This is a genomic window from Moraxella sp. TY6, assembly GCF_048551375.1.
GTDB lineage: Bacteria > Pseudomonadota > Gammaproteobacteria > Pseudomonadales > Moraxellaceae > Faucicola.
Genome location: NZ_JBLYZJ010000005.1, coordinates 1 through 57671, shown reverse-complemented (window position 1 = coordinate 57671; position 57671 = coordinate 1). Strand labels below are relative to the sequence as shown.

General features: G+C 43.3%; 56 protein-coding genes (1 of these 56 running past the window's edge). 38 read left to right on the top strand and 18 right to left on the bottom strand.

Annotation, left to right across the window (positions count from 1 at the left end):
- From ACK1U4_RS05040 to ACK1U4_RS05005, 8 genes are all read left to right on the top strand, one after another.
- Positions 1–385: the 3' portion of a F0F1 ATP synthase subunit delta gene (locus ACK1U4_RS05040; RefSeq protein WP_419401236.1), read on the top strand. Its footprint begins 218 nt before the window's first position; 385 of the gene's 603 nt are visible here — the last part of the coding sequence; its start codon lies beyond the left edge, outside the window; it ends in the stop codon at positions 383–385.
- Positions 386–444: 59 nt separating this feature from the next.
- Positions 445–1989, top strand: a complete 1545-nt coding sequence (atpA, locus tag ACK1U4_RS05035; protein ID WP_419401235.1) for a F0F1 ATP synthase subunit alpha — start codon at positions 445–447, stop codon at positions 1987–1989.
- Between the two features lie 157 nt (positions 1990–2146).
- Complete coding sequence (atpG, locus tag ACK1U4_RS05030) at positions 2147–3025, top strand: F0F1 ATP synthase subunit gamma (protein ID WP_419401234.1); 879 nt, start codon at positions 2147–2149, stop codon at positions 3023–3025.
- Between the two features lie 25 nt (positions 3026–3050).
- The gene (gene atpD / locus ACK1U4_RS05025) at positions 3051–4451 is read left to right on the top strand and encodes a F0F1 ATP synthase subunit beta (RefSeq protein ID WP_419401233.1); all 1401 of its coding nucleotides are present in this window, start codon (positions 3051–3053) and stop codon (positions 4449–4451) included.
- Between the two features lie 106 nt (positions 4452–4557).
- Positions 4558–4974 (top strand): F0F1 ATP synthase subunit epsilon, encoded by a 417-nt coding sequence (locus ACK1U4_RS05020; RefSeq protein WP_419401232.1) that lies wholly within the window; start codon positions 4558–4560, stop codon positions 4972–4974.
- A 404-nt stretch (positions 4975–5378) separates the two neighbouring features.
- The gene (locus ACK1U4_RS05015) at positions 5379–6086 is read left to right on the top strand and encodes a response regulator (protein ID WP_419401231.1); all 708 of its coding nucleotides are present in this window, start codon (positions 5379–5381) and stop codon (positions 6084–6086) included.
- Between the two features lie 175 nt (positions 6087–6261).
- Positions 6262–7953, top strand: coding sequence for an ATP-binding protein (locus tag ACK1U4_RS05010; protein WP_419401230.1), 1692 nt, complete (start codon positions 6262–6264; stop codon positions 7951–7953).
- A gap of 80 nt (positions 7954–8033) precedes the next feature.
- On the top strand, positions 8034–8213 hold the full coding sequence (locus ACK1U4_RS05005) for a hypothetical protein (RefSeq protein WP_419401229.1): 180 nt from the start codon (positions 8034–8036) through the stop codon (positions 8211–8213).
- Positions 8214–8221: 8 nt separating this feature from the next.
- Here the strand turns inward: ACK1U4_RS05005 and ACK1U4_RS05000 are convergent, their stop codons facing one another.
- Positions 8222–9604, bottom strand: coding sequence for an ATP-binding protein (locus ACK1U4_RS05000; RefSeq protein ID WP_419401228.1), 1383 nt, complete (start codon positions 9602–9604; stop codon positions 8222–8224).
- 246 nt (positions 9605–9850) lie between these two features.
- Here ACK1U4_RS05000 and ACK1U4_RS04995 point away from each other — a divergent pair, with 246 nt between their 5' ends.
- Complete coding sequence (locus tag ACK1U4_RS04995; protein WP_419401227.1) at positions 9851–11158, top strand: valine--pyruvate transaminase; 1308 nt, start codon at positions 9851–9853, stop codon at positions 11156–11158.
- Here ACK1U4_RS04995 and hisH read toward each other — a convergent pair.
- Positions 11155–11790, bottom strand: coding sequence for an imidazole glycerol phosphate synthase subunit HisH (hisH, locus tag ACK1U4_RS04990; protein WP_419401226.1), 636 nt, complete (start codon positions 11788–11790; stop codon positions 11155–11157). The genes ACK1U4_RS04995 and hisH overlap by 4 nt on opposite strands.
- 113 nt (positions 11791–11903) lie before the next feature.
- On the opposite strand from hisH, the gene ACK1U4_RS04985 reads away from it, so the two are divergent.
- Entirely contained in the window at positions 11904–12950 is a 1047-nt protein-coding gene (locus tag ACK1U4_RS04985) for a DnaJ C-terminal domain-containing protein (RefSeq protein WP_419401225.1), read from the top strand.
- Positions 12951–12959: 9 nt separating this feature from the next.
- Here ACK1U4_RS04985 and ACK1U4_RS04980 read toward each other — a convergent pair whose 3' ends face one another.
- The 3 genes from ACK1U4_RS04980 to ACK1U4_RS04970 form a co-directional block, all read right to left on the bottom strand.
- Positions 12960–13394: a type II toxin-antitoxin system VapC family toxin gene (locus ACK1U4_RS04980; RefSeq protein WP_419401224.1), complete on the bottom strand. Its 435-nt coding sequence runs from the start codon at positions 13392–13394 to the stop codon at positions 12960–12962.
- On the bottom strand, positions 13387–13731 hold the full coding sequence (locus ACK1U4_RS04975; protein ID WP_419401223.1) for a DUF6364 family protein: 345 nt from the start codon (positions 13729–13731) through the stop codon (positions 13387–13389). Before ACK1U4_RS04975 ends, ACK1U4_RS04980 begins: the two co-directional genes overlap by 8 nt.
- A gap of 184 nt (positions 13732–13915) precedes the next feature.
- Positions 13916–14662: a dienelactone hydrolase family protein gene (locus ACK1U4_RS04970; RefSeq protein ID WP_419401222.1), complete on the bottom strand. Its 747-nt coding sequence runs from the start codon at positions 14660–14662 to the stop codon at positions 13916–13918.
- 119 nt (positions 14663–14781) lie between these two features.
- Between ACK1U4_RS04970 and ACK1U4_RS04965 the strand changes: the two genes are divergently transcribed.
- Both ACK1U4_RS04965 and ACK1U4_RS04960 read left to right on the top strand, forming a co-directional pair.
- A complete protein-coding gene (locus ACK1U4_RS04965) occupies positions 14782–15258 on the top strand; it encodes a YcgN family cysteine cluster protein (RefSeq protein WP_419401221.1) in 477 nt (158 codons plus the stop codon).
- A gap of 275 nt (positions 15259–15533) precedes the next feature.
- Positions 15534–17063: a mechanosensitive ion channel gene (locus tag ACK1U4_RS04960; RefSeq protein ID WP_419401220.1), complete on the top strand. Its 1530-nt coding sequence runs from the start codon at positions 15534–15536 to the stop codon at positions 17061–17063.
- Between the two features lie 53 nt (positions 17064–17116).
- Here the strand turns inward: ACK1U4_RS04960 and lgt are convergent, their stop codons facing one another.
- Entirely contained in the window at positions 17117–18028 is a 912-nt protein-coding gene (gene lgt / locus ACK1U4_RS04955; protein WP_419401219.1) for a prolipoprotein diacylglyceryl transferase, read from the bottom strand.
- Positions 18029–18239: 211 nt separating this feature from the next.
- On the opposite strand from lgt, the gene ACK1U4_RS04950 reads away from it, so the two are divergent.
- The gene (locus ACK1U4_RS04950) at positions 18240–19082 is read left to right on the top strand and encodes a pirin family protein (protein ID WP_419401218.1); all 843 of its coding nucleotides are present in this window, start codon (positions 18240–18242) and stop codon (positions 19080–19082) included.
- A 53-nt stretch (positions 19083–19135) separates the two neighbouring features.
- Here the strand turns inward: ACK1U4_RS04950 and hisF are convergent, their stop codons facing one another.
- Genes hisF through ACK1U4_RS04935 form a run of 3 tightly spaced genes read right to left on the bottom strand, consistent with a single transcriptional unit; the run spans position 19136 to position 20466 of the window.
- Positions 19136–19918 carry an imidazole glycerol phosphate synthase subunit HisF gene (gene hisF / locus ACK1U4_RS04945; protein WP_419401217.1) on the bottom strand — a complete coding sequence of 261 codons (783 nt, stop codon included), beginning with the start codon at positions 19916–19918 and terminating at the stop codon, positions 19136–19138.
- Between the two features lie 28 nt (positions 19919–19946).
- Positions 19947–20174 (bottom strand): hypothetical protein, encoded by a 228-nt coding sequence (locus tag ACK1U4_RS04940; RefSeq protein ID WP_419401216.1) that lies wholly within the window; start codon positions 20172–20174, stop codon positions 19947–19949.
- On the bottom strand, positions 20161–20466 hold the full coding sequence (locus ACK1U4_RS04935) for a BrnT family toxin (protein WP_419401215.1): 306 nt from the start codon (positions 20464–20466) through the stop codon (positions 20161–20163). The genes ACK1U4_RS04940 and ACK1U4_RS04935 overlap by 14 nt, the downstream gene beginning before the upstream one ends.
- A 124-nt stretch (positions 20467–20590) precedes the next feature.
- Between ACK1U4_RS04935 and ACK1U4_RS04930 the strand changes: the two genes are divergently transcribed.
- The 4 genes from ACK1U4_RS04930 (at position 20591) to ACK1U4_RS04915 (ending at position 24204) form a co-directional block, all read left to right on the top strand.
- Positions 20591–21607 (top strand): homoserine kinase, encoded by a 1017-nt coding sequence (locus tag ACK1U4_RS04930; RefSeq protein WP_419401214.1) that lies wholly within the window; start codon positions 20591–20593, stop codon positions 21605–21607.
- A gap of 7 nt (positions 21608–21614) precedes the next feature.
- Complete coding sequence (locus ACK1U4_RS04925) at positions 21615–22097, top strand: hypothetical protein (RefSeq protein WP_419401213.1); 483 nt, start codon at positions 21615–21617, stop codon at positions 22095–22097.
- Between the two features lie 222 nt (positions 22098–22319).
- Positions 22320–23192, top strand: a complete 873-nt coding sequence (locus ACK1U4_RS04920; RefSeq protein WP_419401212.1) for a class II glutamine amidotransferase — start codon at positions 22320–22322, stop codon at positions 23190–23192.
- A gap of 43 nt (positions 23193–23235) precedes the next feature.
- Positions 23236–24204 carry a hypothetical protein gene (locus ACK1U4_RS04915; protein ID WP_419401211.1) on the top strand — a complete coding sequence of 323 codons (969 nt, stop codon included), beginning with the start codon at positions 23236–23238 and terminating at the stop codon, positions 24202–24204.
- 151 nt (positions 24205–24355) lie between these two features.
- Here ACK1U4_RS04915 and gltA read toward each other — a convergent pair whose 3' ends face one another.
- A complete protein-coding gene (gene gltA, locus ACK1U4_RS04910) occupies positions 24356–25642 on the bottom strand; it encodes a citrate synthase (RefSeq protein WP_419401210.1) in 1287 nt (428 codons plus the stop codon).
- A 705-nt stretch (positions 25643–26347) separates the two neighbouring features.
- Between gltA and sdhC the strand changes: the two genes are divergently transcribed.
- From sdhC to ACK1U4_RS04890, 4 genes are all read left to right on the top strand, one after another.
- Positions 26348–26737 carry a succinate dehydrogenase, cytochrome b556 subunit gene (gene sdhC, locus ACK1U4_RS04905; protein WP_419401209.1) on the top strand — a complete coding sequence of 130 codons (390 nt, stop codon included), beginning with the start codon at positions 26348–26350 and terminating at the stop codon, positions 26735–26737.
- The gene (sdhD, locus tag ACK1U4_RS04900; protein WP_419401257.1) at positions 26737–27075 is read left to right on the top strand and encodes a succinate dehydrogenase, hydrophobic membrane anchor protein; all 339 of its coding nucleotides are present in this window, start codon (positions 26737–26739) and stop codon (positions 27073–27075) included. The genes sdhC and sdhD overlap by 1 nt, the downstream gene beginning before the upstream one ends.
- 108 nt (positions 27076–27183) lie before the next feature.
- Positions 27184–29037, top strand: coding sequence for a succinate dehydrogenase flavoprotein subunit (sdhA, locus tag ACK1U4_RS04895; protein WP_419401208.1), 1854 nt, complete (start codon positions 27184–27186; stop codon positions 29035–29037).
- 120 nt (positions 29038–29157) lie between these two features.
- On the top strand, positions 29158–29868 hold the full coding sequence (locus ACK1U4_RS04890; protein WP_419401207.1) for a succinate dehydrogenase iron-sulfur subunit: 711 nt from the start codon (positions 29158–29160) through the stop codon (positions 29866–29868).
- Between the two features lie 179 nt (positions 29869–30047).
- On the opposite strand, the gene sstT is transcribed toward ACK1U4_RS04890, so the two are convergent.
- Positions 30048–31283, bottom strand: a complete 1236-nt coding sequence (gene sstT, locus ACK1U4_RS04885) for a serine/threonine transporter SstT (RefSeq protein ID WP_419401206.1) — start codon at positions 31281–31283, stop codon at positions 30048–30050.
- A gap of 270 nt (positions 31284–31553) precedes the next feature.
- The gene (locus tag ACK1U4_RS04880) at positions 31554–33215 is read right to left on the bottom strand and encodes an electron transfer flavoprotein-ubiquinone oxidoreductase (RefSeq protein ID WP_419401205.1); all 1662 of its coding nucleotides are present in this window, start codon (positions 33213–33215) and stop codon (positions 31554–31556) included.
- 240 nt (positions 33216–33455) lie between these two features.
- Here ACK1U4_RS04880 and ACK1U4_RS04875 point away from each other — a divergent pair, with 240 nt between their 5' ends.
- From ACK1U4_RS04875 to ACK1U4_RS04860, 4 genes are all read left to right on the top strand, one after another.
- Positions 33456–34115 (top strand): DUF1285 domain-containing protein, encoded by a 660-nt coding sequence (locus ACK1U4_RS04875; RefSeq protein ID WP_419401204.1) that lies wholly within the window; start codon positions 33456–33458, stop codon positions 34113–34115.
- Between the two features lie 342 nt (positions 34116–34457).
- A complete protein-coding gene (gene murI / locus ACK1U4_RS04870; protein ID WP_419401203.1) occupies positions 34458–35351 on the top strand; it encodes a glutamate racemase in 894 nt (297 codons plus the stop codon).
- A complete protein-coding gene (locus tag ACK1U4_RS04865) occupies positions 35348–36340 on the top strand; it encodes a DUF4062 domain-containing protein (RefSeq protein WP_419401202.1) in 993 nt (330 codons plus the stop codon). The genes murI and ACK1U4_RS04865 overlap by 4 nt, the downstream gene beginning before the upstream one ends.
- Positions 36341–36396: 56 nt before the next feature.
- Entirely contained in the window at positions 36397–36582 is a 186-nt protein-coding gene (locus ACK1U4_RS04860) for a hypothetical protein (RefSeq protein ID WP_419401201.1), read from the top strand.
- A gap of 92 nt (positions 36583–36674) precedes the next feature.
- On the opposite strand, the gene ACK1U4_RS04855 is transcribed toward ACK1U4_RS04860, so the two are convergent.
- From ACK1U4_RS04855 to ACK1U4_RS04845, 3 genes are all read right to left on the bottom strand, one after another.
- Complete coding sequence (locus tag ACK1U4_RS04855) at positions 36675–38054, bottom strand: lytic murein transglycosylase (RefSeq protein ID WP_419401200.1); 1380 nt, start codon at positions 38052–38054, stop codon at positions 36675–36677.
- 361 nt (positions 38055–38415) lie between these two features.
- Positions 38416–39795, bottom strand: coding sequence for a PLP-dependent aminotransferase family protein (locus ACK1U4_RS04850; RefSeq protein ID WP_419401199.1), 1380 nt, complete (start codon positions 39793–39795; stop codon positions 38416–38418).
- Positions 39785–41020, bottom strand: coding sequence for a hypothetical protein (locus tag ACK1U4_RS04845; protein WP_419401198.1), 1236 nt, complete (start codon positions 41018–41020; stop codon positions 39785–39787). The genes ACK1U4_RS04850 and ACK1U4_RS04845 overlap by 11 nt, the downstream gene beginning before the upstream one ends.
- 126 nt (positions 41021–41146) lie before the next feature.
- Between ACK1U4_RS04845 and ACK1U4_RS04840 the strand changes: the two genes are divergently transcribed.
- The 5 genes from ACK1U4_RS04840 to ACK1U4_RS04820 all read left to right on the top strand — a co-directional run bounded on the left by ACK1U4_RS04840 (position 41147) and on the right by ACK1U4_RS04820 (position 45495).
- On the top strand, positions 41147–42061 hold the full coding sequence (locus ACK1U4_RS04840) for a DMT family transporter (RefSeq protein ID WP_419401197.1): 915 nt from the start codon (positions 41147–41149) through the stop codon (positions 42059–42061).
- 35 nt (positions 42062–42096) lie between these two features.
- Positions 42097–43119, top strand: coding sequence for a threonine aldolase family protein (locus ACK1U4_RS04835; RefSeq protein ID WP_419401196.1), 1023 nt, complete (start codon positions 42097–42099; stop codon positions 43117–43119).
- Positions 43120–43272: 153 nt separating this feature from the next.
- Entirely contained in the window at positions 43273–44148 is an 876-nt protein-coding gene (locus ACK1U4_RS04830) for a PhzF family phenazine biosynthesis protein (protein ID WP_419401195.1), read from the top strand.
- A 21-nt stretch (positions 44149–44169) separates the two neighbouring features.
- Positions 44170–44880, top strand: a complete 711-nt coding sequence (locus ACK1U4_RS04825) for an aspartate/glutamate racemase family protein (RefSeq protein ID WP_419401194.1) — start codon at positions 44170–44172, stop codon at positions 44878–44880.
- A 27-nt stretch (positions 44881–44907) separates the two neighbouring features.
- Complete coding sequence (locus tag ACK1U4_RS04820) at positions 44908–45495, top strand: DJ-1/PfpI family protein (protein WP_419401193.1); 588 nt, start codon at positions 44908–44910, stop codon at positions 45493–45495.
- 66 nt (positions 45496–45561) lie between these two features.
- Here ACK1U4_RS04820 and msrA read toward each other — a convergent pair whose 3' ends face one another.
- Entirely contained in the window at positions 45562–46086 is a 525-nt protein-coding gene (msrA, locus tag ACK1U4_RS04815; RefSeq protein ID WP_419401192.1) for a peptide-methionine (S)-S-oxide reductase MsrA, read from the bottom strand.
- 74 nt (positions 46087–46160) lie between these two features.
- On the opposite strand from msrA, the gene ACK1U4_RS04810 reads away from it, so the two are divergent.
- From ACK1U4_RS04810 to ACK1U4_RS04790, 5 genes are all read left to right on the top strand, one after another.
- Positions 46161–46382: a hypothetical protein gene (locus ACK1U4_RS04810; protein ID WP_419401191.1), complete on the top strand. Its 222-nt coding sequence runs from the start codon at positions 46161–46163 to the stop codon at positions 46380–46382.
- Positions 46383–46449: 67 nt separating this feature from the next.
- A complete protein-coding gene (gene cmoA / locus ACK1U4_RS04805; RefSeq protein WP_419401190.1) occupies positions 46450–47226 on the top strand; it encodes a carboxy-S-adenosyl-L-methionine synthase CmoA in 777 nt (258 codons plus the stop codon).
- A gap of 10 nt (positions 47227–47236) precedes the next feature.
- Positions 47237–47683, top strand: coding sequence for a hypothetical protein (locus ACK1U4_RS04800; protein WP_419401189.1), 447 nt, complete (start codon positions 47237–47239; stop codon positions 47681–47683).
- A 4-nt stretch (positions 47684–47687) separates the two neighbouring features.
- Positions 47688–48731, top strand: coding sequence for a tRNA 5-methoxyuridine(34)/uridine 5-oxyacetic acid(34) synthase CmoB (cmoB, locus tag ACK1U4_RS04795; protein ID WP_419401188.1), 1044 nt, complete (start codon positions 47688–47690; stop codon positions 48729–48731).
- Between the two features lie 19 nt (positions 48732–48750).
- Complete coding sequence (locus ACK1U4_RS04790; RefSeq protein ID WP_419401187.1) at positions 48751–50355, top strand: phosphoethanolamine transferase; 1605 nt, start codon at positions 48751–48753, stop codon at positions 50353–50355.
- Positions 50356–50593: 238 nt separating this feature from the next.
- Here the strand turns inward: ACK1U4_RS04790 and ACK1U4_RS04785 are convergent, their stop codons facing one another.
- Positions 50594–50812, bottom strand: coding sequence for a DUF2788 domain-containing protein (locus ACK1U4_RS04785; RefSeq protein ID WP_419401186.1), 219 nt, complete (start codon positions 50810–50812; stop codon positions 50594–50596).
- A gap of 163 nt (positions 50813–50975) precedes the next feature.
- Here ACK1U4_RS04785 and argS point away from each other — a divergent pair, with 163 nt between their 5' ends.
- Entirely contained in the window at positions 50976–52793 is a 1818-nt protein-coding gene (argS, locus tag ACK1U4_RS04780) for an arginine--tRNA ligase (RefSeq protein ID WP_419401185.1), read from the top strand.
- Positions 52794–52829: 36 nt separating this feature from the next.
- Complete coding sequence (locus ACK1U4_RS04775; protein WP_419401184.1) at positions 52830–53606, top strand: SPOR domain-containing protein; 777 nt, start codon at positions 52830–52832, stop codon at positions 53604–53606.
- Positions 53607–53724: 118 nt separating this feature from the next.
- Here ACK1U4_RS04775 and plsB read toward each other — a convergent pair whose 3' ends face one another.
- Positions 53725–56409 carry a glycerol-3-phosphate 1-O-acyltransferase PlsB gene (gene plsB / locus ACK1U4_RS04770; RefSeq protein WP_419401183.1) on the bottom strand — a complete coding sequence of 895 codons (2685 nt, stop codon included), beginning with the start codon at positions 56407–56409 and terminating at the stop codon, positions 53725–53727.
- A 235-nt stretch (positions 56410–56644) separates the two neighbouring features.
- Between plsB and ACK1U4_RS04765 the strand changes: the two genes are divergently transcribed.
- Positions 56645–57565, top strand: coding sequence for an acyl-CoA thioesterase (locus ACK1U4_RS04765; protein ID WP_419401182.1), 921 nt, complete (start codon positions 56645–56647; stop codon positions 57563–57565).
- Positions 57566–57671 lie beyond the last annotated feature (106 nt).

The window sequence follows — 57671 nt, the reverse complement described above, 5'->3', positions numbered from 1 at the left end:
TAGCAATAACGTGTTTAAGACACTAAGTACCGCTATCGAAGGTGGGTCACAGGTTGATAACAATGCGTTTATCAACTTCTTGACACAATTGGCTGAACAAGACCGCTTGGCGTTATTACCCAGCATTAATGAGCGTTTTGGCTTATTAAAAGCTGCTGATGCCAAAGAGGTTCATGCCTATGTTACATCTGCCTACCCCATGACTCAGGCACAAGAATTACTGATCGAAAATCGTCTTGCCACATCGCTCAATGCCAATGTGATATTGCACGTGAATGTTGATCCAAGCCTAATCGCAGGGGTCGTTATCAAAATGGGTGACAAGGTCATCGATGATTCGGTACGTGGCAAATTAAAACAGTTAAAAACACAGCTAACCGCCTAGTTGATAGCTCATATCGTTACCAATATAAATAGCGTTAGTAAAAATTAAGGAACAGTGCAATGCAACAATTGAATCCAGCGGAAATCAGTAATCTGATTAAGCAGCGAATTCAAGACCTGACTGCGGGTGCCACAGCAAAGAACGAAGGCACTATTGTCATGGTATCTGACGGTATCGTACAGATTCATGGTCTTGAAGATGCCATGTATGGCGAAATGATTGAGTTTGAGGGCGGTATCTATGGTATGGCACTAAACCTCGAGCAAGACTCAGTCGGTGCTGTTGTTTTAGGTGATTATCTTAACCTACAAGAAGGTCAAAAAGCCTACTGTACAGGTCGTATCTTAGAAGTACCTGTAGGGCCTGAACTATTAGGTCGTGTGGTAGATGCACTGGGTAACCCTATTGATGGCAAAGGTCCTATCAATGCCAAATTGACTGACAAAGTCGAAAAAATCGCTCCTGGCGTAATCGACCGTCAATCAGTTGATGAACCAGTTATGACAGGTTATAAAGCGGTTGATACCATGATTCCAATTGGACGTGGACAACGTGAGCTAATCATTGGTGACCGTCAAACAGGTAAAACAGCAATGGCAATTGATGCCATTATTGCTCAAAAAGCCTCTGGTATCAAATGTGTGTATGTGGCAGTTGGTCAAAAACGCTCAACCATTGCTAACGTAGTGCGTAAACTTGAAGAAACAGGTGCATTGGCTTATACCACTGTTGTTGTTGCCTCTGCTTCAGAGCCTGCAGCTCTTCAATACATTGCCCCATACTCTGGCTGTACCATGGGTGAATACTTCCGTGACCGTGGTGAAGATGCACTCATCATTTATGATGATTTGTCAAAACAAGCCGTTGCTTATCGTCAAATCTCGCTATTGTTACGCCGTCCACCAGGACGTGAAGCCTATCCAGGGGACGTGTTCTATCTACACTCACGCCTACTAGAACGTGCATCACGTGTTAATGCAGAATACGTTGAAAAATTCACCAACGGTGCAGTGACAGGCAAAACAGGTTCATTAACTGCCTTGCCAATCATCGAAACCCAAGCAGGTGACGTATCAGCATTCGTACCAACCAACGTAATTTCGATTACCGATGGTCAGATTTTCTTAGAATCTAGCCTATTCAATTCAGGTATTCGTCCTGCGGTGAATGCGGGTATCTCAGTATCTCGTGTGGGTGGTGCAGCACAAACCAAAATCATCAAAAAGCTATCTGGTGGTATCCGTACCGCATTAGCACAGTATCGTGAATTGGCAGCGTTTGCTCAGTTTGCATCTGACCTTGATGATGCGACACGCAAACAGCTAGACCATGGTCAACGTGTTACTGAATTAATGAAACAAAATCAGTATGCACCGATGTCTATTGCTGACCAAGCTGCGGTGATTTATGCCTCAAACGAAGGCTATTTGGCAGATGTACCTGTGAATAAAGTCGGTGCGTTTGAAGCAAGCTTACTACGCTACTTACGTGATGAGCATGGTGCATTCATGGCAGATATCGATAACACTGCTAACTACAATGACGAAATCGAAGGTAAATTTAAATCTGCGATTGAAGCATTTAAGCAAAATCATTCGTACTAATGATTGAGTGTTAAACCCTCAGTTTGTTAGTCGAACATTGTCATAGAACTAATGAACAAAGTGACAAATACGATTTTCACTTTGTTCTTTTCCAAATTTCGTCCATGCTAATATGATGGGCGTGGACTGAAACTAAACCTAGCTGTATGGATTATTTATGGCAAGTTTAAAAGAAATTCGAGCAAAAGTTGCAAGTATCAAAAGTACCCAAAAAATTACTCGTGCCATGCAGATGGTGGCCGCTAGTAAAATGCGTCGGGCACAAGAGCGTATGCAATTAGGCCGTCCTTATGCAGATAATATGCGTCGAGTTGTTGCTCACTTGGTCAAAGCATCGCCTGATTATAAACACCCATTTTTAACACCCAGAGCAGTCAATCGTGTTGGTTATATTGTCGTAACCTCTGATCGTGGTCTGGCAGGTGGCTTAAATATCAATTTATTTAAGCGTCTAATGCAACACGTCAAACAACAATCGAGCCAGTCGATTGAAGCACGTTTTGCTGTGATTGGGCAAAAAGGGGTCAGTTTTTTTAAAACGTTTGGTGGTACGGTCATTGCGGCTGAAACGCATTATGGCGATAACCCAAGCTTTGAGCAGTTAAGCACCCCAGTGCAAGTGATGATGGACGAGTATCATCGTGGTGAAATTGATGCCATTTATTTGGTATATAATGAATTCATTAATGCCATGACACAAAATCCTAGCGTGCATCAACTCGTGCCAATTGCGACAGGTGATTTGTTAGATGAAACCATGGCAAATCGTGAGCATAGCTGGGATTATATCTATGAACCTAGCACCAAAGATTTACTTGATGGTTTGATGGGGCGTTATGTTGAATCCATCGTGTATCAAGGCGTGGTAGAAAATATTGCCTCAGAACAATCTGCACGTATGGTTGCCATGAAAGCGGCTACCGATAATGCAGGTAACTTAATCAAAGAATTACAATTAGTTTACAACAAGCTGCGTCAAGCGGCGATTACCCGAGAAATTTCGGAAATCGTTGGCGGTGCTGCTGCTGTTTCATAATTGACCTACATTCAAGGAGAGCGTAATGAGTAGCGGTCGTATTGTACAGATTATTGGCGCGGTTATTGACGTTGAATTTGACCGTCAAAGCGTCCCAAAGATTTATGATGCTTTACAGGTTGAAGGCACAGAAACTACACTAGAAGTGCAACAACAATTGGGTGATGGCGTGGTACGTACCATTGCTATGGGCTCAACTGAAGGGCTAAAACGTGGTTTACCTGTGAGCAATACAGGCAACCCAATTTCAGTGCCAGTGGGTAAAGGTACGTTAGGACGTATCATGGACGTGTTGGGTCGCCCAATTGACGAAGCAGGCCCTGTTGAGCATAACGATTCATGGTCGATCCATCGTGAAGCACCAAGTTATGACGAACAGTCAAATAGCACTGAACTGCTAGAAACAGGTATCAAAGTGATTGACTTGTTATGTCCATTCGCTAAGGGTGGTAAAGTTGGTCTGTTCGGTGGTGCGGGTGTTGGTAAAACCGTTAACATGATGGAATTGATCAATAACATCGCAAAAGCCCACTCAGGTTTATCGGTATTCGCTGGTGTTGGTGAGCGTACTCGTGAGGGTAATGACTTCTACCATGAGATGAAAGATTCTGGCGTACTTGATAAAGTTGCGATGGTTTATGGTCAGATGAATGAGCCACCTGGAAACCGTTTACGTGTTGCCTTGACAGGCTTGACCATGGCGGAATATTTCCGTGATGAAAAAGACGAAAATGGTAAAGGTCGTGACGTTCTATTATTCGTTGACAACATTTATCGTTATACCCTAGCAGGTACAGAAGTATCAGCATTATTGGGTCGTATGCCATCAGCGGTAGGTTATCAGCCAACCCTAGCCGAAGAAATGGGTGTATTGCAAGAACGTATTACTTCAACCCAAACTGGTTCGATTACTTCAGTACAAGCGGTTTATGTACCTGCGGATGACTTGACTGACCCATCACCAGCAACAACCTTTGCTCACTTGGATGCAACCGTTGTATTGAGTCGTGATATTGCTTCTCAAGGTATCTATCCTGCGGTTGACCCACTAGATTCTACCTCTCGTCAGCTTGACCCATTGGTCATCGGTGAAGAGCATTATAGCGTAGCTCGTGGTGTGCAAGAAGTGTTACAACGCTTTAAAGAGCTAAAAGACATCATTGCAATCTTGGGTATGGACGAGTTGTCAGAAGATGATAAATTGGTTGTTTACCGTGCTCGTAAAATCCAACGTTTCTTGTCACAACCTTTCCATGTGGCAGAAGTGTTTACAGGTGCACCTGGTAAATATGTACCGATTCGTGAAACCATTCAAAGCTTTAAAGCCATTTTGAATGGTGAATATGATGACTTGCCAGAACAAGCTTTCTATATGAAAGGTGGTATTGAAGAAGTCGTTGCTGCTGCCGAAAAACTACGTGGCTAATGCTAAAATAAGCGAAGTGCTATGCTAGGGTAATGAAAAAATTAACCGTTTCGTTACCACTAGCATGGATTATTTTTAGAATCGCAATGAATCTTAGGAGAGAACTGTGGCAACTTTACAATGTAATGTCGTCAGTGCAAAAGATACTATCTACTCTGGTGAGATTAGTATGTTGGTTGCGACTGGTGTTGAAGGTGAAGTCGGTATTTTAGCTGGACATACCCCTTTTATTACGCTATTACGCCCCGGTGCAATGCATATCAAAACCCAAGATGGTGGCGAGGAAGTGGTTTATATTTCTGGTGGGATATTAGAAGTTCAGCCACATTTGGTAACCGTCTTAGCAGATACCGCTGTTAGAGCTCATGATTTGGATGAGGCAAGAATTTTAGAAGCCCGCCGTGAAGCAGAGCAATTGATTAAAAATCAAAAAGCAGATATTGATACGTCAGCCGCTTTGGCTGCCTTGGCAGAGTCTTTGGCACAGTTACAAACGTTGCAAAAATTCCGCAATCGTGCGTAATGTTTACACCGGTATGAGATTATCTGTGTAATTAGCCAATGTGCATAAAGCCATCAGCATAAGATAATATTGCTTTAGATGGTGTTTTTGATGAAACCAACCCTGTGAGCTTTTACAGGGTTGGTTTTTTTATAAAATCTAAACATTTTAAGCTATTGTGACGATGGGTTTGTTTAGTATTGGTATGTCTTTTGGTTTTGTTACGTTTTAACAATATTAAATTGATTGTTTTTTCGCTAAATTATTAAATTAATGTGGTACGTTTGCTAAAAAGCGTATCCTTGATGGATAAATCGGTATTGCCAAAAGTTGCCTAAGGCTTATTGGTAGTCATTTAAGATAAAAAATGATAAATATTGGCAATAGTTTGGTAAATTATAAGTGATTGATTTTTGGAGGTTGTAATGGTAGAAGAAGAATCCATACCACGTGTATTGATTGTGGAAGATGATGAGCGTCTGGCAACGTTGACGCAAGACTATTTGCGTAAAAATGGTTTAGAGGTAGCAATCGAAACGGATGGTACACGTGCCATTCGCCGTATTGTGGGCGAACAGCCTGATATGGTGGTGCTAGATGTGATGTTACCTGGTAGTGATGGTTTGACGGTGTGCCGTGAAGTGCGTCCACATTATCATAATCCAATTTTGATGTTGACCGCTCGCACGGAAGATATGGATCAGGTGTTGGGGTTGGAGATGGGTGCTGACGATTATGTCGCCAAACCTGTGCAACCTCGTGTGCTATTGGCTCGTATTCGTGCGTTGTTACGCCGTTCAGAAACCGTGGTGACCGATGAAGTGCCACAGCGTCTTGAGTTTGGTGATTTGGTGATTGATAATGGCGGTCGTTCGGTAACGCTCAATGATGAATTGGTCGATTTTACCAGTGCCGAATATGATTTGTTATGGTTATTGGCATCGAATGCAGGTCGTATCTTATCTCGTGAGGATATTTTTGAGCGTTTGCGTGGGATTGAGTATGATGGTCAAGACCGCTCGATTGATGTGCGTATTTCTCGTATTCGTCCAAAAATCGGTGATGACCCAGAAAATCCAAAGCGTATCAAAACGGTACGTAGTAAGGGTTATTTGTTCGTCAAAGAAAATTAATTTTTTATGTTTTTCCAGTTAAGCCAGCATTATGCTGGTTTAATTGTTTTAGTTACAAAGTCACTATGCGAAATGCGTGTTTTGGTAATTGTAAATTTGTCATCGCTCAGTGATAATAGCAAAAGTCCATTTTCCCCCTTTTTTTGTCGTTTTGTTTGCCGTTAGTAGAGCTGTTATGTCTGTCTTTTCTTCGTTAAATCAGTCAATTTTCTTGCGTATTTATGCAGGCTTGTTGTTGATATGCTTGTTGGTGGCGTTGTTCGCTCAGTTGTTGATTACCACCATCAATGCCGAGCGAGTACAAACTTACCGAGAGGATATGGCAACGGCGGCGTTTTATTTGATTAATTCAGGTCTGTCACGCCAAGTGACGGCTCAAGATAAGCAGTATTGGTTGTCGGATATTGATGCGTTATTTGATGCCAAGTTTGATATTCAGCCATTGGATAAGCCTGACTTTAAGACCAGCGAGATGAATCGTTTGAACAAAGAGCTGGCAGTCGTTCGTTATGATGGTGATACGAATACCGCTAATATTTACCAGAAGCTCAGTAGTGAGGGTAAGGTGTTGCACGTGGCAGTAAATAAACTGAGCGAGCAACAGATTAAGGCAGTGGGCGTACTATTACTAGACGATTTGTCGTATTATCGTACGCTAGCAGAGAAGCAACAGCGGTTACAGCAGTTACAAAAGTATTTTCCGTTTAAGCTATCATTGCAGTCGCTTGAAAAATTGGATTTGGATACAGACCAAAAAGCTCGGCTATACCGTAAAGATATTGTGATTATGTTCCGTGATAATACCAGTGTGGAAAACTCATCCATTCGGGTGTTAGCACCGACTGAGTTACAAGATACGGTGATTGAGTTAGGTCCAATTCAGTTGTTTAATTGGTTTCCACTGAATTTGATTATTAGCATTACGCTGATTAGTATGTTTTTGATTAGTCTTGGGGTGTATGGGCTGATTTTTCCGCTTGAGCGTAAATTACAGTTGATTCAGACAGGTATTACTAAGGTACGAGAGGGCAGGCTTGATACCAAAGTGAAGGTATTGGGTGAGGATGAAATTGCACATTTGGCGGCGACTTTTAACAGTATGACCGAGCATATTCGGCGGTTGATTGAGTCGCAACGAGAGCTGACTCGTGCGGTGTCGCATGAGCTACGCACGCCTGTGGCACGGATTCGTTTTGCGGTGGATATGCTGGCGGATACCGATGAGTATGAAGACCGCATGAGCCAACGAGATTATATTGACCAAGATATCGAGTCGCTGAATGGTTTGATTGATGAGATTTTGACTTATGCCAAGCTTGAGGAAGGTTCGCCCAAGATGGATTGGGAAGAAATTAAACTCAAAGATTTGGTGGAGCAAATCGTGCGTGAAACTAACGCACTCGGCAAGCCCATAACGGTGGTAGCAGGGGAAATTGATGAAAAGGCGGTGGCGATTGCGGATAGACGTTATTTGCACCGTGTGTTACAGAATTTGGCAGGCAATGCGACTCGCTATGCGGATGATAAAATTATTGTCAGTGCAGGGGTCAATAAAAACGAGGCATATATTGCAGTGGAAGATGATGGGCAGGGTATTCCAGAAAAAGACCGTGAACGGGTATTTATTCCTTTTGCTCGCCTCGATGACAGTCGCACAAGGGCGACAGGCGGTTATGGGTTGGGCTTGTCAATTGTTTCTAGGATTGCGTTTTGGTTTAATGGTAAAATGGCAGTCGATGAAAGCCCAAAATTGGGTGGTGCAAGGTTTGTTATGACATGGCCTGTGCGTCAGCTTGCAAGCAGTATTGCTTCTGATGAATTGACGCAAAAAAGTACCGAGGAAAAATATACCTTACCTACCAACTAAAAGATTGGTTTATTTGGTATTTGATGACAGTGGCAGAATTTATTTAGAGTAAAGTTATAAACAAAAGAGTTGGAGGCATGATGCGATATATTTTTTTAGCCTTATTGGCATTGAATGTATTAACATTTGGTTACTATAGTTATGTACATAAAGACAAGCCCAGCCAGAGCTATGTGATAGCCAAAGCTGAGCTGACCAATCCTGTGAATGCGACCAATGTGTCGAGTGAACTACCACCGATGATTGGGACGAAAAAATAATCATTGCCTTAATCCACAATCGGAATACTCACCATCACTTCAAGCCCACCGCCATTGGGCTGATTGCGAGCGATGACTTTACCATTATGCAAATGGGCGATACGGCTGACAATTGCTAATCCCAAGCCACTGCCTTGGGTGGTGCGAGCAGTTTCACCCCGTTCAAATGGTTGCATAATACGCTCTAACTGGTCTTCTGCCACGCCCTCACCCTCATCGCTGACTCGGATTTGTAACCAACGTTGTTGCGGTAAGATATCCACACTATGCAGGTCGGTTTCGTCTGCTCCCACTTGTGTTACCAACGCTTCAGCAGTGTTGATGCTGACATGAATGTGAATCGGTGGTTTGCCATAACGGTTGGCATTATTCACCAAATTAACAATCAACCGCTTGATGGATAGTGGACGAAGCGGAATATTCGGCAAATCTTCATCGACTTCTACCACAAATGCCAATGGGGCGAACTGCACCACGATTTCGTTGATAATCGGACGTAAATCGGTCAAGCGAACCGCCTCATCTGAGCCATCTTTCATAAACGAAATAAACTGCTCCAAAATTGCGTCCATGTCCTCAATGTCATACACCAAGCCTTCTTTAAGAAATTCATCGGGCAACATTTCAGCGGTCAACCGCATCCGAGTGAGCGGTGTGCGTAAATCATGCGAAATCCCAGCGAGCATGATGTTGCGTTCTTTTTGGGTTTGGGTCAAATTGTGAAATAGCCGATTAAATGCCAAATTCACTTGTCGAATTTCGGTTGACCCCTCATTGGTGGGCAAATTATTGGCATGACCGAGGGTGATATAGTCAAGGGCGGTTTTTTGCAGGCGTTTGAGTGGGCGATTGAGCTGACGTACCAAAAATAAAATCGTCAGTATCGTCACAAATGGAATCCCCACCAAAAACAAAATCAGCGTTGAGGTACTGTATTGTGAGTAAAATTTCACAGGTTCTTGAAGCCAAAATTCAGGGTGAGCTGAATCTTGTACATATAAAATCGGCACAGGCTTAAATTTAAAATACACTTTGGCAGGGCGACCGATGATGGTTTCAATCTGCGTTGCCATGCTGTCGGTAAAATGCCCAATTAGGGTTTTCTGCTCCACCACTGGAAAGGCGTTGGGGTCAGTAATCACTTCAATGTGCGAGGCTTGAATTACCCATTGCTTGAGTTGGGGCTGTTGGTGAAAATCCTTGTCGGCTTTATCAAGCATTAGCAGTTGATTTGCCAAATACGTGGCGTGATTTTGCAGTTCGGGTAAATACAGGCTTCGCCAAAAAAACCACAGCGATAACAACACACTTGCCACCACCATAAATAGTACCATCAGCGTGGTTTGCCAAGTGTGGCTGTAGCCTTTGAGTTTGGGTAAATGGGGGGTCATGGGGCGATTCCGATTATTAACTTTTGGCTATTTTACCGTAAAAAATCGGTTTGGGCAGGGATTTACAATTATTGGTATAATAAATCTCTTTACATACCCCCTCTAACTCCCCCTTGTCAGGGGGAGAACTACTCCCTCCCCTGCGAAGGGGAGGGTTGGGGTGGGGTAAATTTACTATTTTTTATTTAATGTTAAAGTCTTGAAAGCGGTCTAATAACATTTTAGTAACGAAGCTAGGGCAAAGCGATGGAATTTTCAAAATTTGGCAAAAAATTCACCCAAAATAGCGGTATTTTGCAGTTGATGGACGATTTGGGCAATGCGTTAAAATCAGAACAGCCGATTAATATGCTCGGTGGGGGCAATCCTGCTCGCATTGATGCGGTGAATCAGACCTATTGGCAAGTGTTCCAAAGCCTTGCTCATGGCGATGTTGGCTCAAGTGCCATCGAAAGCATTGGTAATTATTCCACCCCACAAGGCGACAGCAAATTTATTGAGGCGTTGGTGAGTTTTTTTAATCGCCATTATGATTGGGGCATTACTGCGGATAATATCGCTTTGACCAATGGCTCGCAAAATGCGTTTTTTTATCTGTTTAATTTATTTGGTGGCAAATTTGACGATGGGCATGACAAAAGTATCTTGTTACCGCTTGCCCCAGAATATGTCGGTTATGCCGATGCTCATATTGATGGTAAGCATTTTGTGGCGGTCAATCCGCTGATTGATGAAGTGGAACACGAGGGCGAAACAGGGTTTTTTAAATACCGTGTCGATTTTGACACGCTAGAAAATTTGGCGGAATTACAAGACGGTAAAATCGGTGCAATCTGTTGCTCACGTCCTACCAATCCCACAGGCAATGTGCTGACCGATGACGAAATGGCTCGCCTTGATGCCCTTGCCCAACGCTATGGCATACCCTTGATTATTGACAATGCGTATGGGATGCCGTTTCCCAATATCATCTACAGCAAGGCGACTTTGACTTGGCATGACAATATTATCCTGTGTTTTAGCCTGTCCAAAGTCGGTTTACCGGGGGTGCGGACAGGGATTGTGCTGGCAAATCCGCAAGTGGTAAAGGCGATTAGCAGTCTAAATGCGATTGTCAATCTTGCACCCACTCGCTTTGGTGGGGCGATTGCCACGCCGTTGGTGCAAGATGATAGATTGAAAGATTTATCGGATAATTATATTCGTCCGTTTTATCAAGGGCAGGCAAGGCTTGCGGTACGGCTGTTAAAAGCTGAATTGGGCGACTTGCCTGCTCCTTATCAAAATGCGATGAAAATCCATCAACCCGAAGGGGCGATTTTCTTATGGGTGTGGTTGAAAGATTTACCGATTACCACGGTTGAGTTGTACCAACGGCTAAAAGAAAAAGGCACATTGGTGATTCCGAGTGAGCATTTTTTTGTGGGTGTGGATACCGAGCGTTATCCACACGCCCATGAGTGTATCCGCCTAAGTATCGCCCAAGATGATGATACTTTGAAAAAAGGTATTGCCACAATTGGAGAAGTGGTGCGGGCGGTGTATGGCGTTTAAATTTGCCATTCAACAAAATTCTTCAATAATTGCAAGCCTGCGGTATGGCTTTTTTCTGGGTGAAATTGAGTAGCAAATAAATTATCTTTAATCACACTGGCACAAAATTCCACCCCATAATCACAACTGGCAGACACCATCGCCTTATCAGTCGGTTCGCAATAATAACTATGCACAAAATAAAAGTGCGTATTGTCTTCAATACCTTGCCACAAGGGATGGCTTAAATCCATGCCTGTCACTGTATTCCAGCCCATATGCGGAATTTTAATCGCCTCGCCATTGGCATCTTGCCAATCGTCTTGGAATTTTTTGACCTCACCGCCCAAAATCCCCAAACAATCAACACCGCCATTTTCGGCTGAGCGTTCAAACAATGCCTGCATACCCACACAAATCGCCATTATAGGTTTGTTAAACACGGCTTGTTTTACCGCCTCGTCAATCCCTGCATGGTGCATTTCTGCCATACAATCACGCATTGCCCCCACACCCGGAAACAGGATTTTATCGGCGGATTGAATCACTTTGGGGTCACGAGTAATAAACACCTCTGCACCCACGGCTGACAGGGCTTTACCTGCCGAATGTAAATTACCCATACCATAATCTAATAATGCGACTTTTGTCATGTTTTATCCTTGAAGCTGTTCAATTTTTGCCATAAAAACTACCAAAGTGCTTTTGAAAATTGCCCACATAACCCTTATATTAGAGGGTAATTTAATTAACCTAGGCAATAATAATGACAGAAAAAACCTATTATGACATTTTAGGCGTGGATAAGAAAGCCAGTGAAGCAGATATTAAAAAAGCCTATCGTAAACTGGTACGCCAATACCACCCAGATGTCAGCGATGACCCAAAGGCGGATGAAAAAATGGGCGAAATCAACAACGCCTACGAAACCCTCAAAGATGCCCAAAAACGTAAGGAGTATGATGTCCTTTTGGACAATCCCTTTCTTCGAGGTGGGGCTGGTGGCTTCGGTGGTACTGGGAGCGGTTTCGGTGGTTTTGGTGGCGGTCAGGGTTTTGACCAGACGAACATGAGCCAAGCCGACCTTGACGAAATTTTACGTCAATTCGGTGGCGGTGGGCGAGGGGGCTTTGGGCAGACAGGTGGCTTTGGTCAAACAGGTGGTGGTGGCTTTGGCTTTGATGACCTGTTTTCGGGGTTTGGGGGTGGTGGTTCGCAAAGTGGCTTTTCTCAAGGTCGCTCAAATAAAGGCGAAGACCAACATGCCGAGCTTTCAGTGGATTTAAAAGCCAGTTATGAGGGTGATACTCGCAAAATCACCTTAAATTTGCCTGTGCGTACAGCGAGGGGCATGGATTACCAAAATAAAACCATCGAAGTCAAAATCCCCAAAGGCATTAGCGAAGGGCAACAAATCCGCCTTGCCAAACAGGGCAATCCCAGTCCGTATGGTGGTGACAATGGCGATTTATACTTGAAAGTCAAATTTAACCATGCCGATAATATCAAAGTTAAGGGCAAAGACGTATTTCAAACGGTGGATATCGCCCCTTGGGAAGCGGTTAAAGGTGGACAAATCACAATTAATACCCCAGCAGGTAAAATTAAGGTAATTCTGCCTCAAAATAGCCGAACTGGGACGAATCTACGCCTAAAAGGTAAGGGCATTCCTGCCAAAGATGCAGGCGATTTGTATTTGACCATGAATATCGTATTGCCACCGTTATCGAGTGATGAACACCGTAATGAAGAGCAACTGCAAGCGTGGCAATTTTTGCAAGATACCTTCCATGATTTTGTGCCGAAGCGTTAATGGTAGACGTTAATCGGCTAAACTTTTCATCCAAGCGACTGCTTCTTGTGACGTATAAACAGGTAAGTGGGTACATTGAAAATCTTTGGTATTGCGAGTGATAATGGCATCGACTTGGTATTGCTCGGCACTGGCAATAATCACCGCATCTTCAAAGTCTTTGGCTTTTAGGCTTTGGGCGTTTTGTAAAATCCGTTTATCCACAGGGGCGATGTCAAACAGTTTTAACAGCATTTCAATCGCAATTAACGCTCGCTGTTTATCAAAACTACGTTTGAGTAAATAAAAAATCGTGGTAATGGAATTGGCACAAATTACGCCCTCAATTTCCCTAAACTCAACCATTCTTACCAGCTCATTTGCTTCTTTTTCAAAGGGCAGACGTTGCTCAAAAAAATCAATGCAAATATTGGTATCAAATACACAGCGTGTTTTTTTAGCCATTCAACAATTCCTTTTGTGATAGCTTGCTGACAGCCGTTGTGTTGAATGGGCTATGGGGGTATTTATGTTGAAAGTTCTCAATTCGCAGGTCTTCTGCCAACGATTTCTCTTCTTCAAAAATAGTTGGGTTATTAGGTTTACCCAATAATGCCAAGACATTGCTTGCAATAGGCGATAAGGGTTGTTGGGTGGGGGTTTCTTTGGCAGTTGGTTTGGTTTTAAACAGGCGGAAATAATCTGCCACCATTTGTGACACAGATTTACCATTTTCTTTGGCGATTTGTTTGGCTTCGGCAATTAACGCCTCGTCCATGCGTAAAGTGAGTTTGGCTTGCATTGAATTTTCCTTATTGCAATAATTTCAACTAATGTTTTTTTGTATGGGACTATTGCATAAACCCAATGTCTAAAACTTTAAGCAGGGCGTATTCAATACGCCCCTACGAAAAATGGCATAAAAAAGACGTACAATATTAAAAATATTATACGCCTTATTTGAGGTTTTGGCAAAATAACAAATATTATGCGGATACCAAATTTTCTTCCATGAAGTCTAACATTTCTTCCCAACTGGCTTTGGCAGAATCTTCATCATAGCCCAAATCCACGCCATTTTCTTTGGCACGTTTGTCGGCATCTGGGTTGGTAAAACCGTGTTTTGCCCCTTCGTACACATCGACTGTGTATTCGACATTGGCATTGTCAAGTTCTTGTTTTAGTCCCTCAATCGCTTGCATCGACACCATGCTATCCGCTTCGCCATGAGCCACTAGCACTTTAGCAGTGAATTTGCCTTTTTCGGCAGGTTGTTTTGGTGTGGGGTTGCCGTGAAAGGTGGCAACGGCTTTAAGCGGAAAGCCCTCACGAGCCATATCAAGGGCAATTTTGCCCCCAAAACAATAGCCAATCGCCCCAAGACGCTCGCCATCGACCGCTTCAAGGTCGGTAAAGTCCTGCATAATCAAGCGACAACGAGCCATCAGTTGGTCTTGGTCAGCAAGCATTTGGTTCATCCATTCATTGGCTTGGCTAGCGTCAGTGGTGAGTTTGCCCTCGCCATAAATATCCATTGCCACTGAGGCAAAGCCCACTTCGGCAAGGCGTTCAGCGACTTTTTGGGGGTGTTCGACCACGCCCCACCATTCTGGGGCAATCAAAATCGCAGGGGCAGGGTTGTCCGCGCTGGCATCTTTGGGTAGGCAGACGTAGCTTTTGAGTTCAATGCCGTCTTGTGTGGTTGATTCGAGTTGTAAAATTTGGATGTCCATAAAATTTTCCTTGTTTATCATTGACAAATAATCCCTTATTTATAGCCGATTCATCTACGTTTTTCCGCTATAATAATGTAATTTTTTCGGTAAACACTGCCCCACCAAGAGCCACTATTATGAGCCAACCAGTCACTTTACGCCCTCAATTTTGGGAACGCTTTGCCCTAGCTGAATTCACCAATGCTGAGTGGGAAGCCCTGTGTGATGGCTGTGGGGCGTGCTGTTTGATTAAGTTTAAAGACGATGACACAGGCGAAGTTGAGTATACTGATGTGGCGTGTCAATTACTCGATTGTGCCACTGCCAGTTGCTCAAAATATGCCACACGCCGAGAATATGTGCCAGATTGCATTTCGTTATCGGTGGAAAATATTGGCGAAATGGACTGGTTGCCTGCCAGTTGTGCGTATAAGCGGTTGTTTTTGGGGCAGAGATTACCCAATTGGCATTATTTAATCACCCAAGATAAAGCGGTGACTGCCAAAAAAATGCGTCAAAAAAATATCAGTATGGCAGGGCGGTGCGTGTCCGAAAGCCATGTATCAGAATGGGAACAAGAGCAACGAGTGATTCACTGGATAAAACAAGTTTAGGACATACCACTTAAGATATTAACAAAAATAGATACAATATTACGTTTTGTAACATTTATGGCTTAATATTACCCTTATAGCAACTATTTTCTAATGTTTATTTGATTATTAATAGTGCTAAAGTAATTGCGTTAACCTGAGGAAGTTAAGTTTAACTTAACCTTTTTTCTATGGCTATCAAACAAAACTAATTATCAAAATTAACCATAAAATTGAGAATAGGATAAAACGTTGTTTATTATACAATTTTATCCAAACACTTTTATGGAGGGTATATGGAAAACTTTTTTTTGAATTTTAACCAAACGCTAGGGTCATCGGTCGTTACCATGATTGGGGCGTTGCTGATTTTTGTCATTGGCTGGATTATTGCTGGTATTATTGGCTCGGTGGTGCATAAATTGATGGTGAAATTGAATATTAACCAAAAAATGAATGCATCTACAGGCAAAAGCTATGATTTAGCTCATTTGATTTCTCGTATTGTATTTTGGTTTGTATTTATCATTGCTATCGCTGCTTCATTAAGCTTCCTAAAATTGGATGCGATTTCTGGTCCATTTGCAAGCATGATTAGCCAAGTGTTGTCATTTATCCCTAATCTATTAGGTGCAATTGCACTGGGTGTTTTGGGCTGGGTATTGGCAACGGTCGCACGCACTGCCTTAGCAGGGGTGTTAAACCGCACTTCGTTGGATGAAAAACTCACGGCTGAAGCAGGTGTTGAGCCAATGAGTGCCAACATTGCCAATATTGCGTATTGGTTTATCCTATTGATGTTCTTACCGTTGGTGTTACAGCAATTAAACTTAACAGGTTTGTTAACACCAGTAAACAATATGATTGGTAAAACTTTAGAGTTTATCCCTAATATTGTCATTGCAGGCGTATTACTGTTTGTTGGTTATGTGATTGCCAAAATCGTCCGTGGTATCGTGACCAATGTGGTCGCCAGCCTAAACATCCAATCGGTTGCCAATAAAGCAGGTATGGGCAATCAGCTACAAATCGCTAATATTGCAGGGACATTGGTGTATTTGTTGGTGATGATTACCACCATTATCATGGCATTAGACGCATTAAAAATTGAATCAATTTCACGTCCAGCCACCAATATGCTGAATGAAATCATGTCAGCGATTCCTAATATTATTGCTGCGGTCGCCATTTTAGGTATTGCTTATTATGTGGTGAAATTCGTTGCCAATATCGTCAAAAACTTGCTTGAAAATACAGGTGTCAACGCATTGCCTGCTAAGTTGGGTTGTGATGCGATGCTTGGTAATACCAAAGTTTCGGATTTGATTGGTTCGTTGATTGTGTTTTTTGCCATGCTCTTTGCTAGCATTGAAGCAGCTAACCGTTTGGGTTTCAGCCATATCAGCGACTTGATTAGCATGTTTATTGAATTTGGTGCTCAAGTGTTGTTGGGTGCGGTGATTTTGGCAGTAGGCTTTTGGCTTGCCAACCTATTGGCAGGTGCAGTGCAACGCTCACAAAGCGGTACGACTTTCCTAGCCAACCTTGTGCGTGTGTTAATCATGGGCTTGGTATTGGCAATGGGCTTGCGTGCGATGGGTATTGCTGATTCGATTGTTAATATGGCATTTGGCTTGACCTTGGGTGCAGTGGCAGTAGCATTTGCCTTGGCATTTGGTCTAGGCGGTCGTGAAGCAGCGGGTCGTTTGCTTAAAAACCTACAAGACAAAGCAGAAGTAGAAGCCAAAAATATTGCCACCAAACAAAATGCACCAACCAACGTTGATGCCACTTTTGATGCCAATGATTTACAACCAAAACCATAATGTATGATGTTTTAAATTAGAAAAAAGCCAAATCAAATGATTTGGCTTTTTTATTATGCTGAATTTTTTTGTGAACCCCAATCATAAATTTGGTTTTTGTACGCCAATATCAACAAAATCAAACCAAAAACAATCATGGGAACGCTGAGTAACTGCCCTTTTGTCATCCAACCAAATAAAATAAACCCTTGGTCGGCATCAGGTTGGCGGAAAAATTCGGTGATAAAACGTGCCACGCCATAGCCCATCACAAACAGCCCACTTACCGCCATACGAGGGCGAGGCTTACTGGCAAACCACCATATCAAAATAAATAGCACCACACCCTCACTAAAGGCTTGGTACAACTGCGATGGGTGGCGAGGCAATAACCAATAATTATTACCATTAATTGCGAACTGCTGTGCTAAGGTCTGCAAAGCAGGATTTTGTTGTAATAACTCATAATCCGCATTGACCGCTTGTGGGAATAGCATCAGCCAATTATAGCCCCCATCAGATACACGACCCCACAACTCGCCATTGATAAAATTACCAATTCGCCCAAACAGTAAACCTGTCGGCACGCACGGAATGATAAAATCGAGTACATTAAATACAGGTTTTTTGTATTTGCGAGCGAATAAAATCATCGCTATCGCCACACCCAAAAATCCGCCATGAAATGACATGCCACCTTCATTGACTTTGAATAAATACACAGGATTTGCCAAAAATTCACTGAATTGATAAAACAGCACGTAGCCAACACGACCGCCTAAAATCACACCCATCGCCCCATAAAAAATAAGGTCAGACACCATATCGGTATTCCAATCTGGGCGAGATTTGATGCGATACCATGCCAATCCAAAGGCAAAGGCAAACGCCAGTAGGTACATTAACCCATACCAATGGGCTTGGATAATGCCCAAATCAAGGGCGACAGGATTAAATTGGGGATGAACGAGAACAAGTGGTAGCATGATAATTGATTCTTATAGAAAAATGCCATTATCATAGCAAAATTGATTCATAACGTCATTAGCCGTATTAAATTGTATGAAATTACTGATGATAACGGTTACTTATGATAAACAGTTTGATAGCATTATGCTTACAAAATACAGCTGTAATGTGGTTTAAAGTTAATCAATAACCTCCATATAATTAAAATAACTAAACAAGGAATATTTTATGCAAAAAAATGTCCAACAAATTATCTCTGCCGAAAAAGTCATTGATGATGGTGATATGCGACTGTTTCGAGCCTTACCGCAAGAAGCCATGCAATCACTGGGGGCGTTTGTGTTTATCGACCACTATCGCCATCAAAGCCAACGTGGGATTGGCGACAGACCGCATCCGCACGCAGGCATTGAAGTGATTAGCTACTTGCTTGAGGGCAGTGTGACCCACCGTGACAGCCTTGGCAATGTCGATGATATCCATGCAGGCGAAACCCAATGGATTAAGTCGGGTAAAGGCATTTTGCACGCCGAAGTACCGCATGGCGGACGGCATGGCTTGCAATTGTGGACAAAACTGCCACCGCATAGACAAGGTGATAAACCAGAGTATCAGTCTTTTGATAAACAGGAAATTGCCGAATTTGATAAAGACGATGCACATGTGCGAGTATTAAGCGGACACTTTACAGGCGAATTTGCCACCTATCAAGGGGTGATACCGACTGTGACTGGGGCGTTTTTGGCTCACGTCAAATTACCTGCTCACGGTCAAGTGACCTTACCTGTGGATTCAGCCCTTGAGTTGGGCTTATATATCATGGATGGGGAGGTTATGACCGAGCAACAGCCTGTCGGTGCAGGGACATTGTTGGTGTATGGCGAGGGTGACGAAGTGCATATCCAAGCGAATGATAAACCTGTGGATGCGGTGGTGATTGGTGGCGAGCCTGTGCAAGGGGCGTTGTTCTTTGGTGGGTCATTTGTGATGGATAGCCGTGAAGCCTTGCTACAAGCCAAACGTGACCTGATTAGCGGTGAAATGGGTACGCTTGATGGCGTGCCGTTTTAAAGCCAAATAGCATTAAAAAAGGAAACACAGTTAACAGTGTTTCCTTTTTTCTTTTATAACCGCATTTCAATTCCTTGATTTGCCATAAATTGCTTGGCTTGCCCCACGGTATATTCGCCAAAATGAAAAATACTGGCAGCCAATACCGCATCGACACCGCCATGAATCACACCATCGGCAAGGTGTTGCAAATTACCCACGCCACCAGAGGCAATCACAGGAATATTCACGCTGTCGGTAATGCGTTTCATCAAGCCCAAATCATAGCCGTTCTTTGTACCATCTGCATCCATCGAAGTCACCAATAGCTCACCTGCACCGTAACCTGCCATGCGTATTGCCCAGTCTATCGCATCAATGCCTGTCGCATTACGTCCGCCATGCGTGAAGATTTCCCAACGAGGCTGTAATACACCATTGACCTCGATATCCGCCACTTTTTTGGCATCAATCGCCACCACAATGCACTGACTGCCAAAGCGTGATGAGGCTTCACCAACAAAATCAGGATTGGTAATCGCCGCCGAATTAATCGACACTTTATCCGCCCCTGCATTGAGTAGGCTACGGATATCTTCGACTTTTCGCACGCCACCGCCCACGGTAAGCGGTACAAATACCGTTTCTGCCATTCGCTCAACCGTGTGGTAAGTGGTATCCCGTCCGTGATGGGTCGCTGTGATGTCCAAAAAGGTGATTTCGTCCGCCCCTTGTTCGTTGTAGCGTTGGGCGACTTCGACAGGGTCACCTGCATCTTTGATATCGACAAATTGTACGCCTTTGACCACTCGACCGTTGTCAACGTCTAGGCAGGGGATAATTCGTTTGGCTAGCATAGTGTTCCTTTTTGCTTAATTTACCCAGTTAAGCTGTTTTAAAATTCATAAAATTACGAATCATATTATTGATATATTGTTTTGTCTGAGTATCTTGTTTGGTCAACCATGACAAAATATCCGAATCAATGGGCGTGGTTTCTGCTTTTGCAGTATTTTGTAGTTGTGCGATTAAAGGGTGTTTAATGCGTTTGATACCTACCGTATTATCCAAATCAAGGTCTTTATACATTTCATAGTCTTTATCGGTTTGCATTGGCATAACTCCTTTGATGACTTTTTTCTGCTTTAAATGCGGTGATAAGGCGAATATTGGTGGCTCTTTGTGTCCAAGATACGAATAATAACCGACCTTGATGACTCATACCAATAGTAATGTAACGTACTTCCTCATAGCCTCGTGTATCTTCGTAACTTAATTCATTGGGGTCAAAAAACACGCTAATGGCTTCTTCAAACTGAACACCGTGATTGTTGAGTACCAGTTCATACTTGTCGGTATCCCATTCAAAAATGATACCATTGATAGTCTGTTCAATAGTTGGCATTGTTCAACCTTATTAAAATCACGATGAATAATATTCGCCCAATATAGCATTTAACCGTATAATATCTATTAATAGTAGCACATTTTTCACCATCAAATTAAGCGATTAACGCTAAGGATACCCCATGTCTGTCTATACGCACTTGTCTGAAGATGAATTTTTTGCCTTTTGTGGTTTATATGGGGTGAAATTTGCCAAAGCCATTCCCATCGTGCAAGGGGTCAAAAACTCGAATTGGTTTATCCAAACCGATGCAGACCTAAATAGTGACAAGGGCAATGATTTTAGCTACGTTTTTACCCTGTATGAAGAGCGTGTGCCAGAAGACATTATGAAAATGGCGACCGTCATGCACGCCCTTAAAGACAGCCTACCCATCGCACCGCCATTGGTCAAACAGACTGCTAAAGGCAATGATATTGGGGCGGATTGTGTGATGCGGTATGAAAATAAAGCAATTTTGCTTGTGCCAAAATTGGCAGGTTCACACCCGACCACCACCACAGTCGCTATGTGTGAAGCAATGGGGCAAGCATTGGCGACTTTGCACCAAACGCTCGAAACTTTACAACCTGCCGAGAGTTATGGCGTGCCTTTGTATGATTGGGCGAGGGTGAAAGAGCGTGAAACAGGCTTTATGCCAACGGATGAAGCCAAATTGATGAATGACATTTGGCAAGCCTATGCCGATTTGCCGAGTGATTTGCCAAAGGGCTTGTGTCATTTGGATATGTTTACCGACAACACCTTGTGGGATTTTAGTGGTGATACTGCCAAACTCACAGGCTTGCTAGACTTTACTGAGGTGAGTGTCGAGCATTATGTGATGGATATTGCCATCACCATTAATGATTTTTGTACCACTTGGGGCAATGCCACTGAGGGCGAAACGGTGAATTTTGACCCTGCCAAAATGCAGGCGTTTTTGCAAGGCTATGAAACGGTGCGAGCCTTGACGGCTGATGAGAAAAAAGCATTGCCTGTGATGTTGGCGTATTCGGCGACTATTTTTTGGTTATTACGCTTGAATGTGATTTTTTATAACCGTGAGCAGGGACGGACTGGGGCGGATATTATGGTGAAAAATCCTGATTTGATGAAACGCTTGGCGAGTTATCATTGGGGAAAAGTAAAGGAATAAATTTAAAATGTTTTGGTTATATTTTGTGGGTTTGATTGGATTTGCTTTAACATTGTTGTTATTACTACCACTTATTATTGATGGTTACATGAAATTTTTTGGCGAAAAAGTTTTGGCAACGGTTGAAAGTGTTGAAATTACAGCCCACCCAAACCCCAAATTACCAAACTATATTCTTTATATGGGAAAACTGTCTTATCATTATGTTTACAAAGGGAAAAAATATCATTCAGAGCGTATCAATGCTTTTGGTGAGTTACTAAGAGAAAATAAAGGTGATGTTGAGCGTGAATTAGCAATTAAGGACAATAAAATTACGGTCTATGTGTGTAAATTTCATCCAAATTTTGTTGTTTCTCACCCACTAACAATGAACAAGAAATTTTATATTCCCATGACGATGTTAGTATTATTATTTTTCCCATTTATCAGTTATTTGGTGATAAAAAAACTGACCGTTTTTGATGTATTTTTTAAAATTTTTGGTTAAATAGAAAAGGGTTCAGCTTTCGCTAAACCCGATGAACCCTACTTTAAAGTCTAGCCTTATTTCACATTCACGAATATTATAACTTCTTTTTGCAAAAATAAAAAGAAAGCCCCCGATTACTTCTATGCTAATTAATACAAAATTAACAAACATAGGGCAGGGTCGGGGGGCGTATTAGCAACTATTTTAGGTTAAATCATATCCAAAATCAATGGAAAAATCATGTGCCAATTACTCGGAATGAACTGCAACACCCCCACCGATATCAACTTTAGCTTTGCAGGGTTTCGTAAGCGTGGCGGACAGACCGACCACCACAAAGACGGCTTTGGTATCGTGTTTTTTGAACGTAGCCAAAGTGGGGCAAACGCAGGACTACGCCAGTTTCACGATGACAAGCCCAGTTACTGCTCGCCAGTTGCCGACCTTATCAACGCCTATCCGATTAAGGCGATGAATGTCATCTGCCACATCCGCAAAGCCACTCAAGGTGTGACTTGCCTTGCCAATACCCATCCGTTTGTGCGTGAAGTATGGGGCGAAGAATGGGCGTTTGCTCATAATGGACAGTTGCACCGAGGTTTTACCATGCAGTTGCCTGCCGTGCCTGTGCATTATCAGCCTGTGGGGACGACCGATTCGGAAATGGCGTTTTGCTATTTGCTCAATCGCCTAAAAGCCGAATTTAGCAAGCCACCTAAAGACGCTGATTTATTCGCTTTTTTGACCAAAATTTGCCGTGAATTGTCCGAGCTTGGGCTATTTAATTGCTTGATTAGCAATGGCGATTGGCAATTGGCGTATGCAGGGAGTTTGTTATTTTATCTCACTCGAAAAGCCCCTTTTGGTGAGGCGAAGCTTGCTGATGGCGATTTGTCGGTAGATTTTAGCGAATTGACCAGTGACACTGATAAAGCCACGCTGATTACCACCATTCCGCTGACGTGTAATGAGGATTGGCAACAGTTGTATGTCAATGAATGTGTGATGTTTCGAGAAGGGGATATTTTATTTAAAGACACCCCAGTAGAGCCAGTTTGTTTGACTATCGAGGAAGGGATTGCCATTGCTAGAAAAGTAGGGGCGACCCTATAAATCTTAAATCTAATATAAGTAAAATTTTGTTGGACTAAAACCCATGTCAATTGAGCAATTTGGCTATATTTATCGTAACTGTGACACCGTGGTTGCAAAAACTCAACCCTTGAGCTACATGGGTCAACCGCTTGAGTTTTTTGTACCGACCCTTTGTCATAGCATGGCAATCACCGCTACCGATGAAACATTGGGTAATTTTGACATGACTTTTTTTGTGGGCAGTGAATTTGCTCAGACATTAAGCTTTCGAGCGGTCGAAGTAGAGCAGACTGCGACAGTTAAAGCGTGTAGTCACCTATATAAAAACCTAGCAGAAAATCACGGCGACCAATTATTAGCAAGGGTTGCTTTGGTGCATGAAAACCTTGAGCATCAAACAACCGCTGACTTATTAGCCAAACCATCCGCTTTTATCCGAGGGTCAACCTCGCTACTAGCCGAAACCCTTGAACCGATGAGTGGTCGTGACAAATGGCATATTGATGGGCGAGGGGTGGTATTTATCAGTCCTTATCAAGGGATGCAACAGCCTAGACGAGTGATATTATTGGTAATGTTGGCGTTGGCGTATCAATTGGCACTTAATCAAATTAGTGAGGCATTAGCCAATATCGTAAAATTGCCAGAAAGTGCCGAAAATATCCAAGCCTTGAATGAGCTGTATCTTAAATCAGCAAAATTTAATGCCCAGTTTTATTTTTCAGCCCCTGTCCAAGTCAATCGCTACGCCACTTATCAAGCGTGGGAAAAAATCAATCAAGTCTATAAGCTAGAGCGAGAGTACCAAGAAACCAATAGCCAACTTGACCAAGTGCATCGTATTTTGACGTTTCATCACCAGCAGTGTGAACAGCAATTGATGGCAAAACGTAATAAGATTATTGCCATGTTTGGGGTGTTGATTACTGTGCTTAATCTGTTACAGCCACTGGATATCATGCTTAATTGGAATAAAAATGGCAATTGGCAAAAAATCAGCCATTACCTTGGGCAGTTATTTGGATTTTAACGTAAGATATAAAAACAAAGTCACACAACCCCAAGTCATAAACCCCTAAGCCACAAGACTCCAAATCACAAGACCCCAATGAGAAAACCCCAAGTGATGACTTGGGGTTTTGGCTATGGTTATTTTGGCTATGGGTATCGTAGCAGACAGATTATTTACGGTCTTCCACTTTAACAAAATTACGCTGTGTCGCACCCGTGTAAAGCTGGCGTGGGCGACCGATTTTGTATGGAGCTGAGTGCATTTCTAACCAGTGGCTAATCCAACCAGAGGTACGAGCCAATGCAAAGATAACGGTAAACATTGATGTTGGGATACCGATAGCTTTTAGGATGATACCTGAGTAGAAGTCCACGTTTGGATATAGGTTACGCTCTTTGAAGTACGGGTCGTTTAAGGCGATTTGCTCAAGTTTCATGGCAAGTTCAAGTTGTGGGTCTTTGATACCCAATTCGCCCAACACTTCGTCACAAGTTTCTTTCATCACTTTGGCACGTGGGTCAAAGTTTTTATAGACACGGTGACCGAAGCCCATCAATTTGACTTCTTTACGTTTAACTTTTTCCATAAACTCATCGACATTGTCAACTGTGCCGATTTCGTCTAGCATTTGTAATACAGCTTCGTTCGCACCACCATGTGCAGGCCCCCAAAGAGCCGCAATACCTGCTGCGATACAAGCGTATGGGTTTGCCCCTGTTGAGCCTGTCAAACGAACGGTTGAGGTTGAAGCATTTTGTTCGTGGTCAGCGTGTAGGGTGAAGATTTTATCCATCGCTTTGGCATGGATTGGATTGACTTTATAATCCACGTCTGCTGGCGTTGAGAACATCATTTGTAGGAAGTTTTCAGCGTAGCTTAGGTTGTTTTTTGGATATACAAAAGGTTGACCACTGCTATATTTATAACACATGGCGGCGATGGTCGGTACTTTAGAAATTAGGCGAATCGCTGTGATTTCACGGTGGTCTTGTTTGCTAACGTCAAGGTTGTTGTGATAGAACGCAGACAATGCACCCATAACACCAACCATGATTGCCATTGGGTGAGCATCACGGCGGAAGCCTTCAAAGAAACGGCGTAATTGGTCATTTACCATCGAGTGTTTACGGACTTTTTCATAAAAGTCTTTCTTTTGTTCGGCATTTGGTAGGTCACCATGAATCAAGGCATATGCCACTTCAAGGTATTCAGCTTGGTCTGCCAATTGGTCAATTGGGTAGCCACGGTGTAATAGGATACCTTTGTCACCATCAATAAAGGTGATTTTTGATTCAGTCGAAGCGGTTGCCATAAAGCCCGGATCATACGTCCAAAAACCTGCTTCTTGCACCCCTTTGATATCCAAGACAGGATTGCCTAATGTACCTTCGATAATCGGAAGTGGATAGTCTTTTCCATTAACTTGCAAAACTGCACTGTTGTCTTTCTCTGACATAATATCCTCACAGACATAGAATAAAAATAATACTTAGCCCTATCAGAATAGTACCGCATATTACTGTTAAAGAGTAGGATACGGTGAGCTGATTGGCGAAGCCATTGCCCAGATAGTATCACTTCGGTGTGAAATAAGGTAAACCCACCTTACGCAAATCTTATCTATATTAACAGCATTTGACATAAAAATGAAAATAAATTTCATCTAAGCATTGGTAAAATTTAAGTTATTAATACTTTTTTTTACCAAAAAAAGTGTTTTTTTGCGTTTTTGTTTGTATTTGTAAGCAAAGCCTTTTATAATTAATAAAATTTTACTGGTGGCTAGCTTTGTCTTTTCAATATCAACCATCAATAGCTTAGTATTGTTGATAATTATCCTTAAGTATCAATGATCAGTGGTTATTGGTGGGTTTTTGTTGGCTATTGTTAGGTGGATGATTGCGTGACTCAATCATTGGGTAACTACAATCATTGGATAACTAAAAGTTATCTAAGCGTTAATGACGTTATAAAATACCCTTCATTGACGCCTGTTCCTAATAATGCTTAAATTTTTGACATGTCAAAGTACGCTAGCTATTCCTTATCTTCGATTTACCTGTTTTTTAACAGACTGTGTCGTATGTACAATTAACACATTTTGTTAGTTGTTGAGTTGTGCTGGGAACAATGACAGGTAAGTTCAAACTGCGAATAAAGGATGCCCGCTGTGAAAAGCAACCGACCGATTGACCTTCCTTTAAGCCAAGTAATTAATGTTAATTCAAAAAACCCAATTGCGTTGGCTTCCATTACCCACCGTGTGTCTGGTGTGGTGTTATTTTTATTAGTTCCTGTGATGTTATGGATTTTTCAAACATCCCTTGCTAGCCCTGAAGGTTATGCAGCGGTGTTTAGTAATGTGCTGGTCAAATTATTGGCATGGGTATTTATCGCCGCCATTGGCTATCACTTTGTGATGGGTATGAAGCATTTATTTGCCGATATGGGCATGAATGAAGAGTTAAAAAGTGGTCGCACAGCGACATTCATTGGCTTTGTGCTGGCTGCTCTTTGGGTAGTTGGTTCATTTGTATGGGTGATGTTCTAATGAAAAGTGCAACAGGTTTAACAGGCTCAGGCTCTCGTGACTGGGTGATGCAACGCATTAGTGCGGTGGTTTTGGCAGTGTACTCGCTAATCATGCTAGGCTGGTTTTTGACGCATCAACCGACTTTTGAATTATGGCGTGGCTTTATGCTGAGTTTGCCAATGCGTTTATTTTCGCTATTGGCGATTGTGGCGTTAGTGGGTCATGCTTGGGTGGGTATGTGGACGGTATTGACCGACTATGTCAAAACCAGTGGCTTACGTTTTGTGCTACAGTCAGCGATGATTATTGCGATTGTGGTGTATCTGTTCTGGGGCGTTTGGATTTTCTTTGGTTAAAATAAACTGTTGATTTAAAGAAAATTTTTCGCAATCCGTTCAATTTTGCATGAGAGTAGCGGTTTTATCCGAATTTTTCATGTCAATTAATGCTTAGGAAGTAAAGCAATGGCAACAAAACAAGATAACACTATCAGCAATATTCAGACCCTTACATTTGATGCTGTCATCGTGGGTGGTGGTGGCTCTGGTATGCGTGCCTCTCTTCAGTTGGCTCGTGGCGGTATGAATGTCGCTGTTTTGACCAAAGTTTTCCCAACTCGTTCGCACACCGTTGCGGCTCAAGGCGGTATTGGTGCTAGCCTTGGCAATATGAGTGACGATAACTGGCATTTCCATTTTTATGACACCATCAAGGGTTCAGACTGGCTCGGTGACCAAGACGCTATCGAGTATATGTGTCGTGAAGCCCCAAAAGTGGTGTACGAACTAGAACACATGGGTATGCCATTTGACCGTAATGCCGATGGTACAATTTATCAGCGTCCGTTTGGTGGTCACACTGCCAATTATGGCGAAAAAGCGGTACAACGTGCGTGTGCGGCGGCTGACCGTACGGGTCATGCTCTTTTGCATACCCTTTACCAAAAAAATCTTGAGCAAGGCACAGAGTTTTTCATTGAATGGATTGCCCTTGACCTTGTGAAAGATGAGAAAGGCGACATCAATGGCGTGATTGCCCTTGAGCAAGAAACAGGTCGTGTGGCAGTATTCCAAGCCAAAACCACCGTATTAGCGACAGGTGGTGCAGGGCGTATTTTTGCCGCTTCAACCAATGCCTTTATTAATACAGGTGATGGTCTAGGTATGGCAGTGCGTGCTGGTATTCCACTTCAAGATATGGAGTTTTGGCAATTCCACCCAACAGGTGTGGCAGGTGCAGGCGTACTATTGACTGAAGGTTGTCGTGGTGAAGGTGCATTATTGCGTAACAAAGATGGCGAAGCCTTTATGGAACGCTATGCCCCAACCTTAAAAGACTTAGCCCCTCGTGACTTCGTATCACGTTCAATGGACCAAGAAATCAAAGAAGGTCGTGGCTGTGGTCCAAATGGCGACTATGTGGTATTGGACATGACCCACTTGGGCGTGGATACCATTATGAAGCGTTTGCCATCGGTTTATGAGATTGGTAAAAACTTCGCTAACGTAGATATCACCAAAGAGCCAATCCCTGTTGTGCCAACGATTCACTACCAAATGGGCGGTATTCCGACCAATATTCATGGTCAAGTGGTAATGCCTGACCTTGAAGCAGGTACAGATGCGGACGGCTTATATGCTACCCAAAAAATCGTCAAAGGCTTATACGCCATTGGTGAGTGTTCATGCGTATCGGTGCATGGGGCAAACCGTCTAGGTACGAACTCATTGCTTGATTTGGTGGTGTTTGGTCGTGCTGCAGGTCAGCATATCATTGATGAATTCCATGCGTCTGACCGCCATGACTATTCGCCATTGTCACCACAAGTGCTAGATAAAACCATGCACCGCTTGAACGGTTTACAACAATCAACCGATGGTCTAAATGCCCAAGACGTGGCTGATGAAATTCGCCGTACCATGCAACAACACGCTGGGGTATTCCGTACCCAAGCATCAATGGATGAAGGCGTGAAAAAAATCTTGGCATTGGAAGAAAAAGTTAACCGTGTGCATCTTGTGGATAAATCACAAGTGTTTAACACCGCTCGTATCGAAGCCCTTGAAGTGGCAAACCTTTACGAAGTGGCAAAAGCGACCATGTTGTCTGCTGCCTTACGTAAAGAGTGCCGTGGTGCTCATACCGTGGTGGATTACGAACGCCCAGCCGATGACAGCTATGCACCGCTAGGACGTAATGACCATGAGTGGATGAAACACACGCTTTGGTTCTCAGAAGGCAACCGTGTGATTTATAAACCTGTGCGTAAAAGCCCATTGACCGTAGATTATGTCGAGCCAAAAGTTCGTACGTTCTAATCACGGATTGGTTGAAGTCGCTATTAACGTGGCGTGGTGGGGTATCGACCGCCTCACCCACGCCCAAAAATTTTAAAATTATCGGATATTCAATGATATCCAAGTGTGGAGTTTAGCAATATGAGCCGAGGTACTCGCACCATCGAAATTTTCCGCTACGACCCTGATAAGGACGCAGCCCCACGTATGCAGACATACACCATCGAGTTATTGGACTCTGACCGTATGTTGTTGGACGTACTTGTCCGCCTAAAAACCATTGACGAAACCATCAGTTTCCGCCGTTCGTGCCGTGAAGGTATTTGTGGCTCTGACGGTATGAACATCAATGGTAAAAATGGTCTATCATGCTTGATTAACATGAACACCTTGCCAAATAAAATCACGCTACGCCCATTACCTGGCTTGCCTGTGATTCGTGATTTGGTGGTGGATATGAACCAGTTTTATGCCCAATACGAAAAAGTACAGCCATATTTGATTAACGACCAGCCAGCCCCACCGACTGAGCGTCTACAATCACCAGAAGACCGTGAAAAACTCAATGGCTTGTATGAGTGTATCTTGTGTGCGTGCTGTTCGACTTCTTGTCCGTCATTTTGGTGGAATCCTGACAAATTCTTAGGCCCATCAGCGTTGCTCAATGGCTACCGCTTTGTGGCAGACAGCCGTGACCAAGCAACCCAAGAGCGTTTGGCTCGTCTTGACGACCCATTCAGCCTATTCCGTTGCCGTGGTATTATGAACTGTGTGTCAGTGTGTCCAAAAGGCTTGAACCCAACCAAAGCCATTGGTCATCTACGCAGTATGCTACTTGACCAAGCAGGCTAATCTGTGAATTGAACCAATAAAAAACCCTGTTGCGACAGGGTTTTTTACTGGCTCATAATAAATTATAATGAATTAAATCAGAATCAATACGATGAAATTTTGGGCGTATGCAATACGCCCCTACAAAACTGTCTTATTTCTAGTTTAAACAACTATATAAGATAATTTTGTTTCGGTACTTATTTATGGTAAGCATATTGTGGGTCGGCTGCTGCGGTAAATAGTACGTCAGTCGAAGAATTTAGGGCAGTTTCCACCGAGTCTTGAATCACCCCAATGATAAAGCCAATCGCCACCACTTGCATGGCAATGGTATCTGGAATATTAAAGAAGCTACACGCCAACGGAATCAACAACAGCGAACCACCTGCCACACCAGAAGCCCCTGCGGCTGCCAAGGTCGCCAAGACTGATAACAACAATGCTGATACAAAGTCCACTTGTATCCCCATCGTATGAGCTGCCGCTAAGGTCATCACATTGATGGTGATAGCTGCCCCTGCCATATTGATGGTCGCTCCCAGTGGAATGGTAATCGAATAAGTGTCTTCATGTAAGCCCAATTTTTTAGCAAGATTGAGGTTAACAGGAATATTAGCTGCCGAACTGCGAGTAAAGAAGGCAGTAAGCCCACTCTCTTTAAGGCAAGTAAATACCAATGGATAAGGGTTTTTGCGAGTTTTTACCAATACAATCAGTGGGTTGACCACCAAGGCAATAAACAACATACTACCGACCAAGACGGCAAGTAAGCGAGCATAGCCCAATAGCACGGACAGACCTGTTTCGGCAATGGTTTGTGTGACCAGTCCAAATACCCCAAATGGGGCAAACCAAATCACCCATTTCACTGCCGATGATACGGCATCAGCCACATCGTTAATCATGGTTTTGGTGTGTTCAGAGGCGTGACGCAATGCCAATCCCAATACCGCCGCCCATGCCAATACGCCCATATAGTTGGCATTGACCATTGCTTTGATGGGGTTTTCTACGATATTGGTCAGTAAGGTGCGTAATACTTCTGCCAATGATGCTGGTGGGGTTTGGCTGACTTCAGCGGTTTTTAAAATAAGCTCTGTTGGAAACATAAAGCTGGCTAAGACAGCGGTTAAGGCTGCCAAAAATGTGCCGACCATATACAGCACTAGGGTAGGGCGAACGTTGACTTGTACACCTGATTTGTGTTGACAAATTGCAGAGATGATTAATACAAAGACCAGTAACGGGGCGATGGCTTTTAATGCCCCAACGAATAACGAACCCAAAATCGAAATCGTTTCAGCGACACTCATCGGCAAGCCACCGATGATGGTGGGGTTTGCCAAACTACCGACCAAAATACCTAATATTAAACCAACGATAATCAAGGGGACAAGCCCCATTCGTTGATATGCCTTTAAGAATGCTTGCATAATCACCTCATAAGAAAATATAACGATTTGTTACATATTATACCAAACCCAATAAATATCGTATTGTAGGGGCTTATTGCATAAGCCCTATATTTGAAATCTCAAAATAGGGCGTAAGCATTACGCCCCTACGACTTTAAATTTTGGGTTTGGTATTATATAAAAAACGCTACAAATAGAAAATAAAGTTCCGAATTACCAAAAAACCCACTTATCAAAAGTGGGTTTTTTTATTGCATTTGAATCAGCCACTAATATGCGAGATAAGGATTACATATTTGGGTAGTTCGGACCACCGCCACCTTCTGGCGTGACCCAAGTGATGTTTTGTGATGGGTCTTTGATGTCACAGGTTTTGCAATGCACGCAGTTTTGTGAGTTAATCACGAATTTTGCCCCATTGTCGGTTTGCACCACTTCATACACGCCTGCTGGGCAGTAGCGTTGGGCAGGTTCGGCAAAGATTTTGAGGTTGCGTTTGATTGGTACATCTGGGTCAGTGAGTTGTAGATGGCAAGGTTGGTCTTCAGCGTGATTTACGTTTGAGATAAACACCGAAGATAGCTTGTCAAAGGTCAGCTTGCCGTCTGGTTTTGGATAATCTGGGATAAACGCATGGTCAGCACGCTCTAGCACGTCATAATCTGGCAAGTTGTCATGGATGGTAAGAGGCATTTTACCTTTAAAGACGTTTTGCTCAAGGAAGTTAAATGCACCACCCATCCAAATACCCATACGGTGCATGGCAGTGGCAAAGTTACGAGCTTGGTACATATCTTCAAATAACCATGAGTTTTTGAATTTATCTTCATAGCTTGCAACTTCGTCATGTTGGCGACCACTGGCAATCGCTTCGTACACGGCTTCGGCGGCCAACATACCTGATTTGATAGCGGTGTGCGTGCCTTTGATTTTGGCAGGGTTTAGGAAACCTGCATCATCACCGACCAATAGACCACCTGCAAAATACAGTTTTGGCAATGAGTTTAGACCACCTTTGGTCAAGGCTCTTGCCCCATACGATAGGCGTTTGCCACCTGTCAAAATATTGGCAATCAGTGGATGGGTTTTAAGGCGTTGGAACTCATCAAATGGTGATAGGTATGGGTTGTGATACGCAAGGTCGATAACCATACCAAATGATACTTGGTTATTTTCATCAAAATATAACCACCAACCACCATTGCTATGTGTTTCGCTCAATGGCCAGCCAGAACCGTGTAGCACCATACCCAGTTCATGTTTGGCAGGGTCGATTTCCCACAGTTCTTTTAAGCCGATACCATAATGTTGTGGGTCTTTGCCGTCATTTAGGTTAAAACGGCTCATTAAGCGTTTGCCAAGATGTCCACGGCAACCTTCAGCAAAGATGGTGTATTTGGCAAGTAGCTCATAACCCGGCTCATACGCAGATTTTGGCTGACCTTCGGCATTGACACCCATATCGCCTGTCAATACGCCTTTGACTGAGCCATCTTCGTTGTATAGCACGTCTGACGCTGAGAATCCCGGAAACATCATCACTTCGAGTTCTTCGGCTTGGGTGGCAAGCCAACGCACAAGATTGCCTAATGAAATGATATAGTTGCCATCATTGTGCATAAGGCTTGGTACGATGTTGTTTGGTAATTCACGGTATTTGGTTTGGTTTTTGAGCATGTACACACGGTCGCCCTTGGTTTGGACGGTGACAGGTGCACCTTTTTCTTTCCAATCAGGAATCAACTCATCCAATGCACGAGGTTCAATCACTGCCCCTGACAAGATATGAGCCCCAAATTCTGAGCCTTTTTCGACCACACACACGCTAAAATCTGGATTACCCCCAGCGATGGCTAATTGGCGTAAACGAATCGCTGTGGAAAGCCCAGCAGGGCCACCGCCCACAACGACAACGTCAAATTCCATTTGTTCACGTTCGATGTCTTGCATACAAACTCCTACATTTATTAAACTGGCATAAGCGAAAAGCTTACTGCTTGCAAATTTATTTGGTAAATACTATCCATTATAATAGAAATACGCCCCAAACAACATAGCAATTTCACTACAAAAATCTTTGGCATCCCCCAATTCAAGGTTATACAATAAGCCAATGTATGACGATGAATGTTAATATTGTAAATTATTGTCGATAATTTTTCAAACCTTTAGCCAAGCCTACTACCGCCTATGAACTCACTGTTTGAACAACTCAATCAAGCCTTGGCTTCCACAGACAGCCCAGTCAGTGGCATAGCCGACCCTCGCTTACCTACGACACGCCTCACTCGTCCCATACCGCCACTCGAAAAATGGCAACCCCAATCTTGCGGTGCGATGGACATGCTCATCAAAGCCAATGGCGATTGGTGGCATGAGGGGCGATTAGTGACTAGACAGTCATTGGTTGAGCTGTTTTCTAAAGTGCTATGGGCGGAAGAGGGGGACGTTAATGGGAATGGGGCAGGCGAGGTGCAGTATTTTCTCAAAACCCCTGTCGAAAAAATCCAAATCCAAGTCGAAGATGCCCCAATTATAGTGACCGAAGTTGAACAAATTGAACATGAAGGGCAGACGTGGTTGCAGTTTTGTACCGCCCAAGGTGATGTTGTTATTGCTGATGACAAGCACCCTATTTCGCTCGGCTTTCCTTACCAAAATCAACCACACCAAGCCAATCAGCCTTATTTATTGGTGCGTCAAAATGGCGATTCCAAGCTATATGGGTTGATTCATCGCAATGTATTTTATCATTTGATTGAGTTGGGCGAACTGCACGCCACCGCCACAGGAGCGACATTGGTGCTAAATAGTGGGGATAATCAGTTTGAATTAGTTGGCAATTTTTGAGCCATTTTTTAGCAAATAATGGTATACTAATGCGATTTTATGAATGTTCAAGTAGGTATTACACAACGCTTAAATGATAAACTGGTGGAAGTATTGTAGGTTTGAATCCCCCTAAATCCCCCTTTAAAAAAGGGGGACTTTGCCCTCGTATTAGATTTATGTTCAAGGCAACGCCCCCTCTTTCGTAAAGAGGGGGTTGGGGGAGATTTAAAAATGGCGAATAACACTTACTACTTTTGTATTATCAAAATAAGTTGTTTATTTAGAGTACATCATACTCACCCTACGAACATTTAATAAAATACCATGTATCAAAAAGATAAGATTAAATACAGACACCCCATGACCCAATCACCCATAACCGCCTGTTTAAATCCTGACGCCCCAATCGGTGTGTTTGATTCTGGATTGGGTGGGTTATCGGTGTTTACGCATATTTATAAACAATTACCGTTTGAAAATTATATTTATTTAGCAGATACCTTGCATGTTCCCTATGGCTCACGGCAAGCGGATGATATCCAAAAGTTAACGCTACAAGCGGTGGATTGGTTGGTCAAACAAGGCTGTAAATTGGTGGTGATTGCTTGTAATACCGCCTCAGCTCATGGGTTGCCTGCGGTGCGTCAAGCTTATCCCAATTTGCCGATTGTGGGGCTAGTGCCTGCCCTCAAACCTGCGGTGCTACACACCCAAACCAAACAAGTGGCAGTATTAGCGACCCCTGCAACTTTACACGGCTATTTGCTCAATGACGTGATTGATGAGGTGGCAAATCCCCAAGGTGTGACTGTGTATAAATATAGTATCGCCAGCCTTGTGCCGTGGGTGGAGGAAGGAATGCCGACTGAGCATGTGGCGGTACAGGCATTGGACGACTTGATGGCGGAATTATTTGTCAAACGAGTGGATCAATTAGTGTTGGGTTGTACACATTTTCCATTTTTTAAAGGGTATCTGATAGAAAAATTACAAAACCACTATCAGCAAGGACAGCAGCAAGGGGTACAATTACAAGGATTACAACTGATAGATTCTGGGCAAGCGATTGCCAAACGTGTGCATACCTTATTAGAGCGATTAACGATTGTGAATCATTCATCTCAATCATCAGCGTTGAATTTTTATCATACTGGGAATTTTATAGCAACGGAGCAAGTCGCTCAACGCTTATTGGGGCAGTTTTTACCCCAGTTAAGCGTAAATTTTTGGCAAAATGCCTATGATGGGTTATGATTTTATCAAGAGAGGGTCAGGTGTCAACACCACAGCGTTATCACATTCATGTTTGTTTGGTTCGTAATGAACACCCTGAGTTTGAAAATGCCTTGCAACTGGCATTGTCAGATGGGTATTTTTTGACGTGGGATTTGATTGCACATCCGAGCCAGTTTATGGATTACACACGTCAGCAGATTGACCAGTGTGATTATTTGTTGTTTGTGTTGGGCAATGGTTATGGGCATTTGAGTCCATCAGGTGTCAGTTTGTTGCATTTGAGCTATATTTATGCCGTCACCAAGAAAAAGCCGTTACTTGCCTTAATTAAAACCCAAACCCCACAAGTCGAATTTTCACGCCAACGCATTGATTTAGCGTCTTTAATTGACAAAGACCAAGGCAATCGAGCGATGTATTTTTTGCGAACACAGCAAGCGATTGATGAATTAAAACTTGCGTTAAATGATTTGATTAATACCGAAAGTACGCAAGGCTGGGTGCGTGGCACAATAGCACAGCCTTTCAGTCGCAATATTTTACAGCCCAAACCAGCGACCACCACCACACTTCGAGGCAATCTATTAAGCAGTGTGCCTAACCCAAGTAAAAATTTCGACCCACCGCCCAATTTTGAAAACATGACCTTAGATGATAGTTTTTTGGTGAATTTTTCTGCCCATGCCTATCAAGCAGGTAATTTACAAGAGGTGATGGCGACTCACAGCTTTACTTGGCGAGAGGTGATTGACCAATTACGCCTACTGACGCCTAATTTTAGCAGTGATAGCCTGTTAAGACGGCTGAATGAATCGCTAAAACCTGTGGCATTGATGGAAGCCAGTAAGGTTGTTCCCAATTTGCATGCGGTGTCACGTCATCAAATTAATAACGTGGATTTTCAATGGCTAAAACAACAACTGGTGGATAATCAATGGTTATTACCTGCCAAAGATGAACGGATTGGGCGAGAATTTTGGCGACTCAATACCAACTTAACCAATTAACATAAATCATTTAAGCACTCAACCATTTTAACCTATCAATAATAAAGGAAATAATGATGCCAAACAGTCACTTAACCACTGAAGCGAATGCCCTAGAACAAAAACTGAATCACCTTGAAGAAACCATGCACGAAGCCGAACGCTCACGCACTTTAGAAGAACAAGTCGCTGACATGAAACGCCGTGGTATCGACCCTCGTGACTCGTTCAAAAAATGGGATGACGAGGAAGAAGATAATTAATATTTTGATAAAGTATTGATTTAACATAAAAAACCCTTAAATTCGTATTTAAGGGTTTTTTATTGCTAAAAGGTTAAGGTTGTTGGGCTTGTTTACGGCGAAACAATAACACCTTGCCCACTATCAGTACGATAATAAGTAGCCCGCCCACTGCTATCAGTAACAGCTTTAAACGTGGATTGGCTAGTGGGTTGGCGATAAATTGTTGGATTAGGGTTTGTTGGGTTGACGGTTGAAGACTGCCGAACCCCACCTACAGGATTTGCCATTAGTAGACGATATAGCTTCATGCCTGCACGTCCGTCAGGATTCACCCCTTGTTGACGTTGGAAGTCTTGAATCGCTTGGCGTGATTTTTCGCCAATCATGCCATCCGCTTCACCAATGTCATAGCCACGATTGATTAACGCTTGCTGAATCTCACGGGTTTGACGGCGAGTAATCCCTGCATCATCAGTCGGCCAAGGTGTGACAAAGCCGACATTAGTGACTTGGTTTTTGCTAATCATGTCGGATAAATGGGCGATGGCAAGGGCGTAATTTTCTGACGCATTGTAGCTATAAAACGCATCGAAGTTTTTACCGACCAAGAACGCAGGGCCTTTGCTACCTGCAGGCAAAATCAGCCCTGCACTGTCTAGGCTTGATGGTAAAGGCTGTCCATTGGCAAGGGTCAAGCCTTGGTTTCGCCAGTAGCTCATTGGTTTTTTGGCTTTGCGGTTACTATCCGCCCAAAATCCTGACGGCAATTTCACCTCAAATCCCCACGGTTCGCCACTGCGATAGCCCGCTTTTGCTAAGAAGTTGGCGGTCGAAGCAAGGGCATCGGCTTGGCTATTGACCAAGTCTTTACGCCCATCGCCGTCAAAATCTTGAGCAAGGCGAAGGAAGGTCGATGGCATAAACTGGGTTTGACCAAATGCCCCTGCCCACGAACCCTTCATATCATCACGGCGGATATCGCCATTTTTTAGGATTTTGAGGGCATTGGCGTACTCAGTACGGAAGTAGCTTTGACGGCGGTCAAAACACGACAAAGTCGCCAATGACTGAATCAAGTCTTTTTTACCCAGTTGCTTACCAAAATTCGACTCAACGCCCCACACGCCTAGTACGTCCGTACCTTTTACGCCGTAGCGTTGTTCGATACGGTTTAGGGTGGCTTGGTGTTGGTTTTTGGCATTGATACCGTCTTGTACTCGCTCTTCATCGACCAGTCCTGAGAGATAATCCCAAACTTCTTTTTGGAACTCTGGCTGATAGTTAAGCGATACAATCACGCTTGGGTCAGGTTCGCTTGGGCGGTATTGCTCAAGGGTACTGGCGACACCGCTAAAAGTAGAGGTGCTTTTGAGGTTGGATAAGCATTGTTGAAATTGGGCATTGCTTAAATTGGGTGGCGTAGGGGCTGAGTGTGCTTGGCTGACGATAGCAAGGCTAGTAATAGCCAGTGAAATGGGTAATAAACGCATAGATGACCTTTATAATATTAAATGACAGGATAAGATTGAATTTACGCCGAAGCCACTGGATTCCTGCATTCGCAGGATGAGAGCCGTTAAAGCAAAACACTGTTTTGCAGGCTCGCAAGACGAGGGATATGCCCGAAGTAACGAACATTTAATTTACTCGTCCCCCCTGCGTAGGCAGGGGTCTAGTGTCTTTATTAAAAAGATGAAGTTACAATCGCCTAAATCTTAAAGAAAAATTATGCGATAAAGGGTAGTCAAATTAGGTGGTGATGAAAAGGTTTTTTGTGCTTTGCTTACATTTTTTAACAAGGCTGAAAATAATCATCAATGGGTGGTGAGAGTCCGCCCTTTAACCTTTAATTTAGCCAATCAAATAAGCTTTTAACCATGCTAAAAACTCATCACTGGTACGAGTGACATTGAGCCGAATGTGGGTTTGATAGCGTGCGGTTGGGCTAAATAAATGACTCGGGGCAACTAGCCAGTTATCCTTATGGGCTTGCAATGCCAATTCTCGACTATCCATACCGACATCCACCCAAGCAAATAACCCTTGTCTGACACCAGTCGGATACGATAAACCAATTTGGGTAATTCGTTGTTGCAAACTGGCATGAGCAAGGCTTAAGCGTTGCTGAATTTGGCTAAGATGTTTTTTGTAATAACTGTCTTGCCAAATTTGATAAATCGGACGTTCGGTCAGCTCTGGCGTGGTCATATTGGAGAACATTTTTTGGCGTAGCAGTTTTTCTAAATGCTGTTCTGGACTGGCAATCAAACCCACTCGCCAACCTGCACCCAAAATTTTGGACACGCCTGTCACATAAAATACTCGCTTGATGCCGTCAAGCGTGGCGTATCGCATGGCAGTTTTATCCTCACAAAAATAATGATACACGTCATCTTCGACAATATAACAGTCGTGCTGTTCCATGAGTTTTAGCACATCAAACACATTGCTTGGCGGTAGATTATAGCCTGTCGGATTGTGTAGTACGCTGTTGGTAATGTACAGTTTGGGGCGATAAGTGTTAAGGGCTTGTTCCAGTTCATCCAAATTAATCCCCTTTTCGTTACGTTCAATGCCAATCACATTTAACCCAAGCTGTTGCAGACAGCCAATAATCCAAAACCACGTTGGGTCATCGACCAGTACCGTATCACCCACCTTGCACATGGCACGGGCAATTAATTCAATCGCTGATGACACGCCAGTGGTCGTGAGCATGGTTTCGGGATGGGTGTGAATATGGCTTTCAGCAAGCTGTCTTGCCAGTTGTTCACGCAAGGGCAAATAGCCTTGAATATTGCCGTAATTATAGACGAATTGTAGTGACTGACTGGCTTTTTTATGGGCTTTGGCAAGCTTGTCGGCAGGATACAGCCAATCGGATGACAGCAGTCCTGTGCCTGAGGCACGTTCCGCAGGCGTGTTGTTAAACAGATGTTGTAACAGCCAACTGGTTTCTAGCACGTTACCAGTCATGGTGGGTAAATTGACCGCAGATGTAGGGCTTTGCTGAGGTTGGTTGGGTGTAGCGACAAAATAGCCCGAGCCTTTGATGGCGGTCAAATAGCCTTGTGCGACTAGGCTATCATAGGCGGTCACGACCGTATAAGGCGATACGCCCAGTTCTTTTGCCAACACTCGCACCGATGGCACTTTACTGCCAACACGGTAGATTTGCCATTGGATGTTGTCAATGATGTGGTTGATAACGAGTTGGGTTTTAGTCATCATTAAAAAAATCATCTTCATAACTTAGAAAAGACGGGTCTATATATTCATAACTACTATCTAAAGCATTTTCTACGACTTCAAGTCCTAAATATGGACAGTCATAAGGTATTTCGATTTTCCCATCTTCATATGATTTTATCAACGCTTCATTGAACAATTCATCAAATATGCCCCATCCTTGAAAAGCAATAAGTTGGCTTCTAGCAAGCATAATATCTCTTAGTGCCATCCAATAGTTAGGACATTCTACACATGGGTTACAAAATGATTTTAAAAAATGGAGAGATTTGTCTGTTATATAGTCAAAGGAAGCAGTATATCCATCAGGTGATTCATCCAACAGAATTCTCATAAATTGTTGTTGTGCCTTAGGTAAACTCGCTATCGTACCATCAAAATTAGGGGTATGTAAAAATCGCTCTAAGAAACCAAAAGGGGATAAATGAAACATTGATATACTATATGGTGCAAGGCTATGTTCCCAATTGTCTTTCCACAAGAAAGCAAAGCCATTATCACCCTGTAGTGTACCTTCAGTTTTCATAACAGAAAGTGCAGTCCGCATTTGCTCTATATGGTCATCAAGTCTATGTCTGTTTGGATTTATTCCATAAAGTTCATCATCATACAAGCATAACTGATATCCAAATACATGGTCATTACATAGATGATTGGGAATATCTGAAGATGAAATTTTATCAATATCGACAATTTTCAGTTTGACTTTCCCATCTTTTCTTATAGGAATTAGGCATATAATGTTTTTGTGATTCCAAATAACATCTCTCGTAATATAATGCTTTAGAAGCGTAGGATAATTATTTGAAATGATAACATTATAAATGTCGCCATCCGCTAAAAATGGCAGATGTGTTTTCAATTCAGCACCATAAGCATTTAGTTCTGTACCTACCTGCCGAGTAGGATTAGCGATATTTTTCAGCTCAATGATAACTAAACCTTGGGACTCATCTGAATATAAAAGTATATCGGGTTTAAGGATGTCTTTATCATCTAAAGAGATATTCTCATTTTTAGATATAATGGTATTTATATCTAAAGACTTGATACATCTTTGATAGCTTTCTTGAAACTGCTTGGCAAAAGGATGTTTAGGCTTGTATTCATAAGGATAATCAACATTTTCAATCAAATCATTAAGACCATCAACTTTATCAAGCTCAGATTCCAACCATTCTTGCATTTTTGCTTCGTTATCAAACATTTTAATTCATCCATAAAATTGTACTAGTTGCTTTACCAGTACAGTTATTTTCTATAAATAGATACTGTATAGGGATTGTCTGAAAATATCCACCTATACTAACCCCATTAACTTGGGGAATCAAGCATGACAACGACAGGCAACACTTTATCAAAACATTCACACGAACAACGTACCGCTGTTATTTTAGGCTTATTGTCAGTATTGGCATTTTCATTGACCTTGCCTTTTAACAAAATTGCCATTCATGCCTTGACTGGCATTGAAATAGGCGTTGTGCGTTCAATCATTGCAGGTTCGGTCGCTGTACTGATATTACTTATCACCAAAAGTAAATTGCCAAATAGCCGTCAAATTTTTCAGCTATATTTAGCCTCAATTGGATTGATATATGGTTTTCCCATACTGTCCGCCCAAGCCATGAAATCTGTGCCAGTCAGTCATGGGGCGGTGGTGCTAGCGATATTGCCATTGGCAACAGCGGTATGGGGTATATTATTTAGCCGAAAAAATATGTCCAAGTCTTTTTGGGCGTGGTCATTGGTGGGGGCTAGTTTAGTGCTGTGCTATGTGTTGTTTCGTCATGGGCTAGGTAGTATGGCACAGTTTGCGGTAGGTGATTTTTATTTGGGTGTGGCAGTGATTTTGGCAGGGTTTGGTTATGCGATGAGTGGCAAATTGTCTAGCGAGATGAAAGGCTGGCAGGTGATGTGCTGGCTACTTACGATTAACTTACCAATATTGCTAGTGTTGGCATATTGGTTGGTGGAGTGGCAAAAATTGCTGATAATGACCCCCACGCAAACATTAGCAATGGGTTATTTGTCAATGGTCAGTGGGTTGTTTGGTTTTTTTATGTGGAACAAGGCGTTGGCGATGGGCGGTATTGCCAAAATTAGTCAGTTGCAATTGTTACAGACATTTTTTACCTATGGCATTGCTATCTTATTTATGGGTGAGATATTGGATTGGGTGAGTTTAGCGGTGGGCGTGTTGGTGGTATTCTGCGTTTGGCAAATTCAGCAATCGGCAAAAAAATAGGCTATTATTAACGCTTTAAAAATGGAGGAAATGTAATGTACAGTTTTATGAATGATTATAGCGAAGGGGCGTATCCTGCGATTTTGCAAGCCTTGATGGACAGCAACCTTGAGCAACAAGCTGGCTATGGCTTGGACAAATATAGCCAACAAGTCGCTGATATCATGCGTGAAAAAACCCAAAATCCACACGCCCAAACCTTCTTAGTCACAGGTGGCACACAAGCCAATTTGCTGTGTCTTGCCAATCTATTACGACCTGTTGAAGCGGTGATGTGTGCCGATACAGGGCATATTTATGTCAATGAAGCAGGGGCGATAGAAGCCACAGGGCATAAAGTTGTTGCTGTGCCAAGCGAACAAGGCAAAGTCACGGTGGCAGGCTTGACCGCTATGCTTGCCAAATTTCAGCTATTGCCCCATGTGGTACGGATAAAGGCGGTGTATATTTCCAACACCACTGAAGTCGGCACGGTGTATAGCTTAAGCGAATTACAGGCGATTAGTGCATTTTGCCGTGAGCATGGTTTGTATCTGATGATGGATGGGGCAAGGCTTGGTAGTGCGTTAGCCAGTGTCGATAACGATATCAGCCTAACGGATTTGGGGCGGTTGGTGGATGTATTTTGGTTCGGTGGGACAAAAATGGGGGCATTATTTGGCGAAGCCATTGTCATTAATCAGCCCAAACTTGCCGAAGATTTTGGCATTTATCTCAAGCAACATGGGGCGTTGCTAGCAAAAGGGCGAGCGTTGGGTGTGCAGTTTGTGACGTTATTTAAAGATGATGCGTATCTTAACCTGTGCCGTCATGCCAATAATATGGCAAAACAACTGGCAGATGGCTTACTGGCTCACGGCTGTGAATTGGCGTATCCATTACAAAGTAACCAACTCTTTGTCAAAATGCCGAATCGTTTGATTGCCAAGTTAAAACAGGCGTTTGCGTTTTATGAATGGCAAAAGCTTGATGATAATCATAGCTTGGTGCGATTGGTCACCTCATGGGCGACTGATGAAAAGCAAGTGGCTCGATTTTGTGAAATGCTTTCTCAATGATGCAACCAAACTCAAACTAGGACTTACGCAAAAATAATCATCATGTAGGCTGTGGCTTTAGCCCAGCGTAAGAATATTGTGGGTTTGCTGGGTTAAAACCCAGCCTACGTCAAAAAATTTGTAAGCTCTACAAACTTTTTTAGGATATCTAGTATGAAAAATTATCAATTTCATCTCGTCAATGTGTTTGCCGAAACGCATTTTGGCGGTAATCCTTTGGCAGTATTTCCACACGCTGATGGCTTGAATGATGAGCAAATGCAAGCGATTGCCAAACAGTTTAATTTAAGTGAAACGGTTTTTATTTTTCCGCCAACTGATTTACATGGGATAGAACATGATAAAAAAGCAGTAGCGAATTTACGCATTTTTACCCCAAATTATGAAATGCCATTGGCAGGGCATCCGACTTTGGGTTCGGCTTTTATCCTACATAAATTGAATAGTTTGCCGAATGAATTTACCCTCAACACCCTTGCCAAACCAGTCAGTGTACAGGTCAATGACAACCATGTTACCTTGCAAATTCGTGGTTATGATTACCAACAAATTGTTAGCGATAACAAAACTTTAGCCAAAATTTTTGGGATTAGCGAAAGCGACATTTATGACACAGGTTATTTTATCAATAGCGGTACACGCCAACTGCTGATTCAACTCACCAATGTGCAAGTGTTGCAAAATATCCATGTGGATTTGGCAGGATTACGTCAAGTTTATGCTGATAATGGCTTGGGTAATGTGGATGGGGTAGATGCGTATTTTTGGGTGGCGGATGGCGAGATTATCCATAGCCGTCTGTTTTTTGAACAAAACAAAATCATGGTGGAAGACAGTGGCACAGGTTCGGCGTGTGCCAATTTGGGGGCGTATCATTTGATGAAAAACTTGCACCCTGTTAATGTTACCATTCATCAAGGCGACTACATGGGGCGACCAAACCGTTTAACTTTGCAAGTAGATAGCGAAGAAAATATCTTGGTCGGCGGTAAGGTGATTGAAGTGGGTAAAGGTGAGTTTTATCTATAAGCAGTTCAAAAAGGAAAAATAATGACTTCAAATACACTTAACACTAAAACTTTAGGCATCTTAGGCGGTATGAGTACCGAAAGCACGATTAGCTATTATCAAGCGATTAATCGTGCGGTCAATCAGCGATTGGGTGGCAATCATGGGGCAAAACTGCTGATTGCCAATCTTGATTTTCAACAAGTCGTTGCTTTGCAAAAATCGGGCGACTGGAGTGGGGCTGGTGAATTACTGGCGGATTATGCCAAACGTTTGCAAGTGGCAGGGGCGGACGGTATTTTGATTGCCACCAATACCATGCACAAAGTCGCCCCACAAGTACAGTCTGGGATTGATGTGCCGTTGTTGCATTTACTCGAAGCCACAGCAAAAAATATTCAACAACAAGGACTTAACAAAGTCGGTTTGTTGGGTACAATGTTTACCATGTGCGATGGGTTTTATCAAGATTTTATGTCACAGCATGGCATTGAGGTAATTGTGCCGAATGAGCGTGAACGTGAGCAAGTGCATACGATTATTTATGATGAATTATGTGTAGGTCAAATCAATGCCACATCACAGCAAATTTATCTTGAAATCATCCAAAATTTGCACCAAGCAGGGGCGGAAGCGGTGATTTTGGGCTGTACGGAGATTGGTTTATTGGTTCAGCAGACAGCGACTAACGTGCCGTTGATTGATAGCACCCAAGTACATATTGACGATGCGGTGGATTGGCTTTTAAATTAACATAAATACTTTTAAGGAGCAAAAATCATGAAAACGGTCGGTATTTTTATGTTTAATGAAGTGGAAGTTTTGGATTTTGCAGGGGCGTTTGAAGTGTTTTCGCTGGCAGAAGATGAACACCGTGATAAGCTGTTTAAAGTCATTACCATTGCTCAAACGCCTGACATTATCCATGCTCGTAATGGTTTACAAATCAAACCCGATTATCAATTTGACAATCATCCAACGCTTGATGTGTTGGTGATACCAGGTGGCTATGGAGCGGAAAAAATCGAAATTAACAATGCTACTGCGTTAGGTTGGATTGCCAAAAATCATGCACAGGTCAGCCAAACGCTGTCGATTTGTACAGGGGCGTTTTTGTTGGCAGAAATTGGCGTGTTGGATGGTAAAATGGCGACCACGCATTGGATGGATTTACCCCTATTTGCCAAAGAATATCCACAGATTGATGTGGTTGCCAATCGCCGTTATGTCGATGCAGGTGACGTGATTACGTCAGCAGGGATTTCATCAGGCATTCAAGCCAGTCTTTATACGGTGAGTAAATTGACCAGTAAACAAATTGCCAATGCCACAGCGAAACGTATGGAATTTGATTTTTATTTAGACTAAAAATTAGCCCCTATCAAACTATAAGGCTTGGTATTGGCAATGTTGAAGCAGATTCATCAAGTGTAATTAGCTAACTACCATAAAACCGCCAAAATATTGCTTAAGTTTGGCAAGCTTTGGCGGTATCACAAAGCTACAATAACCTTGCGTGGGATTTTTGGCAAAATAATCTTGGTGATAATCTTCCGCAGGATAAAACGTTACCGCAGGATACACTTCCGTCACTATCTTGCTACCGTTAGCTTTTAATTCGCTAATAGTCTGTTCAATCACCACTTTTTGGCTATCATCAACATAAAATACCACGGACGCATACTGCCGACCCACATCATTGCCTTGACGGTCTTGAGTGGTGGGGTCATGGGTGGCAAAGAAAATCGCCAACAGCGTATCAAGGTCTATCATAGCCTCATCAAAATCCACCTTAATCACTTCAATATGCCCGCTGTCGCCCTCACACACCGCACGATAATTGGCAGTATTTGCCTCACCGCCCATATAGCCTGATGTGACATCGCTCACGCCTTTGACATGGCGAAACACCGATTCGGTACACCAAAAACAGCCACCGCCTAAGATAATGGTTTGCATGGTTTTTCCTTTTTGTTGGGGGTTGATGATGGTAGAATAGCAACAATAACCGCAGAACAAAAGGGGATAATCGTATGCAAATTGCATTGGAATTGACAGATGATGTGATTCAAGATTTTTATGCCGAAGTGCCAGAAGCCAAACGTCCATCAGTGTTAGCAGGGCTTATCAAAGACTATTTGAACAGAAAAAAATCTGATGAATTATTGGACTTGCCCTTTGAGCCTTTACCCTCTCGAGGGGTTGTTGTCACCAATGAGATGGTCAATCGTATCCGAGAAGAAGAGGGTATATGAAAGCCTTACTTGATGCCAAAGCTGACGATATCCTCATACTTACTACTGAATAAACTGATAAAACATCATGCCAAAACCAACCCAACACGATACCCTATTTACCACGCCCCTAGATGCCAATGCTCGCTTTAGCTTTGATGAGCAGGTGGTGGCTTGTTTCCCCGATATGATTCGCCGTAGCGTGCCAGGCTATGGGCAGATGCTGGCGATGTTGCCGATTTTTGCCAAACGCCATTGCCAATTTCGTCAAATCAACGACCATGCTAAAAATAAGGGCAATAAAGTCAGCCGTGTGTATGATTTGGGTTGTTCATTGGGTGCGGTGAGTTTTGCGTTGGCAGGGGAATTTGGCGAAAATGACCTACAAATCAAAGCCATTGATATCTCACAGCCGATGATTGCCAAAGCCCAAAGTGTACTGACCGAGCATTATCCACAACATGATATTGAGCTGATATGTGCCGATGTATGCGAGGTGGAATTTGAGCCGTGTGATATGATTGTGTTGAATTTGACCTTGCAATTTTTAGCCCCTGACAAGCGAGAAACGTTACTCAAAAAATGCCACGATGCGTTGGCAGAGGGTGGGATTTTGATTTTGACCGAAAAGACCCATTTGCTCGATGAAGCGGACGATGCGTGGCGGGTTGAGCGGTATTATGATTTTAAACGTGCCAATGGTTATACCGAAATGGAAATCAGTGGCAAACGCAATGCGTTAGAAAATGTGCTGATGACGGATACGTTAGACTTTCACCACGAGCGACTGGCAAAGGTGGGGTTTAAACGGCATTTGACATGGTTTCAGTTTTTGAACTTTGCTTCTATCATTGCGTTTAAGTAAAGGGTGATAAATGGCAAGTTTAATACTTCACGATTTAGACGATGAATTGGTCAAAATTTTTAGCGAACTGGCTTTAAGGCTTGGGGCAAAGCCAATAATCATAAATGAAGATAATCGCAATGAAATCAATAAATTATATGAAACTAAAATTCAAATAGTGACATCAGAAAGATGCCATTTTAAAAAGGATGACAAATCTTACTTTATTTTTGCATTATATCCGCCAACTTATCATTTTTCTTCAAATACCATTAGCAAATATCAAGGTGGATGGTACGATAAAAAGTTAATGACCTTGATGGCAATTGATGAAGTAGGCAATTTTTATTACCGTTATCCTGATGGCTCAATTCGTTACTTTGAACACAAGCTACAAGAAGAAACTACGCTTGCCAAAAGCGAAAAAGAGTTTTTAAAAGGCATTATGCCTATGTCAGATAATTATTTTAGAGAATAATCCTTTGAACAACACTATCCAAAAAGCCGAAACCGAAACCTATTTAACCCTATTACAGTTATCGCAACAGCACCCCATTGCTACCGAATGGCTCAAGCGACTCCCCACATGGCTTGAGCATATCAAAGACAAAAACCGCTACGCCCACGCCCCCTATTACCAATCGCTAATCGAGCGTTTGCCGAGCGTTGAAAATGCCAAAATCAACCTAAATTCCGCCTGTATCAACGCCCAATTTGACTGGACGGACAGCGACTATAAACAAACCCAAGCCCTGCTCAAAAAACTCATGCCGTGGCGAAAAGGCGGTTTTATGTTGGGTAATGAAGAAAGCAAAATCCATATCGACACCGAATGGCGAAGCGACTGGAAATGGGACAGGGTATTACCGCATATCAGCCCCCTAAAAAATCGCCGAGTGCTAGACGTGGGCGGTGGCTCAGGCTATCACGGTTGGCGGATGGCAGGCGAGGGGGCAAGTACCGTTATCGTCATCGACCCATCAGCGTTGTTTTATCATCAATTTTTGGCGATACGCCACTTTGTCGGCGAGGTTGACCGCAATGAATTTGGAAGATTGGCGGTGAGTTTTATCCCTGTACCGCTCGAAGCCTTGCCCGTTGCCGAGCAACACGGACAGCTGTTTAATACCGTATTTAGCATGGGGGTGTTATATCACCGTGCCTCACCATTTGAACACCTTGAACAGCTTAAAGCCCAACTGGTCAAAGGCGGTGAACTCATCCTCGAAACGCTAGTGGTTGAGGGTGATGCCACCACCGTGCTCGTGCCAAAAGACCGCTATGCGATGATGAATAATGTGTATTGTTTGCCGTCTATCGAGGCGTTGACCTTGTGGCTAGAGAAGGTCGGTTTTGTCGATGTTAAATGTGTGGATGTTGATGTGACTTCGACAGACGAACAGCGAGCGACTGAGTGGATGAATTATCAGTCTTTGGCGGACTTTCTTGACCCCAATGATGCGACTAAGACAATCGAAGGCTACCAACGCCCTACACGAGCGGTGATGGTGGCGACCAAGCCCTAAGGTATATTAAGTTTATTGAATGTTAAAAAAAATACAGCAATTAAGGGGGGCATTTTCCCTTACCCAAACGCAATTAACGGTGCTGGTCATTGGTTATCTTTGGTTGTTAAATAATGTCGCAAATCACCATTTGTCCGCCACCTTGCAAGTCGGATGGGTGGCGTTTGCCTTGGTTGCCTTATCTTTGATGTTGGGTATGTGGCATCGTTATCTGCTCAAAGCTATACTAAGTTTACACCTTATCGTGACCAGCATTGCACTCTTTGCCAAAATCAATTATCAGACCACCTTAACCGAAGATATCATGCTGAGTGCGTTAATCAGTGAGGCTGATTTGACGGTGGAAATGATTTCGCCCAAATTTGTGCTATGGGTGATGCTCACAGCTGGCTTGCCCATGATGCTGGTGTGGTGGGTCAATATTCGGCAACAAGCTTGGCTCAAACAACTACTGTCGGATACGCTCACCATCGTGGTGGCACTGATGATTGGGGTGTTGTGGATTAAAGCCAAAGGGTATGATTTTCGTGTCAAAGGGCAAATTCGTGACGCACGGTTTGTCCAAGATATCACCAAGTTTTCACCTGTGGATGCGGAATATAGCCTTCATCGAGCATGGCGTGCCAAGAAATCCATGCAAGCCATGTATGCCAATGTTGAATTGATGACCCAAACACACCAGTATCAAGCAACCAATGATGATTTATTGGTGGTGTTTGTGATAGGGGAAAGTACAAGGGGCAATCACTTTGCCCTCAATGGCTACCCTCGAGCTACCACGCCCAAACTTGCCAAAATCCAAGGGTTATACAGCCTCAAAAATGCCACTTCTTGTGACACATTAACCATCAATTCGGTGCATTGTTTGGCTTCGCCGATGCTAAAAACCCAAGCCGATCGTAAGGTTCACCAATCTTCATTTGGGCAAGTGTTTCACGAAATGGGCTATCATACCGAGCTTTATTCATTGCAGACGTTGACTGGGTTTTACGACTATTTATACCCAGATAAACTTGTCACCAAATACACGGTACTGAATGAACAGCCCACAGGTGCAAAAGACAAATCACTACTACCTTATGCCAAACAAGCCATTCAATCTTATGATTCTGGCAAACAACTGTTAATTTTTCATACTTTGGGCGTACATCAAACCTATGCTGATAGATTTGACCCAAGTGACGTGGGGTTTGAGCCATATTGCCAAGATGCCAATGTTGCCAAATGTGATACCGCTAGCCTTATCAATGCGTATGATAACGGTATTTTGGCTGTGGATAATTTTTTGGCACAAATGATTGAGATGCTAAAAGATAAAAAAGCCGTGTTTATCTATGTGTCAGACCACGGTGAATCATTGGGTGAAAATGGGCAGTATTTTCATGGGCAACCTGTGGCAACCGCCCCAAAAGAGCAGTTTGATATTGCATTCTTGGCATGGTTTTCAGAGCCATATAAAGCCACACCGCAAGGCAAGGTATTGAGTGAAAACTTTGCACGCCATTTGAGCCGTGGGACGGCTGTTTCGCATGATAATATTTTTCATTCGTTGTTGGGCTGTGCAGGCATCCGCTCACCAAATGGTGGAATTGACTCAAAGCTAAATCTTTGTGAGGATTTTTAATGGTGTTTATAGTCATTTAAATTAGAAACAACAGCCGTGTTGTAGGGGTATACTGCATTCGCCCAAATTTTCAGCGTATTATTCTTGATTTAATTCACTTAGGACTTACGCAAAAGACACTGGATTCCTGCATTCGCAGGAATGACGAAATATTTTTAACTACTCGTCACCCCTGCGTATGCAGGGGTCTAGCGTCCTTGTAAAGAAAAGATATTTTAAAATTGCGTAAGTCCTATCACTATAAATGCCGTTCAAAATACCACTGAATCAATAATTTAATTAAATAACCAAAAAAACCACCACCCAATGCAATAAAAATCCAAAAAGTCCCTGCCTTGCCCGCATTGGATTTTTTGGAAATGTCCCACATAATGAAGAACAAAAATGCAATAAACGCAGGCACAACTAACCACATACCGAGGTTAGTAATCATCTCATTAGACACCAAAACGAACATACAGTGACCCTCATCATATATTGATGTTGGTTATTATACGCCAAAATAAAATAATTTCGTGGCAAGCTTGCGAAGGTAGATGAAAAAAATCTCAAAAATTGCTATATTTAACCGTTAAATCCCTTATTTACTACTGATGAACATTATTCCAAAGAGAAATGCCATGTCTGAACAACAGCCTATTATCCAAACCGCCCTTGATGTGGTGGTCGACAATCTAAAAACCCAAGGTATTTTGCCAAATGATTGGAACAATAACAGCACCATCACTCGCACCAAAGACCAAGCTCACGGCGATTTTGCCAGTAATTTAGCGATGGTCGCCTCCAAAGTGGCAGGCATGAAGCCTCGTGATTTGGCAAATAAAATTATCGAACTTTTACCTAACAGCGACAATATCGCCAAAGTCGAAATCGCAGGGGCAGGGTTTATCAATTTCTTCTTGGATGATAACGCTCGCTTTGCCGTGTTGGATGACATTATGAGCCAACAAGGGGATTTTGGTACGTCTGAGCAATTTGCAGGCAAAAAAATCCAAGTCGAATTTGTTTCTGCCAATCCCACTTCTAGCCTACATGTGGGGCATGGGCGTGGGGCGGCCTTTGGCATGAGCGTGGCAAACTTGCTAGAAGCGGTTGGCTATCAAGTGGGGCGTGAATATTACGTCAATGACGCAGGTCGTCAGATGGATATTTTGGCGACCAGTACCTATTTACGTTATCTTGAGCTGTGCGGTGAGCCGATTATTTTCCCTAGCAATGCCTATGTGGGTGAGTATGTCAAAGACATCGCCAAACCACTCAAAAAACAATATGGCGACCAATTAGTTACCTCATGGGGACACATGATTGCAGGCGTACCAGCCGATGCAGTATATGGTAAAGATGACAAAGGCGAAAAAATCGTGCTATCTGGCGATAAAGAAGCCCATATTGACGGTCTGATTGCCAATGCCAAAGCCAACTTAGGCGACAATTATCAAGTCTTCCACCAATCCGCCCTTGACAATATTTTGGCAGATATCCAAGATGACTTGGCAGATTTTAACGTGCATTACGACCGTTGGTTTAGTGAAAAATCCGTGCAAGATGCCATTCTGCCTGCGTTAGATTTGCTCAATGAGCGTGGTTATTTGTACGAAAAAGACGGCAATTTATGGTTTAAATCCACCGAATTTGGCGATGAAAAAGACCGTGTGGTTCGCCGTGCCAATGGGCAATTTACCTATTTTGCCTCAGACATCGCCTATCATAAAGATAAACTTGACCGTGGTTTTGACCGCATTATTGACGTGTGGGGGTCTGACCACCACGGCTATATCAAACGTGTCAAAGCCTCATTGACAGCAATGGGCTACGATGCTGAGCGTATGGACGTGATTTTGGTGCAATTCGTCACCCTGTGGCGTGGTGAAGAACAAGTGCAAATGTCATCACGTTCTGGGCAATTTGTGACCTTGCGTGAATTGCGTGCCGAAGTGGGCAATGATGCTGCTCGTTTTTATTATGTCGCTCGTAAACCCGACCAACACATCGACTTTGACCTTGAGCTTGCCAAATCACAAACCAAAGACAATGCCGTCTACTATATTCAATACGCCCATGCTCGTATCTGCCGTGTATTAGAACGCCTTGAAGAACGTGGCTTGAGCGTGGATGATAAAGCAGGTAAAATTCACCAAAACCTACTCACCCAAACGGTCGAAACTGAACTATTAAAGCTACTTTCTGCCTACCCAAGTGTGTTGCAGAAATCTGCGATTAACTATGAACCCCATTTATTGACCAATTATCTAAAAGATTTGGCAAGTTTATTTCATGGTTGGTATAACGATAACCGTATTTTACCCAAAGAGGGCGAAGCATTCGGTGAAGCGGAACAAAACCTTATGCAAGCTCGTTTACGCCTGTCAAAATCCGTGCGTCAAGTTATCCAAAACGGCTTGATTTTATTGGGTTTAACCGCCCCAACCAGTATGTAAGCCATAGCCAACTCATCACACCAAAAGGAGCAAATCATGTCAAAGCCCAAAGGGGCAACCCCTCGTGAATCGACTGATGGTATGTCATTTTTTGCTGCCATGCTGATTGGTGTGGTGTTGGCATTGGGCATCATGCTGTTTGTCTACCTATGGAATCCCTTCAAAAAACCCCAAACCGTGGATGCCAATCCAGCCACGGTTCAACCCAAATCCACCGCAGTCGCCTCTGCTCCCAATTATGAGTTTTATGACTTGCTAAAAGAGCAACAAGTGAGCGGTATTCTCAATCAACCAATTGCCAGTCAAACAGTGGCAACCAATGCCTCGCCTGACGTGGTGATTACTGCCCCACCGACTGCACGTAGGGATAAAGCCACCGCCACCGACCAAGACCCCACTGACCCAAACAAAGTCAGCACCGTGGATAACCCAATGGCAAGCGATGAGCTATCCAGCCCAAATCCAGATGACATTGACGATAAAACCTTGGTGACAGGGACGACTAAAAAAGCGGATAAAGCAGATAAAGCAGACGCAAAAGCCCATATCGTCATCACCGAAGCCGACCCAACTCGTACTTATATTTTACAAATCAATAGCTTTGACAATGCCGATGATGCGGATAAACGCCGTGCGGAAGTGCTAATTGCTGGGGTCGATGCCCAAATCGTCAAGAAGCACCTCAAAGATGGGGGTCTTGTGTATCAAGTCATTTCTCGTCCTATGCCCAACTCACAAATGGCAGGCGAGGCACAAAGACGCTTACAAAGTAGTGGCATTGATTCATTAATTGTCGAACAAAGACGCAATTAATACAGGGCGTAGGGTGTGTTTTTTTCTAATCCGTAAGGTGCGTCATACGCACCTTTTTTATTTAAACAAAGGGCGTATGCAATACGCCCCTACAACGGTAATTAAAGAAGATAATCCCTTATTTTTTCCGACTAAATTTCTTTTGTTTTTTGGCTTGTAATTCACTCAAGGTGCGTTGAATTTCTTCATCGCCCAATTGCGAAATCTGTTGCAAAATGTGCATCACATCAAGGTCAAGGATAAAACGGGCATTTTTCGCCATATTATCAATGCGATGGTCAAAGGTGATAAAACCACCCTCCGATAAGCTAATATAGCCCAATCGCTCCAATGCGTCTATAAAACTGCTAAATAATGCACGGTCAAAAAAGTCTGGCATATCATCTTCATAAATCACCGACAAGCGTTGACCCAGTAGATGCCCAAGGTCAATGACTTGCTCTTTGGTGAGCTTGCCAGAACCTTGTTGGCTTAGAAGTGCCAATACCATAAAATACCGCTCAAGGCTTTGCTCGACTGAGTTGGCAAGTACCGTCAGTTGTTGATAACTGCGAGTATTAGGATCAGGGGTGGTGATGACGCTGTGACCTTCGGCATTTTTACCATTATCCACCAAGATTTTTTCGTCAATTAATACCGCAATATGCTCATCCAGTGTGGCATCGAGGGTGCGGATGGGGTATTTGAGGAACAATTCGGCTTGTAAAAACGGATACATGATGCCCACGATACGTTTGACGTTATCAAGGCTAATCGTGCCATTGCGTTCGACCAAACAGGCACACAGGGACGCTAAAATATAAACGTGCAGAATGTTATTACGGAAGTAGCTGAGGAGTGGTGCTTGCCCTTCGGCAATGCGAATCAAATCGCCCAATACGTGAGGCGTACGCTCAAGTAGTTTGAGTTTGATACCATAGTTAATAATCGACTGCGGTGATGCGTCTGTGACACTGACATCCTCATCGTATGGCAGTTTTTTGGCAATGCGTTGGTACAGTGCCAGTTGCTCAATACAGGTGGCTTCATCCAATGCCCCATGTGGGGTGTCAAGCAGTACCAAGGATAGCAAGGTGACAGGGTTTAGCACCACTGAGCGGTTGATGCGTTGCATGATTTTCAGCCCTAAATTATCAATCATTTGCATGACGTTATTGGGCATCTCACTATCGGCACGGTCTTTGGGCAGTGAATTTGGGGCGACCTGGTATTTTTGCATAAAATCATGTAAAAATAACGGTTTACCAAAGCTGACATGCACATTACCAAAAATCCGCTCAATTTTACGACTGGCTTTTAGTAAGCCGATTAACGATTCGGATTCTTTGGGTTTGCCTTTGAGTTCACCGACATACGTGCCACCTTCCATGATTCGCTCGTAGCCGATATAGGTGGGAATAAATACGATGGGTTTGCTCGATTGGCGTAGGTGGCTTTGTACGGTCATCGCCAGCATGCCTTTTTTGGGGGGCAATAACCGCCCAGAACGAGAGCGTCCACCTTCGATAAAGTATTCGATGGGCGTGTTTCGCATCAGCATGCTATGCACATATTCTCGGAATACGGACGCATACAGCGGATTGCCCTTAAAGCTACGCCTCATAAAGAATGCCCCACCATTTCTGAGCATTTGCCCCAACACAGGAATATTGAGGTTGTCGCCTGCCGCCACGTAGGGGACACGCAAGCCACGTTTATAAATCACATACGACAATAGTAAATAATCCATGTGGCTACGGTGGCATGGCACATAAATAATTTCATAATCCAACGCTAGCTCACGCACTCGTTCAAAATGCTGAACCTCGACACCGTCATAAAGCTGAGTCCAAAGCCATGTCAAAAAGCGGTCAAAAAATCGCACCGTGGCATACGAATAATCACTGGCGATTTCGTTGAGATAGCCTCGTGCCAATTGGCGACTTTCGACCAAACGGCGTTTGTTTTCTTGGCTATCGACATTCACGGCGTGCTGAATCGCAGGGCTAAACAGTAGCTTATCCACCACATTACGGCGGTCGGATTGGTCAGGGCCTAAAATCGCCTCTTGTTGGCGGTCAAGGTAACCCAGTAGGCGTTTTTGCACTTGTGAAGCGATGGCTTTGAGGTCATCGGCATCATCGCTGTGGGCAGTGATGGGTGCGTGTAGGGTGGTTTGAGTCGGGTTTTGTACCGCTTCTTGGGCGTTTTGGATAATGAGGCGTAAATCTTTGGGGGCATGAAACTGCACATAGGTATCTCGCCCTTTGACACCGATATTGAACAACTGCTTGATAATACTGGGGTTTTGCCATTCATCGGCGGTCAGTAGATTAAACAGTGAATCTTCTTTTTCTGGGGCTCGTCCCCATAATACGGTGACAGGAATCACTTGTACCGCCAGCGTTGGGTGTTGTGTCACCGCTTGAATCAACCGCAATAACCGAGGCGAATACACAGGGCTGTCACCTTGGTCGGTATCCACTTTATAATGGTGTAAAAAAATCATGGCAGTTTTTTCGTCAATGCCATGTGTTTTATTGACCACCTTTGCTAAGGCAGGCGGTAGGCGGTTTTGTTGGGTTTCAAGGTCGATTAATAGGCTATTGCTACGAGAATATTCTTTGAGGACATAAAAGGTCAGTGGTTGGTTCTCACCGCTAGACGGATTTGCTTCAAGCGAGTCATTGGCTTGTGTGCCTTGAAGGTTGGGAACTTCGCCCAATAGTTGAGATTTGACGGCTAGACCCAATAAATTGCCCGATAGCTTGCGGTAGAGTTGTTTAAATAAGGGGTTGTTGCTATCTTTGCGGTTATTTTCCATTATCCATTTGCCTGCTAAAATTTATTACGTTTAGTCAAAAATACCCTTATCATGCCACAGTTTGACAATTTTCTAAACCGTATGGGGCAAAATTTCTGCCGAATCGGTGAAATATTGCCAAATTTGACATTTCCGTACGAAATAATAACTTGCCAAAGTTGATAGAGTGTTTTAAGTTAGCAGTTTCGATGATTTTTATCCCTGTTTTTGCTGTTTAACCAAGAGATATGCCACCATGTCCAATGTTGCAACCGCTAACCACGCCATTGAGCTGACCTGCGAAGAAGCCAAAGAATTAGTCACCCAATTGCTCGAAACCTTGACCCTTGTTCCCTACGAAGACCTTGTGTTTGTGGGACACAGCCATGACTATGTGGGGGCAAGGATTTTTGGCGGTCAAGTATTGGGTCAAGCTTTGATGGCGGCCAGCCATACCGTTGCCAGTGATAAGCCTTGTCACTCGTTGCATGGGTATTTTTTGCGTGGCGGTGATATCCAACAGCCTGTGTATTATCAAATCGAAAAAATGCGTGATGGGCGTAGTCTATCCGCACGCCGAGTCACCGCACGCCAAGCCGATAGTCATGGCACAATGCAGGTGATTTTTACCATGATGGCATCATTTTCACCGCTTGAGGACGGTTTGGATTACCAAGAACCCATGCCAAACTACCCATTGCCAGACACGCTTTTGACCGAGCAACAACTCAAAGACCAAGTGGTCGGCAAAATCCCAGACGCACTCAAAGCTCGCTATATGCGAAAACGTCATGTCGAAATCAAGCCTGTTCAGCCTCGTGACCCCATTCACCCAGAGCCGATGTCACCTCGCCAAGCCAACTGGTTACGTATTCCTGCCCTTGGCAAGCAGTCCTTACAAGTGCAACAAGCATTATTGGCATTTTCATCGGATTTTTATTTGGTGGGGACAGGCTTGATGTCGCATGGCATCAGCTTTATGACCAAAGGGCTACAGGCGGCAAGTATTGACCATAGCATGCACTTTCATCGAGATTTTGATTTGAATGATTGGCTACTTTACGATATGTGGAGCGACACCACGTCCAATGCTAAGGGCTTGAATCATGGGCAGTTTTGGCAACATGGCAAATTGGTCGCCACCACTCAGCAAGAGGGATTAATGCGATTGCGTTAGCCATTAAACCCATCCATACGATATATGGAACTGAAGTTACGCAGTCTTCAACAGCTTTAATTCGGCAAAAGCCGACTGAGAAGCTGAGAGTAATAACCGATATCTT

Bases quoted from the DNA above. Each gene is read 5' to 3' on its own strand.
- atpA (WP_419401235.1), top strand. From the start codon at position 445: ATGCAACAATTGAATCCAGCGGAAATCAGTAATCTGATTAAGCAGCGA.
- atpG (WP_419401234.1), top strand. From the start codon at position 2,147: ATGGCAAGTTTAAAAGAAATTCGAGCAAAAGTTGCAAGTATCAAAAGT.
- atpD (WP_419401233.1), top strand. From the start codon at position 3,051: ATGAGTAGCGGTCGTATTGTACAGATTATTGGCGCGGTTATTGACGTT.
- ACK1U4_RS05015 (WP_419401231.1), top strand. From the start codon at position 5,379: ATGGTAGAAGAAGAATCCATACCACGTGTATTGATTGTGGAAGATGAT.
- ACK1U4_RS05010 (WP_419401230.1), top strand. From the start codon at position 6,262: ATGTCTGTCTTTTCTTCGTTAAATCAGTCAATTTTCTTGCGTATTTAT.
- ACK1U4_RS05005 (WP_419401229.1), top strand. From the start codon at position 8,034: ATGCGATATATTTTTTTAGCCTTATTGGCATTGAATGTATTAACATTT.
- ACK1U4_RS05000 (WP_419401228.1), bottom strand. From the start codon at position 9,604: ATGACCCCCCATTTACCCAAACTCAAAGGCTACAGCCACACTTGGCAA.
- ACK1U4_RS04995 (WP_419401227.1), top strand. From the start codon at position 9,851: ATGGAATTTTCAAAATTTGGCAAAAAATTCACCCAAAATAGCGGTATT.
- hisH (WP_419401226.1), bottom strand. From the start codon at position 11,790: ATGACAAAAGTCGCATTATTAGATTATGGTATGGGTAATTTACATTCG.
- ACK1U4_RS04985 (WP_419401225.1), top strand. From the start codon at position 11,904: ATGACAGAAAAAACCTATTATGACATTTTAGGCGTGGATAAGAAAGCC.
- ACK1U4_RS04980 (WP_419401224.1), bottom strand. From the start codon at position 13,394: ATGGCTAAAAAAACACGCTGTGTATTTGATACCAATATTTGCATTGAT.
- ACK1U4_RS04975 (WP_419401223.1), bottom strand. From the start codon at position 13,731: ATGCAAGCCAAACTCACTTTACGCATGGACGAGGCGTTAATTGCCGAA.
- ACK1U4_RS04970 (WP_419401222.1), bottom strand. From the start codon at position 14,662: ATGGACATCCAAATTTTACAACTCGAATCAACCACACAAGACGGCATT.
- ACK1U4_RS04965 (WP_419401221.1), top strand. From the start codon at position 14,782: ATGAGCCAACCAGTCACTTTACGCCCTCAATTTTGGGAACGCTTTGCC.
- ACK1U4_RS04960 (WP_419401220.1), top strand. From the start codon at position 15,534: ATGGAAAACTTTTTTTTGAATTTTAACCAAACGCTAGGGTCATCGGTC.
- lgt (WP_419401219.1), bottom strand. From the start codon at position 18,028: ATGCTACCACTTGTTCTCGTTCATCCCCAATTTAATCCTGTCGCCCTT.
- ACK1U4_RS04950 (WP_419401218.1), top strand. From the start codon at position 18,240: ATGCAAAAAAATGTCCAACAAATTATCTCTGCCGAAAAAGTCATTGAT.
- hisF (WP_419401217.1), bottom strand. From the start codon at position 19,918: ATGCTAGCCAAACGAATTATCCCCTGCCTAGACGTTGACAACGGTCGA.
- ACK1U4_RS04940 (WP_419401216.1), bottom strand. From the start codon at position 20,174: ATGCAAACCGATAAAGACTATGAAATGTATAAAGACCTTGATTTGGAT.
- ACK1U4_RS04935 (WP_419401215.1), bottom strand. From the start codon at position 20,466: ATGCCAACTATTGAACAGACTATCAATGGTATCATTTTTGAATGGGAT.
- ACK1U4_RS04930 (WP_419401214.1), top strand. From the start codon at position 20,591: ATGTCTGTCTATACGCACTTGTCTGAAGATGAATTTTTTGCCTTTTGT.
- ACK1U4_RS04925 (WP_419401213.1), top strand. From the start codon at position 21,615: ATGTTTTGGTTATATTTTGTGGGTTTGATTGGATTTGCTTTAACATTG.
- ACK1U4_RS04920 (WP_419401212.1), top strand. From the start codon at position 22,320: ATGTGCCAATTACTCGGAATGAACTGCAACACCCCCACCGATATCAAC.
- ACK1U4_RS04915 (WP_419401211.1), top strand. From the start codon at position 23,236: ATGTCAATTGAGCAATTTGGCTATATTTATCGTAACTGTGACACCGTG.
- gltA (WP_419401210.1), bottom strand. From the start codon at position 25,642: ATGTCAGAGAAAGACAACAGTGCAGTTTTGCAAGTTAATGGAAAAGAC.
- sdhC (WP_419401209.1), top strand. From the start codon at position 26,348: ATGCCCGCTGTGAAAAGCAACCGACCGATTGACCTTCCTTTAAGCCAA.
- sdhD (WP_419401257.1), top strand. From the start codon at position 26,737: ATGAAAAGTGCAACAGGTTTAACAGGCTCAGGCTCTCGTGACTGGGTG.
- sdhA (WP_419401208.1), top strand. From the start codon at position 27,184: ATGGCAACAAAACAAGATAACACTATCAGCAATATTCAGACCCTTACA.
- ACK1U4_RS04890 (WP_419401207.1), top strand. From the start codon at position 29,158: ATGAGCCGAGGTACTCGCACCATCGAAATTTTCCGCTACGACCCTGAT.
- sstT (WP_419401206.1), bottom strand. From the start codon at position 31,283: ATGCAAGCATTCTTAAAGGCATATCAACGAATGGGGCTTGTCCCCTTG.
- ACK1U4_RS04880 (WP_419401205.1), bottom strand. From the start codon at position 33,215: ATGCAAGACATCGAACGTGAACAAATGGAATTTGACGTTGTCGTTGTG.
- ACK1U4_RS04875 (WP_419401204.1), top strand. From the start codon at position 33,456: ATGAACTCACTGTTTGAACAACTCAATCAAGCCTTGGCTTCCACAGAC.
- murI (WP_419401203.1), top strand. From the start codon at position 34,458: ATGACCCAATCACCCATAACCGCCTGTTTAAATCCTGACGCCCCAATC.
- ACK1U4_RS04865 (WP_419401202.1), top strand. From the start codon at position 35,348: ATGATTTTATCAAGAGAGGGTCAGGTGTCAACACCACAGCGTTATCAC.
- ACK1U4_RS04860 (WP_419401201.1), top strand. From the start codon at position 36,397: ATGCCAAACAGTCACTTAACCACTGAAGCGAATGCCCTAGAACAAAAA.
- ACK1U4_RS04855 (WP_419401200.1), bottom strand. From the start codon at position 38,054: ATGCGTTTATTACCCATTTCACTGGCTATTACTAGCCTTGCTATCGTC.
- ACK1U4_RS04850 (WP_419401199.1), bottom strand. From the start codon at position 39,795: ATGATGACTAAAACCCAACTCGTTATCAACCACATCATTGACAACATC.
- ACK1U4_RS04845 (WP_419401198.1), bottom strand. From the start codon at position 41,020: ATGTTTGATAACGAAGCAAAAATGCAAGAATGGTTGGAATCTGAGCTT.
- ACK1U4_RS04840 (WP_419401197.1), top strand. From the start codon at position 41,147: ATGACAACGACAGGCAACACTTTATCAAAACATTCACACGAACAACGT.
- ACK1U4_RS04835 (WP_419401196.1), top strand. From the start codon at position 42,097: ATGTACAGTTTTATGAATGATTATAGCGAAGGGGCGTATCCTGCGATT.
- ACK1U4_RS04830 (WP_419401195.1), top strand. From the start codon at position 43,273: ATGAAAAATTATCAATTTCATCTCGTCAATGTGTTTGCCGAAACGCAT.
- ACK1U4_RS04825 (WP_419401194.1), top strand. From the start codon at position 44,170: ATGACTTCAAATACACTTAACACTAAAACTTTAGGCATCTTAGGCGGT.
- ACK1U4_RS04820 (WP_419401193.1), top strand. From the start codon at position 44,908: ATGAAAACGGTCGGTATTTTTATGTTTAATGAAGTGGAAGTTTTGGAT.
- msrA (WP_419401192.1), bottom strand. From the start codon at position 46,086: ATGCAAACCATTATCTTAGGCGGTGGCTGTTTTTGGTGTACCGAATCG.
- ACK1U4_RS04810 (WP_419401191.1), top strand. From the start codon at position 46,161: ATGCAAATTGCATTGGAATTGACAGATGATGTGATTCAAGATTTTTAT.
- cmoA (WP_419401190.1), top strand. From the start codon at position 46,450: ATGCCAAAACCAACCCAACACGATACCCTATTTACCACGCCCCTAGAT.
- ACK1U4_RS04800 (WP_419401189.1), top strand. From the start codon at position 47,237: ATGGCAAGTTTAATACTTCACGATTTAGACGATGAATTGGTCAAAATT.
- ACK1U4_RS04790 (WP_419401187.1), top strand. From the start codon at position 48,751: ATGTTAAAAAAAATACAGCAATTAAGGGGGGCATTTTCCCTTACCCAA.
- ACK1U4_RS04785 (WP_419401186.1), bottom strand. From the start codon at position 50,812: ATGTTCGTTTTGGTGTCTAATGAGATGATTACTAACCTCGGTATGTGG.
- argS (WP_419401185.1), top strand. From the start codon at position 50,976: ATGTCTGAACAACAGCCTATTATCCAAACCGCCCTTGATGTGGTGGTC.
- ACK1U4_RS04775 (WP_419401184.1), top strand. From the start codon at position 52,830: ATGTCAAAGCCCAAAGGGGCAACCCCTCGTGAATCGACTGATGGTATG.
- plsB (WP_419401183.1), bottom strand. From the start codon at position 56,409: ATGGAAAATAACCGCAAAGATAGCAACAACCCCTTATTTAAACAACTC.
- ACK1U4_RS04765 (WP_419401182.1), top strand. From the start codon at position 56,645: ATGTCCAATGTTGCAACCGCTAACCACGCCATTGAGCTGACCTGCGAA.